Source organism: Acinetobacter sp. Li1LvA2, from assembly GCF_056156705.1.
This window is the reverse complement of record NZ_JBSICF010000012.1, coordinates 1-57671: the sequence shown is the minus strand read 5'-3', so window position 1 is coordinate 57671 and position 57671 is coordinate 1. Positions and strand designations below refer to the sequence as shown.

At 38.5% G+C, this 57671-nt stretch carries 55 protein-coding genes, 1 tRNA gene and 2 pseudogenes; 29 read left to right on the top strand and 29 right to left on the bottom strand.

Going from position 1 to position 57671, the window contains the following annotated elements; translation table 11 throughout:
- Nucleotides 1–738: 738 nt before the first annotated feature.
- Entirely contained in the window at nucleotides 739–1077 is a 339-nt protein-coding gene (locus ACS604_RS17815; protein ID WP_474772450.1) for a hypothetical protein, read from the bottom strand.
- A gap of 282 nt (nucleotides 1078–1359) precedes the next feature.
- Complete coding sequence (locus ACS604_RS17810) at nucleotides 1360–2127, bottom strand: class I SAM-dependent methyltransferase (protein WP_005303690.1); 768 nt, start codon at nucleotides 2125–2127, stop codon at nucleotides 1360–1362.
- A 365-nt stretch (nucleotides 2128–2492) separates the two neighbouring features.
- Here ACS604_RS17810 and ACS604_RS17805 point away from each other — a divergent pair, with 365 nt between their 5' ends.
- Both ACS604_RS17805 and ACS604_RS17800 read left to right on the top strand, forming a co-directional pair.
- Entirely contained in the window at nucleotides 2493–2978 is a 486-nt protein-coding gene (locus tag ACS604_RS17805) for an Lrp/AsnC family transcriptional regulator (RefSeq protein ID WP_031945309.1), read from the top strand.
- 178 nt (nucleotides 2979–3156) lie between these two features.
- Nucleotides 3157–3273, top strand: coding sequence for a hypothetical protein (locus ACS604_RS17800; protein WP_004793556.1), 117 nt, complete (start codon nucleotides 3157–3159; stop codon nucleotides 3271–3273).
- 14 nt (nucleotides 3274–3287) lie between these two features.
- On the opposite strand, the gene ACS604_RS17795 is transcribed toward ACS604_RS17800, so the two are convergent.
- From ACS604_RS17795 to ACS604_RS17780, 4 genes are all read right to left on the bottom strand, one after another.
- The gene (locus tag ACS604_RS17795) at nucleotides 3288–4097 is read right to left on the bottom strand and encodes a pyrroline-5-carboxylate reductase family protein (RefSeq protein ID WP_474772448.1); all 810 of its coding nucleotides are present in this window, start codon (nucleotides 4095–4097) and stop codon (nucleotides 3288–3290) included.
- Between the two features lie 383 nt (nucleotides 4098–4480).
- A complete protein-coding gene (locus ACS604_RS17790; protein ID WP_004793561.1) occupies nucleotides 4481–4705 on the bottom strand; it encodes a hypothetical protein in 225 nt (74 codons plus the stop codon).
- A 220-nt stretch (nucleotides 4706–4925) separates the two neighbouring features.
- Complete coding sequence (locus ACS604_RS17785; RefSeq protein ID WP_004793563.1) at nucleotides 4926–5141, bottom strand: cold-shock protein; 216 nt, start codon at nucleotides 5139–5141, stop codon at nucleotides 4926–4928.
- A 346-nt stretch (nucleotides 5142–5487) separates the two neighbouring features.
- Nucleotides 5488–6420 (bottom strand): LpxL/LpxP family acyltransferase, encoded by a 933-nt coding sequence (locus ACS604_RS17780; protein WP_474772446.1) that lies wholly within the window; start codon nucleotides 6418–6420, stop codon nucleotides 5488–5490.
- Nucleotides 6421–6658: 238 nt separating this feature from the next.
- On the opposite strand from ACS604_RS17780, the gene ACS604_RS17775 reads away from it, so the two are divergent.
- The gene (locus ACS604_RS17775) at nucleotides 6659–7276 is read left to right on the top strand and encodes a LysE family translocator (protein WP_151963590.1); all 618 of its coding nucleotides are present in this window, start codon (nucleotides 6659–6661) and stop codon (nucleotides 7274–7276) included.
- A 97-nt stretch (nucleotides 7277–7373) separates the two neighbouring features.
- On the opposite strand, the gene ACS604_RS17770 is transcribed toward ACS604_RS17775, so the two are convergent.
- The 3 genes from ACS604_RS17770 to ACS604_RS17760 all read right to left on the bottom strand — a co-directional run bounded on the left by ACS604_RS17770 (nucleotide 7374) and on the right by ACS604_RS17760 (nucleotide 8804).
- Nucleotides 7374–7919 carry a glycoside hydrolase family 108 protein gene (locus tag ACS604_RS17770; RefSeq protein WP_474772445.1) on the bottom strand — a complete coding sequence of 182 codons (546 nt, stop codon included), beginning with the start codon at nucleotides 7917–7919 and terminating at the stop codon, nucleotides 7374–7376.
- 30 nt (nucleotides 7920–7949) lie between these two features.
- On the bottom strand, nucleotides 7950–8339 hold the full coding sequence (locus ACS604_RS17765) for a hypothetical protein (RefSeq protein WP_004793571.1): 390 nt from the start codon (nucleotides 8337–8339) through the stop codon (nucleotides 7950–7952).
- A gap of 210 nt (nucleotides 8340–8549) precedes the next feature.
- A complete protein-coding gene (locus ACS604_RS17760) occupies nucleotides 8550–8804 on the bottom strand; it encodes a hypothetical protein (RefSeq protein ID WP_004793575.1) in 255 nt (84 codons plus the stop codon).
- 668 nt (nucleotides 8805–9472) lie between these two features.
- Between ACS604_RS17760 and ACS604_RS17755 the strand changes: the two genes are divergently transcribed.
- Nucleotides 9473–10144, top strand: coding sequence for an XRE family transcriptional regulator (locus ACS604_RS17755; RefSeq protein WP_474772443.1), 672 nt, complete (start codon nucleotides 9473–9475; stop codon nucleotides 10142–10144).
- 151 nt (nucleotides 10145–10295) lie between these two features.
- On the opposite strand, the gene ACS604_RS17750 is transcribed toward ACS604_RS17755, so the two are convergent.
- Nucleotides 10296–10529 carry a hypothetical protein gene (locus ACS604_RS17750; protein ID WP_004793577.1) on the bottom strand — a complete coding sequence of 78 codons (234 nt, stop codon included), beginning with the start codon at nucleotides 10527–10529 and terminating at the stop codon, nucleotides 10296–10298.
- Between the two features lie 174 nt (nucleotides 10530–10703).
- Nucleotides 10704–10780, bottom strand: a tRNA-Met gene (locus ACS604_RS17745).
- 257 nt (nucleotides 10781–11037) lie between these two features.
- Between ACS604_RS17745 and xseA the strand changes: the two genes are divergently transcribed.
- Both xseA and xseB read left to right on the top strand, forming a co-directional pair.
- A complete protein-coding gene (gene xseA, locus ACS604_RS17740) occupies nucleotides 11038–12303 on the top strand; it encodes an exodeoxyribonuclease VII large subunit (RefSeq protein ID WP_474772442.1) in 1266 nt (421 codons plus the stop codon).
- Nucleotides 12293–12487, top strand: coding sequence for an exodeoxyribonuclease VII small subunit (gene xseB, locus ACS604_RS17735; protein ID WP_004793582.1), 195 nt, complete (start codon nucleotides 12293–12295; stop codon nucleotides 12485–12487). Before xseA ends, xseB begins: the two co-directional genes overlap by 11 nt.
- Before the next feature lie 197 nt (nucleotides 12488–12684).
- Here the strand turns inward: xseB and ACS604_RS17730 are convergent, their stop codons facing one another.
- Entirely contained in the window at nucleotides 12685–12903 is a 219-nt protein-coding gene (locus ACS604_RS17730; protein WP_004793583.1) for a hypothetical protein, read from the bottom strand.
- Nucleotides 12904–12951: 48 nt separating this feature from the next.
- Nucleotides 12952–13545, bottom strand: coding sequence for a LysE family translocator (locus ACS604_RS17725; RefSeq protein ID WP_174732916.1), 594 nt, complete (start codon nucleotides 13543–13545; stop codon nucleotides 12952–12954).
- A 442-nt stretch (nucleotides 13546–13987) separates the two neighbouring features.
- On the opposite strand from ACS604_RS17725, the gene ACS604_RS17720 reads away from it, so the two are divergent.
- Entirely contained in the window at nucleotides 13988–14317 is a 330-nt protein-coding gene (locus ACS604_RS17720; RefSeq protein WP_474772439.1) for a hypothetical protein, read from the top strand.
- Between the two features lie 472 nt (nucleotides 14318–14789).
- The gene (locus ACS604_RS17715; protein WP_005303648.1) at nucleotides 14790–15146 is read left to right on the top strand and encodes a four-helix bundle copper-binding protein; all 357 of its coding nucleotides are present in this window, start codon (nucleotides 14790–14792) and stop codon (nucleotides 15144–15146) included.
- A gap of 634 nt (nucleotides 15147–15780) precedes the next feature.
- Here the strand turns inward: ACS604_RS17715 and ACS604_RS17710 are convergent.
- The 3 genes from ACS604_RS17710 to ACS604_RS17700 all read right to left on the bottom strand — a co-directional run bounded on the left by ACS604_RS17710 (nucleotide 15781) and on the right by ACS604_RS17700 (nucleotide 19166).
- Complete coding sequence (locus ACS604_RS17710; protein WP_474772438.1) at nucleotides 15781–16188, bottom strand: GFA family protein; 408 nt, start codon at nucleotides 16186–16188, stop codon at nucleotides 15781–15783.
- Between the two features lie 29 nt (nucleotides 16189–16217).
- A complete protein-coding gene (cueR, locus tag ACS604_RS17705) occupies nucleotides 16218–16619 on the bottom strand; it encodes a Cu(I)-responsive transcriptional regulator (RefSeq protein WP_004642046.1) in 402 nt (133 codons plus the stop codon).
- Nucleotides 16620–16694: 75 nt separating this feature from the next.
- Nucleotides 16695–19166, bottom strand: a complete 2472-nt coding sequence (locus ACS604_RS17700; protein WP_474772437.1) for a heavy metal translocating P-type ATPase — start codon at nucleotides 19164–19166, stop codon at nucleotides 16695–16697.
- A gap of 166 nt (nucleotides 19167–19332) precedes the next feature.
- Here ACS604_RS17700 and ACS604_RS17695 point away from each other — a divergent pair, with 166 nt between their 5' ends.
- A complete protein-coding gene (locus ACS604_RS17695) occupies nucleotides 19333–19533 on the top strand; it encodes a heavy-metal-associated domain-containing protein (protein ID WP_474772435.1) in 201 nt (66 codons plus the stop codon).
- Between the two features lie 56 nt (nucleotides 19534–19589).
- On the opposite strand, the gene mobR is transcribed toward ACS604_RS17695, so the two are convergent.
- Entirely contained in the window at nucleotides 19590–21260 is a 1671-nt protein-coding gene (gene mobR, locus ACS604_RS17690; protein ID WP_474772434.1) for a phenol degradation transcriptional regulator MobR, read from the bottom strand.
- 370 nt (nucleotides 21261–21630) lie between these two features.
- Here mobR and ACS604_RS17685 point away from each other — a divergent pair, with 370 nt between their 5' ends.
- The 7 genes from ACS604_RS17685 to ACS604_RS17655 all read left to right on the top strand — a co-directional run bounded on the left by ACS604_RS17685 (nucleotide 21631) and on the right by ACS604_RS17655 (nucleotide 27350).
- A complete protein-coding gene (locus tag ACS604_RS17685; protein WP_000193471.1) occupies nucleotides 21631–21918 on the top strand; it encodes a phenol hydroxylase subunit in 288 nt (95 codons plus the stop codon).
- Nucleotides 21919–21939: 21 nt separating this feature from the next.
- On the top strand, nucleotides 21940–22938 hold the full coding sequence (locus tag ACS604_RS17680; RefSeq protein WP_474772433.1) for an aromatic/alkene monooxygenase hydroxylase subunit beta: 999 nt from the start codon (nucleotides 21940–21942) through the stop codon (nucleotides 22936–22938).
- 11 nt (nucleotides 22939–22949) lie between these two features.
- Nucleotides 22950–23216 (top strand): MmoB/DmpM family protein, encoded by a 267-nt coding sequence (locus tag ACS604_RS17675; RefSeq protein ID WP_000049450.1) that lies wholly within the window; start codon nucleotides 22950–22952, stop codon nucleotides 23214–23216.
- Between the two features lie 45 nt (nucleotides 23217–23261).
- Nucleotides 23262–24788, top strand: coding sequence for an aromatic/alkene/methane monooxygenase hydroxylase/oxygenase subunit alpha (locus tag ACS604_RS17670; RefSeq protein ID WP_151744609.1), 1527 nt, complete (start codon nucleotides 23262–23264; stop codon nucleotides 24786–24788).
- A gap of 59 nt (nucleotides 24789–24847) precedes the next feature.
- Nucleotides 24848–25210, top strand: coding sequence for a phenol hydroxylase subunit P4 (locus ACS604_RS17665; RefSeq protein ID WP_474772432.1), 363 nt, complete (start codon nucleotides 24848–24850; stop codon nucleotides 25208–25210).
- Nucleotides 25211–25224: 14 nt separating this feature from the next.
- Entirely contained in the window at nucleotides 25225–26286 is a 1062-nt protein-coding gene (locus ACS604_RS17660; protein WP_087606502.1) for an NADH:ubiquinone reductase (Na(+)-transporting) subunit F, read from the top strand.
- Between the two features lie 182 nt (nucleotides 26287–26468).
- Complete coding sequence (locus ACS604_RS17655) at nucleotides 26469–27350, top strand: SphA family protein (protein ID WP_474772430.1); 882 nt, start codon at nucleotides 26469–26471, stop codon at nucleotides 27348–27350.
- 48 nt (nucleotides 27351–27398) lie between these two features.
- On the opposite strand, the gene ACS604_RS17650 is transcribed toward ACS604_RS17655, so the two are convergent.
- The gene (locus tag ACS604_RS17650) at nucleotides 27399–28358 is read right to left on the bottom strand and encodes a LysR family transcriptional regulator (protein ID WP_004702719.1); all 960 of its coding nucleotides are present in this window, start codon (nucleotides 28356–28358) and stop codon (nucleotides 27399–27401) included.
- A gap of 44 nt (nucleotides 28359–28402) precedes the next feature.
- Nucleotides 28403–28532: pseudogene (locus tag ACS604_RS17645) on the bottom strand (hypothetical protein).
- Between the two features lie 106 nt (nucleotides 28533–28638).
- Here ACS604_RS17645 and benA point away from each other — a divergent pair.
- The 7 genes and pseudogenes from benA (at nucleotide 28639) to ACS604_RS17610 (ending at nucleotide 36807) form a co-directional block, all read left to right on the top strand.
- On the top strand, nucleotides 28639–30021 hold the full coding sequence (gene benA, locus ACS604_RS17640) for a benzoate 1,2-dioxygenase large subunit (protein ID WP_004793610.1): 1383 nt from the start codon (nucleotides 28639–28641) through the stop codon (nucleotides 30019–30021).
- Nucleotides 30018–30537 (top strand): annotated as a pseudogene (gene benB, locus ACS604_RS17635) (benzoate 1,2-dioxygenase small subunit). Before benA ends, benB begins: the two are co-directional and overlap by 4 nt.
- A 52-nt stretch (nucleotides 30538–30589) precedes the next feature.
- Nucleotides 30590–31606 carry a benzoate 1,2-dioxygenase electron transfer component BenC gene (benC, locus tag ACS604_RS17630; RefSeq protein WP_474772428.1) on the top strand — a complete coding sequence of 339 codons (1017 nt, stop codon included), beginning with the start codon at nucleotides 30590–30592 and terminating at the stop codon, nucleotides 31604–31606.
- 21 nt (nucleotides 31607–31627) lie between these two features.
- Nucleotides 31628–32413, top strand: a complete 786-nt coding sequence (locus ACS604_RS17625) for a 1,6-dihydroxycyclohexa-2,4-diene-1-carboxylate dehydrogenase (protein ID WP_474772427.1) — start codon at nucleotides 31628–31630, stop codon at nucleotides 32411–32413.
- 58 nt (nucleotides 32414–32471) lie between these two features.
- A complete protein-coding gene (gene benE / locus ACS604_RS17620; protein WP_107882523.1) occupies nucleotides 32472–33665 on the top strand; it encodes a benzoate/H(+) symporter BenE in 1194 nt (397 codons plus the stop codon).
- 476 nt (nucleotides 33666–34141) lie between these two features.
- Nucleotides 34142–35500 carry an aromatic acid/H+ symport family MFS transporter gene (locus ACS604_RS17615; RefSeq protein WP_474772425.1) on the top strand — a complete coding sequence of 453 codons (1359 nt, stop codon included), beginning with the start codon at nucleotides 34142–34144 and terminating at the stop codon, nucleotides 35498–35500.
- Between the two features lie 44 nt (nucleotides 35501–35544).
- The gene (locus tag ACS604_RS17610) at nucleotides 35545–36807 is read left to right on the top strand and encodes an OprD family outer membrane porin (protein ID WP_474772423.1); all 1263 of its coding nucleotides are present in this window, start codon (nucleotides 35545–35547) and stop codon (nucleotides 36805–36807) included.
- A gap of 100 nt (nucleotides 36808–36907) precedes the next feature.
- Here ACS604_RS17610 and ACS604_RS17605 read toward each other — a convergent pair whose 3' ends face one another.
- On the bottom strand, nucleotides 36908–38014 hold the full coding sequence (locus tag ACS604_RS17605) for a beta-ketoacyl-ACP synthase III (protein WP_474772421.1): 1107 nt from the start codon (nucleotides 38012–38014) through the stop codon (nucleotides 36908–36910).
- A 95-nt stretch (nucleotides 38015–38109) separates the two neighbouring features.
- Nucleotides 38110–41967 carry an ATP-dependent RNA helicase HrpA gene (gene hrpA, locus ACS604_RS17600; protein WP_474772420.1) on the bottom strand — a complete coding sequence of 1286 codons (3858 nt, stop codon included), beginning with the start codon at nucleotides 41965–41967 and terminating at the stop codon, nucleotides 38110–38112.
- Between the two features lie 352 nt (nucleotides 41968–42319).
- On the opposite strand from hrpA, the gene ahpC reads away from it, so the two are divergent.
- Both ahpC and ACS604_RS17590 read left to right on the top strand, forming a co-directional pair.
- Entirely contained in the window at nucleotides 42320–42883 is a 564-nt protein-coding gene (ahpC, locus tag ACS604_RS17595) for an alkyl hydroperoxide reductase subunit C (RefSeq protein WP_003652649.1), read from the top strand.
- 253 nt (nucleotides 42884–43136) lie between these two features.
- Nucleotides 43137–43346 (top strand): KTSC domain-containing protein, encoded by a 210-nt coding sequence (locus tag ACS604_RS17590; RefSeq protein WP_004793625.1) that lies wholly within the window; start codon nucleotides 43137–43139, stop codon nucleotides 43344–43346.
- A gap of 50 nt (nucleotides 43347–43396) precedes the next feature.
- On the opposite strand, the gene ACS604_RS17585 is transcribed toward ACS604_RS17590, so the two are convergent.
- Nucleotides 43397–44590 (bottom strand): alkane 1-monooxygenase, encoded by a 1194-nt coding sequence (locus ACS604_RS17585; protein ID WP_474772418.1) that lies wholly within the window; start codon nucleotides 44588–44590, stop codon nucleotides 43397–43399.
- 120 nt (nucleotides 44591–44710) lie between these two features.
- Here ACS604_RS17585 and ACS604_RS17580 point away from each other — a divergent pair, with 120 nt between their 5' ends.
- On the top strand, nucleotides 44711–45760 hold the full coding sequence (locus ACS604_RS17580) for a helix-turn-helix domain-containing protein (RefSeq protein WP_474772417.1): 1050 nt from the start codon (nucleotides 44711–44713) through the stop codon (nucleotides 45758–45760).
- Here ACS604_RS17580 and ACS604_RS17575 read toward each other — a convergent pair.
- Both ACS604_RS17575 and ACS604_RS17570 read right to left on the bottom strand, forming a co-directional pair.
- On the bottom strand, nucleotides 45737–46324 hold the full coding sequence (locus tag ACS604_RS17575) for an O-methyltransferase (RefSeq protein WP_353156929.1): 588 nt from the start codon (nucleotides 46322–46324) through the stop codon (nucleotides 45737–45739). The genes ACS604_RS17580 and ACS604_RS17575 overlap by 24 nt on opposite strands.
- Before the next feature lie 45 nt (nucleotides 46325–46369).
- Complete coding sequence (locus ACS604_RS17570) at nucleotides 46370–46588, bottom strand: DUF1653 domain-containing protein (RefSeq protein ID WP_004793632.1); 219 nt, start codon at nucleotides 46586–46588, stop codon at nucleotides 46370–46372.
- A gap of 256 nt (nucleotides 46589–46844) precedes the next feature.
- On the opposite strand from ACS604_RS17570, the gene ahpF reads away from it, so the two are divergent.
- Both ahpF and ACS604_RS17560 read left to right on the top strand, forming a co-directional pair.
- Nucleotides 46845–48410 carry an alkyl hydroperoxide reductase subunit F gene (gene ahpF / locus ACS604_RS17565; protein WP_474772415.1) on the top strand — a complete coding sequence of 522 codons (1566 nt, stop codon included), beginning with the start codon at nucleotides 46845–46847 and terminating at the stop codon, nucleotides 48408–48410.
- A 171-nt stretch (nucleotides 48411–48581) separates the two neighbouring features.
- Nucleotides 48582–48926 (top strand): hypothetical protein, encoded by a 345-nt coding sequence (locus ACS604_RS17560; RefSeq protein WP_004793635.1) that lies wholly within the window; start codon nucleotides 48582–48584, stop codon nucleotides 48924–48926.
- Between the two features lie 59 nt (nucleotides 48927–48985).
- Here the strand turns inward: ACS604_RS17560 and ACS604_RS17555 are convergent, their stop codons facing one another.
- Entirely contained in the window at nucleotides 48986–49597 is a 612-nt protein-coding gene (locus ACS604_RS17555; RefSeq protein ID WP_004793637.1) for a glutathione binding-like protein, read from the bottom strand.
- A 207-nt stretch (nucleotides 49598–49804) separates the two neighbouring features.
- Nucleotides 49805–52243 carry an ExeM/NucH family extracellular endonuclease gene (locus ACS604_RS17550; RefSeq protein WP_474772413.1) on the bottom strand — a complete coding sequence of 813 codons (2439 nt, stop codon included), beginning with the start codon at nucleotides 52241–52243 and terminating at the stop codon, nucleotides 49805–49807.
- Between the two features lie 145 nt (nucleotides 52244–52388).
- Between ACS604_RS17550 and trmB the strand changes: the two genes are divergently transcribed.
- Entirely contained in the window at nucleotides 52389–53105 is a 717-nt protein-coding gene (trmB, locus tag ACS604_RS17545; protein WP_004793641.1) for a tRNA (guanosine(46)-N7)-methyltransferase TrmB, read from the top strand.
- Between the two features lie 59 nt (nucleotides 53106–53164).
- Here the strand turns inward: trmB and ACS604_RS17540 are convergent, their stop codons facing one another.
- The 3 genes from ACS604_RS17540 to ACS604_RS17530 form a co-directional block, all read right to left on the bottom strand.
- Nucleotides 53165–54010 carry an ADP-ribosylglycohydrolase family protein gene (locus ACS604_RS17540; RefSeq protein WP_474772412.1) on the bottom strand — a complete coding sequence of 282 codons (846 nt, stop codon included), beginning with the start codon at nucleotides 54008–54010 and terminating at the stop codon, nucleotides 53165–53167.
- Between the two features lie 5 nt (nucleotides 54011–54015).
- A complete protein-coding gene (locus ACS604_RS17535) occupies nucleotides 54016–54729 on the bottom strand; it encodes a hypothetical protein (protein ID WP_474772410.1) in 714 nt (237 codons plus the stop codon).
- A gap of 2 nt (nucleotides 54730–54731) precedes the next feature.
- On the bottom strand, nucleotides 54732–57671 hold a 2940-nt coding region (locus ACS604_RS17530), incomplete at its 5' end, for a LysM peptidoglycan-binding domain-containing protein (RefSeq protein ID WP_474772408.1).

Below are 57671 nucleotides of genomic sequence, written 5' to 3'. Positions count from 1 at the left end.
TGTTGCTATGATTTTTTAGTCGTAACGAGCTAAGGTTGTAGAAACCTAGAGTCGGTTAAACCGTTTTAAAGACCAGTTGGGCGGTATATATAGAGAGAGTTTGGTAAAGACCAATAAATGAGAAGAAATAGTACGCATGAGCGGACTCCTTTGGGTAATAAAGAAGTTTCGCCACATCACTGCTAAATGATTATGGTGGCGAAACGAAAAGGGGTTAGCAGACTGATTTACCCAAAAACCAGCACATCCGAAGATGTCCCCCTCCCGTTCCGCCGCAGAGGGAGACACGTAGGGATGCCCACAAAAAAGAGAGACTTTTTCGTGTGCGTTGGGTAAATACGGCCTGCTAAAACCGACTGGCAATGTGGCCAGCAGGCAAAGCATAATCGGAGGGGTTTAGAGTGTCAATGTGATATTGGCTAGAAAATAATTGAATAAATATTATTTTTTCATTGGATTAGAATATTTAATTACTTCATTAGAAATTCATTATTTAGTAAAAATAATAATAGAACGAGAAAGGGTTGACAGACTGACACACAAGAATCAGCACGCATTAAGCGTCCCTCTCTCATCCTGAAATGAAGAATAATAAGAGAGATTTTAAGTGTCAATGTGATATTCGGCGAATTCTTAAAGTTTATTTTTTATTTTAAATTATATGCTGTAATACACCGATAAAATGAATAATTAAATCCATTTTATCGGCTTGCTAGAAGAGGTTTTTAAAACCTTATTTTATTTTTTAATATAGTTTGGAAACTCTTTTAAAACCGTACTACATAATTGGCCTTTCATATCTCCTCTCTTGCGTGCTTCAAATTGGTCCATACCTAATCTCATAACTTCTTTACCATATTTATCACCTAGCTCATGTTTAGTGCATTTTTCAGCTTCATGAATTAATTCTTCAGAAGAATAGTGATAATTACAATCAAGTTGAGCACGGCTTAAAAAGCCATGTAGCTCAACCGTTTTCTCGCAGTGTGTTTGCCCTACAAGGCTTTTAGATTCTTGAGCAGCATAAATTGATGTTCCTACCAATAAAGTAAAAACCGTTACTAAAATATTACGCATTATTTCCCCGACAAAGTTATTAAAAGTATTAGTGATAATATTGCGGGCGTATTAAATAATAATTATTTATAACTGTCTATTAATAGAAAGGAAATTAAATAAATCACCTTTCCTTTTGAATACTTAATCACCTTAAAAAAAATGTGTGATTAAGTTTTATCAAATAAATGATATTAAATTTGTTTTCTAATTTTCTTTAATATAATCCAAGCGAATCAAGAAAAGAGTTTTTGTGATATTTAATTCATTTCTTATCGACAAAAACTCTTACTCATTAGCACTTTAAAACCCTAACTTCTTAAAGACAAAATAACCCACATGGCTTTCAAAGCTACCGTCATTTTGAATTTTGAAATACTTCTTAACGAGGTCAGATGAACCTTCCTGCAAATAGCGTAAAGTTTTAATTTGATCTTCAGGAGTTTTCATACGCTTTACCCAACTATCAAAGTCTAATGAAAGCGTTTGCTTGTCTAAAGCGACTAAGTCAAAGCCTGCATCTTCTATAAAATAGACCCACTCTTTCACACTATAGTTTCTTACGTGACTTGGGTCTCGAATCGTTTCGATCGTCTGTAAAAACGTATCTAATATCGGCGAGCTAGAACTAATAATATCTACAAAAATAACAATGCCATCTGGCTTAAGAACGCGGTTTACTTCTTTCATTGCAGTCGGAACATGCTGCCAGTGATGAGCTGAATATCGGCTAATCACGACATCAAACTGTTGATCACTAAAAGGCATGTCTTCAGCAATGCCCTGCTGCACAAAGATGTTTTTTAATTTGCGCTGGCTAGCAGCCTTAGAGACTGTATCTAACATTTCATGAGATAAATCGTAGGCAAAGACTAGGTCAGCATGTGGAGCAACATTATAAGAAACATGACCACCACCACAGCCTAAATCTAGAACCACAGCCTTTTCATATTTTTGAATTTCATGAATAAATTTATTAAATTCAATTCCTTCAGAATGCGCTTGGCTATTCAAATAGTCTAAAGATTTATTTTGATATTGTTTTTGGTTTATATCGTGCTGGGTGATCATAACCTTGCTTCCTACTTTGCAATGAAATCACCATAAAGGAAAAGTTAGATAAAAAATAATGATTAGTTTTTCTTCAATTGATAAATAAAAGTTATTATTTAATTTGTTTTAATACACAACGACAAAGAATAAAAATAAATTTAAGAACTTATAAGAGATCCGCAAAGAGCACTGTTTAGTCACCCTTACTAAAACAGTGCTCTTTGCTCCATCACAACCCTTATCCAGAGAGGTTCGATGCATAGAACTAGTGTATGTACCTTTAACTCAAAATGTTTCCTGTATTTTTTAATATTTTTAAATGTTCGCAGCATAAAAATGAAGTATATTTAATTTTATCAGAAGATTCTTCTTTGGTTTATATTTTGAACAGAACAGAATACACACTAGATCGCATAGATCGGAAAATTTTATCTGCATTACGTGGCAATGGCCGTTTAACTGTTGCCCAATTAGCAGAAGAAGTGGGTCTTTCATCTTCACCATGCTGGACACGACTAAAACGTCTGGAAACTTTAAAAATTATTGAAGGCTATACGGTAAACGTAAACCCAAAGGCGATTGGTATTCATGAAGTATTCTTTATAGAAATTACTTTAGAACGCCATGACGATGAAATGCTGGAAAATTTCAGCGAAGCATTAGCCGATATACCTGAGGTTGTAGAAGCTCATCTGGTGACAGGTGATTATGATTATTTGGTGAAAGTAGCTGTAAAAGATGCGGACCATTACGAACGTTTTTTACGAAAAAAACTCTATTCAATTAAGGGAATTCGCCACACCCGTTCGACTTTTGCCCTACGCCCTCTTAAATCTGCCAATACCGCCGATTTAATGTTAATTGAATAAAAGGTGGAATGCCTTTAGCGCATCGACTTAAAGTATTGATTCGAAACTTCTTATTGAGTTAAGCGGCTTAAACCATAACAGATTTAGGCTCTGTTATATTTTTTTTAAAAAATTCTGTATCTATGATTACAGCCTCCTCATCTCCATAATAAAATTAATCTGAATTGGAGGCATCGCCATGAACATTTTGAAGAAAAAAAATAAGGCCAGTTTTGTATTCTTTATTATTACTCTCTACTCTTTTATTGGGTTTGGCTTAGGTTTCATTATTTGGGAATACTTTTTAAAGGCCTAGTTTACTAAAAAGAGTTAACGAGCCTCAGAAAGAATTTCTGAAGTAATTTCTTTGCTACGATGATATGCGGCCCTCATGGCTAAACGTATATCATCAGACACATTGCCTAATTCAAACATTCGTAAAGCAGATTCGGTAATCCCGTTTGCTAAAGTGACCTTTCCACATAACTCCGCTGGTGGAACATTACTTTTACGAATCATTTCAACTGCACCAGTAGCCGCTTGAAGCGCAAGATCTAAGGCAAATTGCTTATCTAGGCCTAGTGAAACGCCCGTCTTAATCATGCTATCTAAAATATAGAAAAAGTAAGCTGGCCCTGAACCAGATAATGCAATAATGGCATCACTTTGTGTTTCAGACGGCGCCCAAAAAGTCTGGCCCGTTGCAGAATACAAAATTTCAATTAAGTCTTTATCAAGCTGGTCCATTTGCTCTGAAGCAATAAGCACGTGAGTACCCGTATGCATAAGCACTGGCGGATTTGAAATCACACGAACGATTTTCTTTGAACCTGTAAAACTGGATAGGTGTGCAATATCAATCCCTGCCATCATAGAAACAATAATCTTATTTGCTAACCATTTTTTAAATGGCGCAAGTGTCTCTTTTAATAGTTTTGGGTCGAGTAACAACACAACAATGTCAGCTTTTTTTAAACCATTTTCTTTTTGCTTCAATGCCTGTGTATCGTTAATTTTTTTCTCTTCAATTAAGTGTATTTTTTCTTTTTTAAATCCTTTTAAAACCATTCCTCCGATTAAAGCCAAAGCTAAATTACTACTGCCAATAAAGCAAATATTAGGTTGTACTTCACTTAACATTTAAAATGTTTTCCTTTCTAAGGGAGGCTATAACAATAAATATTATCTATAGTTTAATTATGAATATTGAATTAAAGATGACCGTCTGAATAAAGAACCCACTTTAATAAAATATATTATTATTAAAGTGGGCTTTGTTTTATTTGCGCAATAAATAAAACAACTTTTGCTTAAGCCTAATGTATAACTATATCCATCAAATTCCACACATAAATTGTAAAAGTCTGTAACCAATACTAAAATATTGTAAACAACATTTAAAGCTGCAAAATAAAATCATTGATTTTCAAAAATTAAATTTTACTTATTAAATCTATTTGAATTAATTTAATAAGTAAATCTTTAAAGTAGAAGGTAGTAGTAAATATATTTTTATTAATTAGCTAAATATTCTCATTTTTCTTCTTTAAAATATTTTCGGCTTTTCTTATTGCCTGACTTAAATCAACATCTTCACACACCCAGAAGCTAAAAATTTGCCCAAACAAGTGGAAGTGTTGCTTAATATATTTAGAACTATTATCTGAATAATGCTCTTCAATCTTTAAGAAATCATTATCTTGTTCTATTTTCTGACCGTCAAAAATACCGCCAATACAAATATCCATTTTAATACCACACACCTAATTCATTATATTTTAACAGAAAAACTTAGAAACATGTTTATAAGAGTATGTTTGTAGTTGTTTTTTGAATATAAGTTGAATTAAAACTTATAAAAAACCCACAAAAGATAAAGTGGGTTTTTTTAAACTCTAATAAAATGCTTTAGACTTAAACATATTTTATTTAAATAATATATTTAAATCAATTAAAAGCTTTATTTATTTATGAGTTTTGAAGAATCACAATATTTGAAGCTTGAGGGCCTTTTTTACCTTGTACTACGGTAAACTCAACACGTTGACCTTCCAACAAAACTTTAAAACCTTGTGTTTGAATATCAGTAAAATGAGCAAAAATATCTTTACCATCTTGAGTCACAATAAAACCAAACCCTTTAGTCTCATTGAACCATTTTACTGTACCAGTAGTAGTAGACATATGTTATATCCTGAATCTTAAAATATTATAACTTATTATTGGAGAAAACCAATTTAACTAAAAAATAGACGTCAAAACTTAAATATCTGCAAAAACCGAAGGATTATAAATATAAAACTGCGCAAATAGAAATTTATAATGACATGAATATTTTGTTAGTTATTCTCGATAATACACGCTTCAGAAGCATTTGCAATCGATATTCAAAATAATTCAGATAAGAAAACTTAAATGCTTAGGAACGCTCCTATTTCACATTGATTTCATTAAAATTTCTTTGATTTAAAAATCAAATTTTGTTTCATTTTAATGGAAAAAAGTCACTTTGCTACTCCTCATAGGTCCCTCAATAGAATTTCTGTTCACCCGCAGGACGGGTCTTAAAACGGCGATGAAACCACATGTATTGTGTAGGGGCTATGCGAATTTGATTCTCAATAATTTTATTGACTCTTTCAGCATCACTCACTTCGCAGCCACTCGGAAAATTCTCTAATTTAGGTTCTACGAGTACATGATATTGAGGATTTCTTATATCGCCACTTCTGTAAAAATACAAAGGCACTGCTGCTGCTTTTGAAATATCCATCAGTCTGCGGTGTGCTGTTACAGTCGCCGCTTGTATACCAAAAAATGATGCCATTACACCTTGTTTTAAACCAAAGTCCTGATCTGGGCTATACCATATTGCGTGACCATGTTTAAGGTTTTGTATAAGTCCACGCATGTTGTCTCGAGCAATCTGGTTTTTATATACTCTTGCACGACTCCGATGAATCAGAAAATCTAAAAAGGGATTGTTTTGAGGTCGGTAAACCACGTCCATATTAAAAAATAAGGTACACGCAGCTCCACCAGCATCTAAAAGCGTACTATGAGTGCCTAATAAAAGTACGCCATTTTCTTGATTATTGGTTAAATTTTCTAGTCCATCTATATGTACACGACTTTTAAACCAATTTGGGCTGTACCAAGCATTTAATGCTTCAAATACTCCCGTTAAAGTATCAACAAAAACCTGTTTGGCTTTCACCTCAATTTGCATAGGTGTTTTTTCAGGAAAGCATGCTTCTAAATTACGTAGTGTTGTTTTTCTTCTTGAACTTAAAGATTTCCAAGCTATTTTTGAGAGAAAATCGGCAAGACGCCATTGAATAGCCCAAGGTAACATCGCGAATAACATCAAAATAAAAGCTAAAAACCATACCCCCCAATATTTAAACGATAAAAAGGAAAATCGAAATTCGCCAGATTTAAACTGCCGTTCTTTTTTCGTCATGCTGTATATTTCTTGAGGTATAGGTTTAGCATACTAACATCCCCTGTTATTAGGGGTGTATGTTTATGTTGCTTTGGGTATTAAGCTTTTAATTATCCAACTTACTTATAGAAATGTATATTTTAAACACTTAATCAATTTTACTCTTAAATATACATAACTGTCTGTATACATAACTTATTTTCTCATTTAAAGTAATCGCATAATCTTGTCTCATTGATAAATAGGATATATCAGCGTGAGCGGTCTTTTAGTCTTTATAACAATTGCATTTCTTACTCTCCTAAGCCCCGGACCTGGCGTTTTATTTACTGTCACAAATTCAATCAACTATGGTGTTAAAACTGCTTTATTTGGTATTAGCGGCTTAATCATTGGTATGTTTGTAATTGCTGTAATTTCCGCTAGTGGTGTAGGTCTTATTATTACCAGTAACCCTACTATTTTTACGGTTTTAAAATTTATTGGTGCATTTTATTTAATGTATCTTGGATATAAAAACTTCAGCAAAAAATCGCCATCGCAAGATTTAATCACTGATCAACAAAGCGATAAAAATGTAAGTAAATCTAGACTCTTTTATCAAGGCCTACTTGCATCTTTGCTTAACCCCAAAACAATCGTATTTTTTATTGCTCTATTCCCTCAATTTATTGATATAAAGAAAGAAATTTTAACTCAGTTTTTAGTTCTCTCTTTAACCTTTTGTTTTATTGGATTTTTAATTCATTTGGTCTATGCAAATTTCTCTTCAATTTTTAAAGAAAAGATGTTGGCTGGAAATAATTTTTCTATACTCAATAAAATTAGCGGCGCTATTTTCTTTCTTCTTGCAGTTTTACTCATTGCACAATAAATCATTACTCGACATATGATGATTTGAAAAGCCTCAACTCATGGTTAGGCTTTTCAAGTCTTTTGCCTATCAACATATTTTTATCTAACTACAATTTTTACAAGGCTACCCTGTTTAAGATCCATCCATAAAAGAATTCTTCGTAGTTTGGGTTCTTCTCGGTAATTTCGATATAGTGCTGCCCTTGCATAATATTTAAAACGCGTAGTAATACCATTTCTCCATCTTTATTACGCCTATTCAAATACGTACTCAGTGCTTGAAAAGTTAAAGGCCCATATTGACCATCTAAGGTAAGATTTGGCCAGCCCTCTTCACCTTGCTTATTTAGCAGATTTAAAGCACGTTGTAACAAAGGCTTTGTAAAGTTAACTCCACAATTTATAGCCGTATCAAGTAACTCTTCTGCAATAGCAGGGCTAATTTTATTGATCTGGTCAAATTGGGGTTCAAACCAATATTGTTTTTTATAAATAGACTTGGCCACAGCTAAAGGTAAATCTCGCATATCACCTTGATATCCGTTTGATCGAGCGACTGCCTCTGTAATGCCAAATTTGGTGGCATGCCCATGGTCTGATGGATGATTAATATATCCACCCTCTCTGTCTATGATTGCTTCTAAGTACTGGTCAATATTCATTTTATTTTACCTATATCATTGAAACTGTTTTTAGCTATTTTGCAGATCATCTTTCGCTTTTTTTAAGTCTTTGATGACTTCCACAATCGTTTTACCTTCTTGTTTATTGATGAAGTTAAATATCCATCTCACAATCGCCCAGCCCGGCAAACCGCAAATAAAGAAGAATCCACATAGTGTGATCATTCCCCAAATATCCGATACCCATTCATGTAAATTCCATTTCATGATAATAAATGAGCCACCTGTTAAGCTTGAAACGACCGTGCATATCAGTCCAACAATCCATTCTTGTGGTGAGCGAGGGAAACGCATCATCAACACGACTGCCACAACTAAGCTGACTGCTAAAGCCACCATAATTGCAATGCTATAAAAATCTAAAAATGTGGCTAAACCACTTGTTTGAACTGTTTTCATCATCTTGTCCTGCTTTAAAGGGTAAAACTTGAAAACTCGCTATTCTTACTTGCTTGTTATTTTTCAGGTTTTATAAATACCCTTAGTTTTCTTTATTACAGTCAATAAAAAACACTAACGTTTTTTTAACCGCGCTAAATCGCAAGACGAACTTATCCTTGACCCCATATTTCAGGGGTCCAAGAAAGAATGTTTGTATGCTAAAGCCTGTTAGTGTGCACTGTTTAAGGCTTGTTCAATCAACTCAATCACAGTGATTGCACCTATCGCTTTTTGCATTGAGACTTGATCATCGAATTCGAATGCATCATCTTCAAGCTCACTTGCAATTTGCTTTGCCTCTTCAAGCGCCCTTTTTATTTTTTGTACCTTGTATTTGTTTACGTCTTTTGCAATTGTCGGAACATATCCTCCACGTTTTGCATTTTTAAGTTGTTTAGCTCTGTTCTGCATTGCTGTAGTCATTCACTATCTCCAACTCACACGTTTAATAAGGCATCTTTATCGTTTGTTATTCTTGAAGTTTTGATCCATTCTTTGAGCAATATAGCTAAGCTATGACTACAAATGTGTTTTCAAAACGTTTCATCTGGTACAACAAACCTAAAGAACTAAACGGTATGCATTTAACGCATTAATTTAAAAGTAGATATTCCTTTTTCTAAAATTGTAAAAAAGTATGAAAGCTCTTACGTTTACGCCTTTTTCGAACTTTAATTTTTTGACCAAAAAGTTCAAATAAGGCTTTGCCGTATATCGGAAACTTTTGTTACGACTCACAATCTTTGTTAAATTCTTCATGTTCTTGATACCCTTTATCGACGAACATTAAGCCTGATCCACGGAATCGGGCTTTTTTTATTCCATTTTTTGTTTTGATAGCCTATCTGCAAATAATAATTGAGCTATCTCCCTTCTATTTTGCCTCCTCTAGAAACAAAATAAATTTAGCTTTCATCTCAACATTTTGATAATTCAATAAATAGTGGTTCAAATACGATTTAAACTTTATCTATTCATCTGAAGATATAACTGATATTATAACTATAGTTATTATTAGTCAATAACTATAGTTGTTTTACTCGATATAACTTTAGTTATATATTTGTTATAAGTTTGCTGGTGTAATCGTTATGGCTCTTAAAGACCGTTTAAAAGATTCTAGAATTAAAGCCAAAAAAACTCAGGCTGAAGTGGCAGAAGCAGTAAAAATGTCTCAGCCAGCCTATCAAGCTTTAGAGTCTGGGAAAAATTTAAAATCTGCGTTTCTTCCACTTATTGCCCAGTTTTTAGGTGTAGATGGATATTGGTTAACGACTGGAAATACAGAAGATGCTTTTAGAGAAAGTGATGTATTTAGCCCTACAGTCGTGAGTGCAGAATCTACCGATCAATATGTCTGGATTGAAGTGGTAGAAGCTAGTTTTTCGTGTGGTACAGGTGAGTCGATCGAGTTCCACTTCGATGCAATTAATGGGAAAATTCCTTTCCCTGCTTCATTCTTTAAAGAAAAACGAGTTGCTCAAGAGTGCATGCGTATTATCAAAGCTAAAGGCGATAGTATGACAGACTACATTAAAGATGGAGATCTAGTCGGTATTGATATCTCTCAAACTGAAGTAATTGATGGCGAGATTTATGCGGTTTACTTTGCAGGGGAAGGAATGATTAAGCAAATTTTTAAAGAAGCTGATGGCTCTTTAATTTTGCATAGTTTGAATGAAAAATTTAGAGACCGCCGTCTAACCGAAGAAAATGGAAAGAATTTTAAGGTTATGGGACGTCAATTCTGGCGAGCGGGTTAAGGTCGTTATAAATATAATTAAAATAATAATTCTATCAATTTAATTCGTTTTTTGCTTTTTATAACTTTAATTATTTATGATTCATATAGATATAAAAAAACCTATCTCTTTTAAAGGAGATAGGTTTTTTAGCTTTATTACCATGATTTTATCAACAATACGTTGTTAAACGATAAAGTTGATTAAATCCAGCATAAAAGCTTTTACCATCTTGGTTTAATTCGATTTCTTCACCAGATTGAAGTTGAATTTTCTTACCAACTTCGACCCAACGATAACCATCTTGAGAGTTTTGCTTACGCACATGAGGAACGATCCTCACATTAATCTCATTGCCATTTACGGATGTGGCAATTTGCCACTCATTTACTATATTCACAATCATTCACTCATCACTGAGCTCATGTGATTTAACGGTATTTAATTAGAACGCTAGATTTAAGGTATGGACAGTCAGTCTAGAATTTAATATTTAGCTTTATATTGGGTTATTTATAAGCTAATTGCTTTTCATAATTTTCGCATTATGAAAAGTGGTACATCACAGAGCATAATATTTTGGTTGCGGGGGCCGGATTTGAACCAACGACCTTCGGGTTATGAGCCCGACGAGCTACCAGACTGCTCCACCCCGCAATTGGAAGTAAGCTTTATACGCTCATATATTTCATAAAGCAAACTTTATTTTTTAATCGGTTGTAATTATTAAGAATTATCTTTTTATTAATTTTTCATTTTTAACCGCTCGGTCTAAATAACCCTATCAATTTCCAATTGTTAATTCTTTAAATTGTTGTATTTATTTTAAATAGAACCCGATATTCATAGACAGCAATTGCCTTGGTTGGATGGCTTTTATACTATCTAGGTTAGTCCTTTAATGTTTAGTTTGTATGTCTGAACCTCAGTTTTCCCTTAGTGAATATCTCGGCACAGTTCAGGAAGTCATACGTTTGGCTTTTGATGAGCCAGTCTGGGTAAAAGCAGAGATTCGAAATTTAAATATTAAAGGCGGCCATTACTATTTAGAGCTTGCAGAAAAAGATGCAGAAACTGATAAAGTCATTGCCAGTTGTAAAGCTACAATCTGGAAGTTCTCAGCAAGTAAAATTGTTTTAAAGTTTGAACGTGAAACTGGCATTGAGATTTCAAGCGATTTAAATGTGCTTATCAAAATTAGAGCACGTTTTGATCCTCAATATGGATTTTCGGTCAATATTGAAGAGATTGACTCAAGCTTTACCTTAGGTGAAATTGCTAAACGTTATCAGCAAATTATTGAACGCCTCACACAAGAAAGGTTAATTCACAAGAACAAACTCCTGCCTACTCCTTTTGACATTCAAAATGTTTTAGTCATTGCTCCTCAAAATGCTGCGGGCCTAGGTGACTTTAAAAAAGATGCCGATGCTCTAGAGAGAAATGGTGTTTGCCATTTTGTGTATCACACCGCTACTTTTCAAGGCAACACCGCTGCAACTAGTTTGATTGAGTCTTTAGGTGCAGGTTTAAGACAATGGGCCAGCACATTTAAATTTCCACCAGACCTTATTGTAATTATTCGCGGTGGCGGATCTGTGAATGATTTGGCTTATTTAAATGATTATGAACTTGCAGCCCTGCTCTGCAAACGTACTGTACCGATTTGGGTTGGTATTGGTCATGAAAAAGACCGAACCATTCTTGATGAAATTGCCCATCGTTCATTCGACACGCCAAGTAAAGTGATTGCTGGCATCCGTAATCATATTGTTGAACGCGTACAAGAAGCCGTTGATAGTCTGCAAACCATTAAGCTTCTTTCGCAGCATCAAATCACAACGTATCAAAGTAAGAATGATCAGCTACTTCATCAGATTAAATCTTCGGCCCAAGGTCAACTTAACTCGGCACATCGCCTGCTTGACCAAATGAAAGAGCGTATTCAGTTTAGTTCACAACAACAGGTTAAATTTTCATTAACTCAAATCGAATCATTAATGAAAGAAGTCCTTTTACAAAACCCCAAACAAGTTCAAGCCAAAGGCTATGCAATTGTCAGATCCGAAGGAAAAGCGATTCGGTCTATACATGAAATTTCAAACCCTGCCATTGCCATTGAAATGCAAGATGGTGTGATTGAAGCCAACATTACACAGGTAATTCCAAATGAACAATGAAGAGTTAACGTTTAAAGACGGCCACGACATTTTGAAAAAAAATGCCGAACTACTTGAATCTCAAGAAAGTCCAGATATTGATAATTTAATGAAGATTGTTGAAGAATCAATTACTGCTTATAAAGCGTGTAAATCACGTATAGAAGCTGTTCAACAAGCTTTAGATGAAACATTTAAAGAATAATATGCAATAAAAAAACCCATTCCTACTTCTCATTGAAGGAATGGGCTTAGTGAAAACCACTTAGTCCTGAAATGCAAAAGTGTGGATTAGGTCACATTTTTGCAAAAGCATAGTCCCACAAGTATTGGGCATCTTCAATATTTTAATTGTGTCTATTACGTAGTTTGGCTCTATTTTCAGCGCTTCTTAGCTAAAAGCTATTCCTCGCTGAATGCTCCAATCAATTGATAAATCTTGCCGTCTTTAGGGTTCTCATAAAGTAAATCCATGTTCGGCAAAATAATATCATCGTCAATTTCAATATGTTCAACGCTTTTGTGAAGTTCAAGGGCATGGTCATTCATAGGTCGAACTTTTGCCAAAGCAATCGTTTCTTGGTTAAACTGATCCTTAATAATTACTTTTAATCTTTTCATAAAAATCTCCTGAAAATTAAATTTTTTAATATAAATAACGAGTTAAGTTTAAAATGAGCTAATCGCTGAATAGCCGATTGGCATAGCAAAAAAAGTTAAAATAAATGCAGCAGTACGTTGTAAATTACGTTGGTTTAACCAAGTTACTTTGTTTGAAATTAATACGGTTCCAAAAGCAATCCATAAAAAAGCAATGGGTGTAATTAATGATAAAAAAACAGCAATATGAATAAAATATACGTGAAACACTTCCCATGCTGCATGTGGAAAAATAGCAGAAGCAAAGAGTAAAGCTTTAGGATTTAAAAGTGTCGCGACAAATAAAGCCTTAGGCGTAATCAGTGGATTGTCTAATTTGATGTCGTTTGTCGATGTTGTCCAAAGTTTAAATGCAAGGTAGAGAATAAAAGTTGCACTTATTAACTTTAATACAGATGGAAGCCACGGAATAAAATATGAAACGGACTCAAGTAAAATACCCCATGAAGTAATTGCAATGAGATAACCCATCACTTCAGCAGGAATAAGTTTAAGAGACTGCTTCACTCCTGCCTGTATTCCAGCAGAGGCTAACAATGTATTTGTTGGGCCTGGAGTCAACAAAATGGTGACCACAAGTCCAATGAACATAAATGACACCATAGGCAACGAACTCTTTAATTATGCTAGGCGAAATATGTCAAAAAGGTGCATCTATTGTCGACAAAATGGTTGTAACAAGAAATATTAAAACTTAATTAATTATTTTTAAAACAAATAATTAACTTAAACTGACCTTGAATTCACTTACGCTTTCATCAATTTTAAATATGCAAAATCGATCACACAAATACAGAATAGTGAGCTATTCTTTCTTGCCTACAAGAAATTAACTTGAAAATTTATTCCTCAAAAAAATAAGCTTTTTTTACTATTTTTGAGCTTATATAACTCAAGAAATAACAGTTTCCCGCCTCACTTGAAATTTGAAAATTGAACAATATATAAACAACTAGAAATCGTGATTTTACTGAATATGATGTCTCACTCCCCATCAATTCATTGATTGTCGCTTTCATCAAATAAATCAAATGATGGAGGATGCATGATGAATGCTTATGTTCGCCCTCATCCCGATGGTTTTAAATCTTATTTAGGTAAAAATCAGAAAACTGGACTCTATGCTGTGCGGCTTGGTTGGACGGTTTATAAAACAAATGGCAATGGCTCTGTTCTATACATTGTCAAGAATGAAGATAAGATTCCATTAGATGTAGATAAGTTTAAAACTGACCGACCCAAAATTTATGCTGCTCTTCTTAATGAAGTTCAGTTTCAACGCAAGAAACAACTGGCGATTGATCTCCAGCAATCAAACATCCCTTCTTATGACCGTAAAGCCTACAAAAAACGTCGTGGTTTTATAGACTCTTAAATCTATCTATTTATAGTACACATATAGAAAAAGCACCCTCGGGTGCTTTTTCTTTTAACGACCAGTTGTAATTAATACAAACATGCTCAGTATTAATGTGCTTAATGATCGTTTGCAATGGATGTGGACTTCATGCTCAACTCCGTGAGCGTATTGATTAACGTTTTCCATTTCGTGTCCTTCAAAGTTCACATTCCTAATTTGCCTAATATTCACACAATAAGAAATTAGCCAAAAGTATTATATGCAATTAAATTTAACACAATCCTTAAATTTAAATCCCCTATCAATTTCAAAAAATACGAGCATTTAAGCTAAAAGCTGGATGTAACATTCTACTACGAGGTTAATTATGTATTAGCGATTTGTAGCCCTTTCATCTCAAACAGCCATGCCTTAAAAATGATCTTCTAAAATAGAAAATATAACGATATTCCATTTTTTAATAATAGTCTTCGATAGGAGAACTCTTATGGAAATTCAACAAGAAACAAACTCAGCTTTATTTTGTGACACCTCTACCTCAGTTCAAGCCTGTATTGAATGTATGATCGCTTGTAAAACGTGCGCAGCTGCATGTTTGCAAGAAGAACATGTCCATATGATGCGAGAGTGTATTAAGCATTGCATGACATGTGTAGAAACCTGCCAACTGTGTACCTCTTTAGAGTTAAGAAATTCTGAGCTGGCTGAACAAGCCATGCAATTGTGCGCCAATGCCTGTCAACTCTGTGCAGCAGAATGCAGTAAACATGAACATGAGCACTGTCAGATCTGTGCTAAAGCATGTTTGGCTTGTGCTCAAGCGTGTTTGGCCTATCGCGCCTAAATTTTTAAACATGTAAAGCCTACGCAATCTTTAGATCGTAGGCTTATTAAACCTTAATAAATAACAGAAAATTATATGTTTTTTATTTAAATCGAGTTAAGTGCCACTTTTCTATAGGCATAAAAAAAACCCGCATCTTGGGGAAGAATGCAGGCTCTTAGATCTCCCACAACGACCATGAGTCCATTATTAAACTTGAACTTTAAACCGTTAAGTAAATGTACCTATAAATAAATTAAATTGCAATACAGAATAGTCTGTATGTTTAAAAAATTTTATTATTTCTACATCTTTTTATTTGCTTAAGAACGAATGGTAAAAAATGGCGTCATAAAAAACTTTATTTATGGCTTGGTCATCCAATAAATAGCTTTTTTATAGGCATTAAAAAAGCCCGTTTCACGGGCTTTTCTGCAACGGTGAGCAATCTAAGATTTGTGTCTATCCATCTCTTACATGCTCTTTGCTAGCTATATGTAAGGTCCTATCGTATCTTTTGCCCTGTCCCAAGTTTCCCTGTGGATCGAGGAGATATTACGATTACCTTAGGTACAGTTATAGCACATTATTTATTCATGGCTAGTCTTGTTCACGTTTTTTTACAAATGAATAAAGTACGATCAAACCTTAATATTTAAGGGTTTTCTATCCCATTTTGGTATTGGCGAGCACTATCACAAATTGGATACCATTTCACTTTTGAAGACACAAAAGCATGAGAAATGACAGATGTCGATATTTCTTCATTAATGAGCCCTACTCTTAAACGTACCACTGCTGGCTTATCTAAACGTTCACTCCAGATCGGTGAACCACAGTTTTTACAGAACACTCTCTTTTTATTAGGCGATGCAAAATAAGCCTGTAACAGGTTTTCACCCTGCACAAAATTTAAGTCACTTTTTTGTACTTGAGTAATAGCAGCGAAAGCAGCACCTTGGGCTTTTTGGCACTGCCTGCAATGACAAACCATGATTGGTTCTAATTCGGCATTAATTTGCAGTTGAATCCCATTACAAAGACAAGAAGCTGTATAAGCCATGATTTTTCCTTTTTTTATTTTAATGGAACTTAGCTTACTCCCACACCTTTTTCAATGTGATCTAAGATCGCACAAGAAGCTTGCTGGTTACCGCAGCAATCATCAGCTGAAGCCTGCAAAATATTGACCATTTCTTGGAGATGGGCAATTTTCTGTTTTAATTCGGCAATGTGTTTTACGGTTAAGGCTTTCACCTCTGCACTCTGCCGATCTGTATTTTTCCAAAGCGAAATAAGCTCTTTCATCTGTTCAGATGAAAAACCTAACTCTCGGGCATGTTTTAAAAAGTTTAAAGTTTTAAGGTCTGTTTCTGAATAAATGCGATAGCCAGAAGCAGAACGCTGAGCTGCTTCAAGTAAACCGATTTCTTCATAGTAGCGAATCATTTTCGCTGAAATGCCCGAATGTTTGGATGCCTGACCGATATTCATCTCACACCTCAAATATTAAATTTGGTTTAAGACCTGCTGTCATGATCTTAAACCAAAAGTTGATTTTCAGCACCCTTACTGTACTGGCGCATGAAAACGTTTTAAGCGTAACGCATTGCCTAAAACAAAGACCGAAGAAAGTGCCATCGCACCTGCTGCAAACATAGGTGAAAGTAACACACCAAATGCTGGATAAAGCGCACCTGCTGCAATTGGAATAAGTGCAACGTTATATACAAATGCCCAAAACAGGTTTTGACGTATGTTTCGCATGGTTGCTTTACTTAATGCAATTGCGTTCGGTACGCCTTTTAAACTACCTGACATCAGCACCACATCGGCAGCTTCAATAGCAACATCTGTTCCTGTACCAATGGCTAAGCCCACGTCCGCTTGTGCCAAGGCTGGTGCGTCGTTAATACCATCACCTACAAAGGCCAAACGACCATATTGTTTTTGCAGTTGGCGAACTGTGTCCACTTTGCCTTCTGGTAAAACCTCTGCTACAACTTCATCAATATTCAGCTTTTTGGCAATCGCTTGTGCCGTATGACGATTGTCTCCTGTAATCATGGCAACCTTGAGACCTAATTGATGCAAGGCCTCAATCGCAGCATAGGTTGTTTCTTTAATTGGGTCTGCCACGGCAATAATTGCAGCAAGTTTCTGATCAATGGCAACGTATAGCGGTGTTTTACCTTCTTCACCTAATTGAGCAGCAATCACTTGGAATGAGTTGGTGTCTAAACCAAGTTGATGCATATAACGGTCTGCGCCAATTTGTACTTTTTGGCCTGAAACTTCCGCTTCAATACCTGAACCAGTAATCGAGTTAAAAGCGGTTACGGGTAATAAGTTTAAGCCTTCACTTTCTGCTGCCTGAACAATCGCAAGAGCAATTGGATGTTCAGACTTGGCTTCGACCGAAGCAACTAAAGTCAGCACTTGTTCACGCTCAAAACCTGATTGCACATTAAAGTCAGTCAGTGTCGGTTTACCTTCGGTCAGTGTGCCCGTTTTATCAACGGCAACGACCTGTGCTTCTTGTAAAAGCTGCAAAGCTTCACCTTTACGGAACAAGACACCTAACTCAGCACCACGTCCAGTACCGACCATAATAGAAGTTGGTGTTGCAAGCCCCATCGCACAAGGACACGCAATAATCAGTACTGCAACAGCATTCACTAAACCAAAAGTCAGCGCAGGCTCTGGCCCAAAAATAAACCAAACCAAGAAAGTGATTGCAGCAATTAGCATGACAGCCGGTACAAACCACATGGTGACTTTATCGACCAAACCCTGAATCGGAAGTTTAGAACCTTGAGCTTGTTCAACCATGCGAATAATTTGTGAAAGTACAGAAGAAGAACCAACGGCGGTTGCCCGAATGTTTAAAGTACCGTTTTGGTTGACCGTACCACCGACCACCTGCTCTCCAATTTTCTTTTCAACAGGAACAGGCTCACCCGTAATCATAGATTCATCAATGTAGCTGTGTCCGTCAACCACTTCACCATCGACAGGCACACGTTCACCCGGGCGAATTTCTACAATAGTTCCACTGACCACCTCAGCAACAGCAACTTCTACCACTTGACCATCACGCTGAATACGAGCTGTTTTGGGCTGCATTCCCACTAAATGTTGAATGGCTTGCGAGGTTCGTCCTTTGGCTTTGGCTTCAAAATATCGTCCAAGCAAAATTAAACTGACAATAACGGCAGCCGCTTCAAAGTAAACATTGACCGTGCCTTGGGGTAATACCTGCGGCATAAAGGTTGCCACAACTGAAAAGCTATAGGCAGCTAAGGTGCCAACAGCAACCAGCGAGTTCATATCTGGTGCTAAACGCCATAAGGCTGGAATACCTTTTTGGTAAAAACGGCGACCAGGAAAAACGAGTACTAATGTGGTCAAAACAAACTGTAAAAGCCAACTGTTGTATTGACCAATGGTGTGCATGACCCACATGTGAAAAGCTGGAATGAGATGTGAACCCATTTCCAAAATAAACACAGGTAAGGCTAACACAATCGAAAAGATCAAATCTTTTTTTAGCTGATCTAACTCTGACGCTTTTTTATCGAGCTGCTCATCTTGATTTTTTTCTGATGCTTTTGCGTCGTAACCTGCTTTTTTAACAGCGCGAATTAAGTCTTCAATATTGACTGATGCATCTGCCTGCACCCAAGCTTGCTCTGTTGCTAAGTTGACTGTGGCTTCTTGAACGCCGTCTACTTTTTTAAGGGCTTTTTCAACACGTGCAACACAAGATGCACAAGTCATGCCCTCAATAGACAACTCCACTGGCGCAGCTTTTGGAACATCATAACCTGCTCGTTCAACTGCTTTAACCAGTGCTTCGCGCTGAATCGGTTGATTTGAATAAACAACGGCTTTTTCTGTTGCCAAATTAACGTTAGCAATCTCTACATTTTCAACTTTCTTAAGTGCTTTTTCGACACGACCTACACACGAGGCACAGGTCATGCCTTCGATTGGAAGTGTTTCACTATATGCTGGCAATTTTGTGTTTTTTGAGTCCATCAAACACCTCTGCAAATCTGCAAAATTTAATATTCTGTATTGAGCATACAGATTCCCATCATGGGAAGGTCAAGCATATTTTTTTAAAAATTTGGTCTTGACCTTACAATCATGACAAGGTTTAGACTCAGTGTTATCCAAACAAACATCTCATTCTTGATGGAGTATGAACATGAAACTACTTATTGAAAATATGACTTGTGGTGGCTGCGCTCGTGGCGTGACTGCGACGATTCAAGATATCGACCCAAATGCAAAAGTAGATGTAGACTTAGCGACCAAAATCGTGACTGTTGAAAGCAGTAAAAGCGTCGATAAAATTACTGAAGCACTTGAAGAAGATGGTTTCCCAGCTCAAGTGCAATAATGAATAAGGCCTAACGTTTAAAGTTAGGCCTTTATTTTGAGCTTGTTGATATTGACTCAAAGCTGAAATTTTTTAATTCGATAATCCAGTGCTGCCCGAGTTAGTCCCAATAAGCGTGCCGCTTCAGACACATTATGATTTGCCTTTTTTAAAGCCGTTAAAATTAACTGCTTCTCGTGTTCTTCTAAATTAAACTCTGGCTGTAATAATTTTTCAAAGTCAGTTTCAACAGCTACAGCCTGCTCTGGGTCATGCTTAATCTGTGGGAAAATGGCATTTAACTTAATCAGTTGCTGATCGTCCGTTAATAAAACCGCCCTTTCTAATAAGTTTTCCAACTCGCGAATATTGCCCGGCCATTCATATTGCTGCATAAAAACTTTGGTCTTTTCACTTACACCCTGAATGGTTTTACCGTACATTTTTTCAAAACGATGAAGAAAGTGTTCAATCAATAAAGGAATGTCTTCACGGCGCTCCCGCAAAGGCGGAATCTGAACTGGAAAAATATTTAAGCGATAATACAAATCTGCCCGAAATCGTCCTGTTTTCACAGCTTGTTCAAGGTCTTCATTGGTTGCTGTAATTACACGGACATCTAAAATACGTGTCTGTGAATCTCCTACTCGCTCAAATTCACCTTCCTGCAAAATGCGTAATAGTGCTGCTTGTGCACGAGGTGAAAGCTCAATCACTTCATCTAAAAAAATAGTACCGCCATTGGCTCGTTCAAACTTGCCCAAGCGAGATTGATGCGCTCCTGTATAAGCACCTTTTTCTACGCCGAATAATTCAGACTCAATTAACTCTGGTGGAATCGCAGCACAGTTTACCGCAATAAAAGGTTGGTCTTTTCTTTGGCTATTTTCATGGACACCTCGAGCAAAAGCTTCTTTACCAACGCCTGTTTCGCCTTGTAGCAAAATAGAAACTTTCGAGCCTGCTGCTTTTGTTAGTAATGCACAGACCTGTTTATAAGAGGCAGACTTACCCACAGAACTAAATAATTGGTAATCGGCTTCACTGTCGCTATAAATTGATTTTTTAAGTTCAAACAATTCAGCCTGCAATGCAATCAGTTCTTTTTCCATGGGTTCGGGAGACATGAACTGAATCAGCTCATCTGCATTTTCCCACTCTTCTAAAGGCTTACCGATAATACGGCAATGCTCGTGGCCACACGCTTTACACTCTATTTCTTGATAAATAATGGTCATGCCCGTCGCAAAACTGCTGTATCCGCATGCATAACCAAGAAGCATCCAGCACGCAGGTTCATCACTTGGACCAAAATGCTCTAAATGCACATCGGCTTCAAAAGAGTTAAGCCAATTTAAATCGGCATAAAACTGTTTTTTATCGTGGCTTAAATTGAGTTGGTTGGCCTGTACTTGAACCATTCCGCGAATCGCATGCATTTGTGGACCCGCCATAAAAGCATCGTGTTCATTTAAATCGGGACGCATTTTTGTTGTAACTTCTGCATCTTTTAACCCAGCTTGATACCCCAATCGAATAAAAAAACGCTTGGTTCGTTCAAGCCCAATCATGTGTGCTAAATCTTTACGCAAATATCCCATAATGCTGGTGTGTAAAAGCAGCATCCGATATTCATCAAACCAGATTTGGCCGTGGGCAGTATCAAATTGCAGTTTAGACAGCAGATCATGAATTTCTTGCGGATGATCTGCGTATCGTCCCGTTTTATCGTATTTTACTCGAGCCATGAGTGATCTGTTTTAATCCATTAAACACATTTGGGTTTTATCTCATCTTATCGAAGAACCAGATAAATGTCCTAGTACCTTAAAGACATAACTTCATACTAAAAAAGTATTTCTAAATCTCTCCTTTTTAAAGCCTCAAACATTCTAAAAAGAAATTTCTACGACCCTCTTCATCAAATCATGAATATCTCTATTTCACTATTCAAAAAAATTCATGAAATAGTGAATTTTAAAAATGCCTTACTTTCCATAAAAATCTTAATTAATTGTTTTTAATAATAAAAACAAAGTTGGCATAGCTTTTGTAAAGCTTATAGCGAGAGCAAGGAGCATTCATCAATTTCAAGACCATGTCTTGATGGAGTACAGCATGACGCAACCTCAAGTCGAAGCATTAACCAAATATATTCGGGTCACTGGCGACTTAAACGCAGAGTTTATCGAATTCGATTTTGCCATTCACGACCCAAGTCTATTTGTGGAACTGGTTTTGCCTAAACATGCATTTAATGATTTTTGTAAGACCAATCAAGTGGTTGAAATGACCCAAGAGCAGCAAGCTTTTAATGATGCTCAGGAAGAAAAATGGCGCTATGGCACTGAAGCAACCTTAGTCGGCACGCAACGTAATAGCAACGATCACGATGATCAGATGTAAAAAATATAAGGAGATAAAGCCATGACTTTAGAAATCAAAACGTCAAATGTCGAACCTATCCGCCAGAACTACGCCTATATCGAAAGACGATTTGGTACTAAGCCAGCAACTCGATATCAAGAAGTAAGTTTTGATGTACAGGCAGAAACTAACTTTCACTATCGTCCTTTGTGGAAACCTGAAAAGACCTTAAATGATAAAACCCATACTGCCCTGCAAATGCAAGACTGGTACGCATTTAAAGATCCACGTCAATTCTATTATGGAACTTATGTTCAGCACCGTGCGCGTTTACAGGACACAGCCGAAAGTAATTTTGCTTTTTTTGAAAAACGTCAGCTTGCAGAGCATTTGTCTGACGAAGTCAAAGCCAAGGTTATTGAATGCCTATTGCCATTTCGCCACGTTGAACAAACTGCAAACTTACACATGATGTCTGGCAGTGCCTATGGTTATGGCACCGTACTTACCCAAGCTTGTATTTATGCCGCGATGGATCATTTAGGGATAGCGCAGTACATCTCACGGATTGGTTTAGCTTTAGATGGCAACAGCGGCGATTCATTACAACAGGCAAAACAGGCTTGGATGCAACATCCTGCATGGCAAGGCTTACGCCGTCTGTGTGAAGAAAGCCTCACCGAGCAGGACTACTTCAAACTTTTCTTATTACAGAACCTTGTGATGGACGGCTTTGTGACCGAGCTTGTTTATCAACAGTTTGATCAGTGGTTAGTCACTCAAAATGCTCGTGACTTAGCCATGCTGACTGAGTTTATGAAAGACACTTTAGGTGATTTACGTAAGTGGTCAGACACCGTCATTAAAACTGCCGCAGCAGAATCCGACCATAACAAACAGCTATTAAATGAATGGTTCTCTCAGTCTTTAACTCAAGTAAAAGCAGCTTTTACACCTTGGGCAACAGCAGCCTTAACAGTAGAGGCAGTTGATCAAGCAGAACAAGCCGTTATTGAACGTGCAAAAAAACTAGACCTACAACCACTTACAAATGCTTAAGGAGAAGCAACATGTCTAAAGTCTATCTCGCATTACAAGACAACGATACTTCACGCTATATCCTCGAAGCGATTGAAGAAGATAACCCTGAAGCTTCAATTCAGTATTTACCAGCCATGATTCGAATTGAAAGTGAAACTGATTTGGTGATTAAAGCCGAAACCGTATCTGAAAAACTAGGCCAAGATTGGGACATCCAATCGTTACAACTCAACATGATTACGCTGGGCGGCAACGTCGAAGAAGATGACGATACTTTCCGCCTTCATTGGAATTAATCACAACATAGACGTTGTTTAACAAAGATTTAAGGATGATCAATCATGACAACTCAAACTAAAGAAACCAGCAAAAAATTAAATGCTAAAGATCGTTACCGCGCATTAACCCGTGATCTGGACTGGGACTTTTCTTATGCAGACCGTAAAGAAGCATTCCCTTATGAAGAGTTTGAAGGTATCAAAATTACGGACTGGTCTAAATGGGAAGATCCATTCCGTTTAACCATGGATTCTTACTGGAAATATCAGGCAGAAAAAGAGAAAAAACTTTATGCCATTTTTGATGCTTTTGCTCAAAACAATGGTCAGATGAATGTCAGCAATGAACGTTACTTAAATGCGATCAAACTCTTTTTAACGGCGGTGACTCCACTTGAATATCAGGCTTATCAAGGCTATGCACATGTAGGCCGCCAGTTTAGTGGTATTGGAGCACGTATTGCTTCTCAGATGCAGTCGATTGATGAGCTGCGTCATGTACAGACTCAAATTCATGCCATGAGCCATTACAACAAGTTCTTTGATGGTTTTCAGGACTGGGCGCATATGCATGACCGCGTTTGGTATTTATCTGTACCTAAATCATTTTTTGAAGATGCCCGTTCTGCTGGCCCTTTCGAGTTTTTATTAGCGATTAGTTTTGCTTTTGAATATGTACTTACCAATTTGCTGTTTGTACCGTTTATGTCGGGTGCAGCTTATAACGGCGATATGGCAACCGTAACCTTTGGTTTTAGTGCACAGTCTGATGAAGCGCGCCACATGACGCTTGGTCTGGAAATCGTAAAATTCTTGCTCGAACAACATGAAGACAACGTGCCGATTGTGCAGGAATGGATTGATAAATGGTTCTGGCGCGGAACTCGTTTGCTTTCAATTGTGGGCATGATGATGGATTACATGCTGCCAAACAAAGTGATGTCTTGGAAAGAAGCTTGGGAAGTTTATTTTGAACAAGCAGGCGGTGCGCTATTTAAAGATTTAAGTCGTTATGGCATTCGTATGCCGAAATATAGCGATGTGATTGTGAAAGAAAAAGAGCATGTTTCACATCAAGCATGGTGGATTTTTTACAACTTTGGTCATGCGGCCGGTTTCCATACATGGATTCCAACCGATGAAGAAATGGATTGGTTATCTGCTAAATATCCAGACACTTTCGATAAATACTACCGTCCAAAATGGGAGTTGGCTCGCAAAATGGAAGCTGAAGGTAAACGCTTCTACAGCGCAGGTTTACCACAGCTTTGTCAGGTTTGTCAGATACCAATGACCTTTACCGAAATGGGTGATGATCCGACTCAGTTTAGTTATCGCCATAGCATCTACCAAGGCGAACGCTATCACACCTGCTCAGATGGCTGTCATGACATTTTCGAGCGTGAGCCTGAGAAATATATACAAGCATGGCTACCTGTAAATCAAATTTTGCAAGGTAACTGTGGTGGAGGTGACCTCGAAACCATGCTCCGCGATTATTACCGCATGAATGTCGGTGCCGACAATCTGGACATTGAAGGTTCACCAGACCAACAGCGCTGGAAAAAATGGAAAGGCAACGCAGCTTAAGCACAAGGAATTGTTCAGGCAATCATCAAGCTGCCTGATAGGAAATAAGGAGATTGAACATGACTGTTCGCGCGATACACAATAACTATCAATTTGAACCGCTTGATCTGCAAAAAAATTATGGCGATCAATTCTTACTTTACGTGGGTTGGGATCATCACACACTTTTTTGCTCGGCACATGCCATGCTTGCTTCGCCTCAACAAACTTTTAGGCAGTTGATTGAGCAACAAATTACAGGTGGTTTTGCCCAACATCCAGATTTTGACAAAATTGATTGGTCAAAAGTGCAATACACCTTAGATGGCCAAACAATCAATCCAGAGAGTATTCAAAGCTTGGCAGAGCTTGGTTTTGGTCATAAGTCATTACTTCGTTTCGTTACGCCAGAATTAAATGGCTATAACGACAGCTATGTTTAATTCGGAGGTGTGTCATGAGTTATCAAGTCACCATTGAACCGATCGGAACAACGATTGAAGTAGAAGAAGACCAAACTATTTTAGACGCCGCTTTACGCCAAGGCGTTTGGTTACCCTTTGCCTGTGGTCATGGCACTTGCGGGACATGTAAGGTTCAAGTCACCGATGGTTTTTACGATGTTGGTGAAGCTTCACCATTTGCGCTCATGGATATCGAACGCGATGAAAATAAGGTGCTTGCCTGTTGCTGCAAACCACAGTCCGACATGGTTATTGAAGCCGATGTCGATGAAGACCCAGATTTCTTAGGTCATTTAGTTCAAGACTATCAAGCGACCGTAATTGAAATAAAAGATCTATCGCCAACCATTAAAGGTATTCGTCTACAACTAGATCGCCCAATCGAGTTCCAAGCTGGCCAATATATCAATGTCCAATTTCCAGATATTGAAGGAACACGGGCATTTTCAATTGCCAATTCACCAAGTGAAGTGGGCATTGTTGAGCTGCATATTCGTAAAGTCGAAGGCGGTGCAGCGACGACTTATGTACATGAACAACTTGCCACGGGTGATCAGCTCGATATTTCAGGTCCTTATGGTCAATTTTTTGTACGCAAGTCAGATGATCAAAATGCAATTTTCATTGCAGGTGGTTCAGGTCTTTCAAGTCCACAATCGATGATTTTAGATTTGCTTGAGTCTGGAGATAGTCGCACGATCTACCTCTTCCAAGGAGCACGAGACTTGGCAGAACTATACAACCGAGAATTGTTTGAACAGCTCGTAAAAGACTATCCGAATTTCCGCTATATCCCTGCTCTCAATGCACCAAAAGCAGAAGACCAATGGACTGGATTTACCGGATTTGTGCACGAGGCCGTTGCCGATTACTTTGAAAATCGATGTGGTGGGCACAAAGCGTATTTGTGCGGCCCACCAATCATGATCGACTCTGCAATTTCAACACTCATGCAAAGTCGCTTATTCGAAAGGGACATTCACACTGAACGCTTCTTAAGTGCAGCCGATGGTGCTGCTGGACAATCGCGTTCAGCTTTATTCAAGCATATTTAAAGATAAACCTTTAAGCACTCCGCTTTTTCAAATGAGCTTGTATTTGCAATTTAGAAAGCTAATACAAAGCTCATAGGAGTTCTACATTCCAAATTTACAGGTTAAACAACTCAAGTTTTTAAAGATCGTTAAGGAATAACGTTTTTTAGTGACAAGCGAAATAACACAGAATAGGACATTCTATGAATAACAAAATCTCTGCAATCATATGTGGTGTGCTCACTGCTCTTTACGTTCAATCTGCATTTGCGACAGAAAATGGCTCAGACTCTTTTGCTTTGGGTGCAGAAGGTATGATGGCAGGCGCTCTGCCACCTACTGGTGTCTACTTAATCAGTTATTATCAAAATTATCATGCATCAGAGTTTCAAAATGGTCCCGACCAGTTCCATGTGGATGTCAACGCCATGGTTCCGCGGTTGGTCTGGATGACCGATCAAAAAATTATGGATGGACAACTCGGGTTTTATGCAGCCCAACCATTGGTTGATCTACGCCTTAAAGTCAATGGAATGGCTGACTCAAACCAAGGTCTCGGAGACCTAATTTTGGGTGGTATGCTCGGCTGGCATCAAGGAAATCATCACTGGATTGCAGCTCTAGAAACCGTGCTCGGGACAGGTGAATACGACACTCCAAGTACGACACATCCAGTTGAAGCCAATCTCGGGAAAAACTATCACACCATTCGACCTATTCTTGCCTATAGTTATGCCAACGCGGCAGGTTTAGATCTTTCAACTAAACTGTCTTATAGCTGGAATACCCGTAACGACGCAACCGACTACAAGTCTGGACAATACATTGCGGGTGACTATAGCTTAGGTTACCGCATTAAACCCAAACTCAAAGTTGCAGTTGAAGGCTATGCTTTTAAACAAACTACAGATGACAAAGTAAACGGAAGTGACATTGGGTTTAAAGGACAGGTTTTTGCAATTGGTCCAGGCATTCAATATGCCGATAAGAACTGGTCTATCGAAGCTAAATTTTTAAAAGAAACCGAAGTCGAATATCGTCCCGAAGGCCATACCAGCTGGCTAAAACTGATTTGGGCTTTCTAGAACCATTTAACGCATAGCTTCAACCTTTGAGGCTATGCCCTGCTTTATTTAAAAGTCGATACCGTCTGAATCATCTATCGGATTCTGATCGAGTGTAAAAACAGTACGTTTATATGGAATACCTTCTAAATCGTAAACCTGATAAATACAATCAAATAAAAGCTGTAAGTCTTCACTTCGGTCCATTGCGCGAGCAGTAATGAAAATCGGACTGACTGCGCCGTTATCTAAAATCGGAATGTAGTTTAAGTGAGGAAAACGAATGGTATCGGCACTGGCAGGAATAATACACAAACCTTCTCCCGCTGCCACCAAGCCCAAAGCCAGTTGAATTTCCCGTATTTCATGCATATTTTTTGGAACTAAACTATGCTCGGCAAAAATATTCAAAAGCTGGGTCGAAAAATTGGGTTTCGGTGAAGTGGGATACATAAACATCTTTTCATCAATGAGATCGGCCAGATATACCCCTTCCGTACGCTGAGCAATGGGGTGGCTCGTATGGGCAGCAACCACCAAGCGCTCTTTACGTAGCAAAATACGTCTCACTGCAGGATCACTAATTCTTAGACGTCCAAATCCAACATCAATACGCCCTTCTTTTAATGCCTGTAGTTGCTCGGTCGTACTTAATTCCATCAATTGAATATTCAAATGAGGTTGTTGTTGCCGAAATAAATAAATGATTCGAGGCAGTAAACCATAGAGTAAAGACCCGACAAAACCAATCGTCACACTACGTTCGATCAGACCAATACGTTTGGTCATACTTTTTATTTCTTCAGCATTCGACAAAAGTTTAAGGGCATGCTGATAAAAGAAATGTCCGGCTGGTGTTGTCTGTAAAGGACGGCTTCCGCGCTCAAACAGTTGAATTCCAAGCTCACTTTCCAAATTTTGAATCTGTCGACTCAAAGGTGGTTGAGCAATAAATAGTTTTTCCGCAGCTTTTGTAAAGCTCTGCTCTTCAACAACAGCTACAAAATACCGTAAATGTCTTAGTTCCATAAGGCTTCAATACCTTTAAGATATAAAAAAATGCAAATTCAGTCTTAGACACAGTTTAACCATTCTTTTAAGGTATATACAAGCAACAAACCGATGAAGTGATGAATTGCTTTGTGAAAAAGCCTTCTTGCCAATCTTCCAGTGATTCATCTTCATCAATTCACGGTTAAACACCCAGCGCACTCATGCGCTTCATTGACAATATTAGGATATCAAGACCTTGTAGATCGTAGCTAAGGCCTTGGTGACTTCCACACTTTTGGAAAGTCGGAGAACGGACATGCCACGTATTCCTGTAATCAATACTAGCCATCTTGACCGTATTGATGAATTACTTGTAGATAATATCGATACAGGTGAATTTAAACTTCATCGCTCAGTGTTTACTGACGAAGCCCTATTTGATCTCGAAATGAAATATATCTTCGAAGGTAATTGGGTTTACTTAGCACACGAAAGCCAAATTCCAAATAATAATGACTACTACACCACTCACATTGGTCGTCAGCCGGTCATTATTGCCCGCAACCGTAACGGCGAACTCAATGCCATGATCAATGCGTGTTCACACCGCGGAGCACAACTTTGCCGTCACAAGCGTGGTAACAAAGCAACATATACCTGCCCTTTCCACGGCTGGACATTTAACAACTCAGGTAAACTTCTAAAAGTTAAAGACCCAAGCGAAGCTGGTTACTCGGACTGCTTTAACCAAGAAGGCTCACATGACCTTAAAAAAGTGGCTCGTTTTGAGAGCTACAAAGGCTTCTTATTTGGTAGCTTAAATCCTGATGTTCCTTCGCTTGAAGAATTCTTGGGTGAAACTACCAAAATCATCGACATGATTGTTGACCAGTCTGAACATGGTTTGGAAGTGTTACGTGGTTCATCTACTTATACCTATGAAGGTAACTGGAAACTCACCGCTGAAAATGGCGCCGATGGTTACCACGTTTCTGCTGTGCACTGGAACTACGCAGCAACAACTCAACACCGCAAAGAAACACAAGCTGCCGATAACATCCGTGCGATGAGTGCAGGTTCTTGGGGTAAACAAGGCGGTGGCTCGTATGGCTTTGAAAATGGCCACATGTTGCTTTGGACACAATGGGCAAACCCAGAAGACCGTCCAAACTTCCCGAAAGCAGATGAATACACCGAGAAATACGGTGAAGCGATGTCGAAATGGATGATTGAGCGTTCACGTAACCTGTGTCTCTATCCAAACGTTTATTTGATGGATCAGTTCGGTTCGCAAATTCGTGTACTTCGCCCACTTTCTGTCAATAGAACCGAAGTCACCATTTACTGTATCGCACCTAAAGGCGAAGCACCCGAAGCTCGCGCACGTCGTATCCGTCAATATGAAGATTTCTTTAATGCTTCAGGCATGGCAACACCGGACGATTTAGAAGAATTCCGTGCTTGTCAGGCAGGCTACGCAGGTATTGCACTTGAGTGGAATGACATGTGCCGTGGTTCAAAACACTGGATTTATGGACCAGACGATGCAGCGAATGAAATCGGTTTAAAACCAATGTTAAGTGGTATCAAAACTGAAGATGAAGGTCTTTATCTTGCCCAACATCAATATTGGTTACACACCATGAAACACGCGATTGCATCAGAGAAAGAAATTGCTGATCAGGGAGAAACAGCATGAGTGCTCAAGACAAAGCAACTTTAGAAAATATTGCTCAGTTTCTCTATCGTGAAGCTCGCTTTTTAGATGATGAACAATGGGAAGATTGGATTGAATGCTATGCACCAGAAGCGTCTTTCTGGATGCCAGCTTGGGACGACGACGATAGATTAACTGAAGATCCGCAATCTGAAATTTCACTTATTTATTATCCAGACCGTCAAGGTTTAGAAGACCGCGTGTTCCGTATTAAAACCGAGCGCTCATCTGCAACCATGCCAGACACACGCACAAGCCACAATATTGCCAACATTGAAGTCGTAGAGCGCGACGGAGACAAAGTCACTGTTCGCTTTAACTGGAATACTTTGAGTTTCCGTTACAAGACAAATTACAGCTATTTCGGTATGTCACGTTATGTGATCGATTTTTCAGGTGATCAACCAAAAATCTTGAGCAAGTATGTCGTTTTGAAAAATGACTACATCAATCAGGTTATTGATATTTACCACCTTTAAGACATACCCCCTCAGTTAAACGGATGGTTGGCTGAGGGCAAAAGTTTCAAATATTTTGTAGGATACATGCCATGTCAAACCACAATGTTGCACTTCAATTTGAAGATGGTGTTACACGTTTCATTAACGTAGCTCAGGGCGAAACCCTATCTGACGCAGCCTATCGCCAAAAAATTAATATTCCTTTGGATTGCCGTGATGGAGCATGTGGAACTTGCCGCGCATTTTGCGAGTCTGGTAGTTATGACATGCCAGAAGAAACCTATATTGAAGATGCGTTAACACCTGAAGAAGCTGAGCAAGGCTATATTCTTGCTTGCCAATGTCGTCCAACTTCAGATGCTGTATTCCAAATTCAAGCCTCGTCAGATGTTTGCAAAACTGCAATTCATAGCTTCCAAGGCACATTAGCCCGCGTTGAAAACTTATCAGATTCAACCATCACATTTGATATCCAACTTGATGAAGGTCAACCGGATATTCATTTTCTTGCAGGTCAATACGTCAACGTTGCTATTCCTGAAACTGGCGAAACACGTTCATATTCATTTAGCTCAAAACCAGGCAATCGCTTAACGGGCTTTGTAGTCCGTAACGTACCGAACGGCAAAATGAGTGAGTTTTTAAGTAAGAATGCCAAAGCTGGGGACAAAATGACATTTACTGGTCCATTCGGTAGCTTCTATTTACGCAATGTAGCGCGTCCAGTGCTGATGCTCGCAGGCGGTACGGGCATTGCCCCATTTATGTCGATGTTACAAGTGCTTGAAGAAAAAGGTTCAGAACAGCCTGTTCGTTTAGTCTTTGGTGTCACCAATGACTTTGATTTGGTTGCTCTAGAAAAACTCAATGAATTGCAGGCAAAATTCCCGTGGTTCGAATACCGAACTGTGGTTGCAAGTCCTGAAAGTCAGCATGAACGCAAAGGCTATGTAACGGGTCATATTGAAAGTGAATGGTTAAACGGTGGCGATGTCGATGTTTATCTATGTGGTCCAGTACCAATGGTAGAAGCTGTTCGTGGCTGGTTAGAAACTGAAAATATCAAACCTGCTAGTTTCTTGTTTGAAAAATTCTCTGCAAACTAACTCAGGGTGGAGAAGTTATCTATGTCAAACCGTCAAAGATTTACCAATAAAGTCGTGATTGTTACGGGTAGCGCTCAAGGCATTGGTCGTGGCGTGGCACTACAAGTCGCGGCTGAGGGTGGACAAGTCGTCATGGCTGACCGCTCTGAATATGTTGAAGACGTTCTCAAAGAAATTCAGAGTGCAGGTGGCGATGCTGTCACGATTAATGCCGACCTTGAAACCTATGCAGGTGCACAAGCAGTTGTTGCAAAAGCCATCGAACACTATGGTCGGGTAGATATCCTGATTAATAATGTGGGTGGCGCGATCTGGATGAAACCTTTTGAAGAGTTTTCTGAAGAAGAGATCATTAAGGAAGTGAATCGCTCGTTATTTCCAACGTTATGGTGCTGCCGCGCTGTGTTACCCGCTATGATTAATCAACAATCGGGTGTGATTGTAAATGTATCTTCAATTGCAACCCGTGGTATTAACCGTATTCCTTACTCTGCATCTAAAGGCGGTGTAAATGCTTTAACAGCATCGCTTGCTTTTGAACATGCCAAAGATGGAATTCGAGTCAATGCTGTTGCGACTGGTGGAACTGAAGCACCACCTCGGAAAGTACCACGCAATGCTAATCCGTTAAGTCAAAATGAAAAAGACTGGATGCAGCAAGTGGTTGATCAAACAAAAGATCGAACATTTATGGGCCGTTATGGCACAATTCAAGAACAAGTCAATGCAATTTTATTTCTTGCATCAGACGACGCATCGTATATGACTGGCTCGGTTATTTCAGTCGGAGGTGGAGATCAGGGTTAACCCTGATCTTTTTACATGATTGGGTAAATAATATGATTTGCATGGAGGCAATCAAACAATGGCAACCCTGTTCAAGACATTAAAAAATGACTGGTCCATATCAGCAACAGTTGCTGGCTTTCTTGCAGTTTTAATTTCTTACTCAGGCCCACTGATTATTTTTTTCCAAGCTGCTCAGCGTGCCCATGTCTCAACCGATATGATGGTGTCATGGATTTGGGGAATTTCAATTGGTGCCGCCGTTTCAGGTATTTATCTTTCGATTAAATATAAAACGCCTGTCATAACCGCATGGTCTGCACCAGGCACTGCCCTATTAGTTACCTTATTTCCCAATGTCTCGTTGAATGAAGCGGTAGCCGCCTATATTACGTCTGCCATCGTTATTTTTTTAATTGGCGTTACAGGTTACTTCGACAAATTACTGAAGTGGATTCCGCAAGACGTCGCTGCGGGCATGATGGCTGGTATTCTTTTTCAATTTGGTATTGGTCTATTTACTGCATCTGATAGCATGCCTTTTATTGTCTTTAGCATGCTTATTGTCTTTTTAATTGCCAAACGTTTAATGCCGCGCTATACCATGATTTGGGTGTTAGCTGCTGGAGTTTTATTAAGCCTCATTTTAGGCAAAATGAATCCGGTTGATGTGAGTTTTAGTTTAGCGATCCCGCAGTGGATTAGCCCAGAATGGACATGGAACTCAACGCTCAACCTCGCTGTTCCTCTCATTTTAGTCAGCCTAACCGGCCAATTTTTACCGGGTATGGCAATTATGAAACTCAGCGGTTACGACACTCCAGCCAAACCCATTATTACTGTCACCAGTATTGCTTCTTTAGCTGTTGCTTGCGTCGGTGGTATTACGATTGTGCTTGCCTCAATTACCGCTGCTTTATGTATGGGCAAAGATGCACATGAACTCAAAGAAAAACGATATATCGCAGGAATTGCCAACGGAATTTTTTATATTTTAGGAGGCTTATTTGCTGGCAGTATTGTCATGCTATTTAGCTTACTTCCTAAAGAGTTGGTTGCAGCACTAGCAGGTTTAGCCTTGCTTGGAGCGATTGCCACCAATATATCTGTTGCCATGAAAAATGACAATCAACGTGATGCCGCACTTATTACCTTTTTAGCGACAGCATCAGGCATGCATTTCCTTGGATTAAGCTCAGTTTTTTGGGGTATTTGTATTGGTGTAATCGCACATTTCATTCTTACACCACGCTCAACTCCGGCCACAAATTAATTTTTTATCTAAGCGCCCTCACTAAAACAAAACCTCAATCGCCAAATCAAAATGCAAATAATTTGCTAATTCTGATTTGGCGTTTTTTATTTAATATAGATTAAATTTCATTTTTTAGATCAAGTTAAAAGATAATTAAATAATAGACTTTAGTATTTTGTTTTTATATTTTCACTTCAACTCATAATATAAATTTAGCTATATTTTTAGCTGTGATTTTCATCAATAAAATCTATTAAAAAACATCTCGAAAATCCTTAAAATTCTCATAATACAATATTTAACCCTATTTTAAAGACACAATAAAGAAAGCTAAAACAATAAAAATAAATACATATTTTTCAAACAATTAAATCAATAAAAACACAATACCTTAAAGACATAAAGATATATCAATTAGGTTTTTGACTCTAATCCAATAACAAAATAGTTTATTAAAAAATAACGCGATGCTTCACAAATTGGAGGTGAAGAAAATGGATACGAGCAAGGTTAATATTAATGAGTTAATTGATAAAGCCAGTTTCACATCTTTTCATTGGAAAGTTTTAATCTGGTGCTTACTTATTATTATTTTTGATGGATATGATTTAGTTATTTACGGGGTTGCTCTTCCTCTGTTAATGCAACAATGGTCATTAACTGCGGTAGAAGCTGGTTTACTCGCCAGTGCTGCTCTATTCGGCATGATGTTTGGTGCCATGATTTTCGGCACGCTTTCAGACAAATTAGGGCGTAAAAAAACCATCCTGATTTGTGTCACCTTATTTAGTGGATTTACCTTTATTGGTGCCTTTGCCAAAGGACCAACTGAGTTCGCTATTTTACGCTTTATTGCAGGTCTTGGGATTGGTGGCGTTATGCCAAACGTCGTTGCGCTTATGACCGAATACGCACCCAAAAAAATCCGCAGTACATTAGTTGCAATTATGTTTAGTGGCTACGCAATTGGTGGCATGACATCTGCTCTACTCGGCGCATGGCTCGTTAAAGATATGGGCTGGCAAATCATGTTTTTAATTGCGGGTATTCCCCTGTTATTGCTCCCACTCATTTGGAAATTTTTGCCAGAGTCTCTCACCTTTTTAGTGAAATCGAACCATAGCGAGCAGGCAAAAAGTATTGTTTGTAAAATTGCGCCTCAAACTCAGGTAAACGCCAATACACAACTGGTATTAAACGAAAGCACAACAACAGATGCTCCTGTCCGTGCACTTTTCCAGCAAGGTCGTACCTTCAGCACATTTATGTTCTGGATTGCTTTCTTCATGTGCTTACTCATGGTGTATGCCTTAGGAAGCTGGTTACCTAAACTCATGCTGCAAGCAGGCTACTCATTAGGTGCAAGCATGTTATTCCTCTTCGCGCTCAATATTGGCGGCATGGTCGGAGCAATTGGTGGCGGTGCTTTAGCGGACAGATTCCATTTAAAACCTGTTATTACAATCATGTTTATTGTGGGTTCAGCAGCTTTAATTCTACTTGGCATTAATAGTCCGCAATTTATTTTATATAGCCTGATTGCAATTGCTGGTGCTGCCACAATTGGCTCACAAATCTTACTCTACACTTTTGTTGCGCAGTTCTATCCGACAGCACTTCGTTCAACTGGCATGGGCTGGGCATCTGGCATTGGTCGTATCGGCGCAATTATTGGACCAGTTTTAACCGGAGCCCTACTCACACTTGAGCTTCCGCACCAAATGAATTTCTTAGCGATTGCAATTCCGGGTGTGATTGCTGCACTTGCAATATTTATGGTCAATCTAAAAGCCTCTGTTGCTGCACAAACTCCATCAACTTTTAACCCTCAAAACACACTTACCCAGCAGTAAATATAAATGCGCCGAGGACTGGCGCATCTTTTTGGAAATGGATTATGGAATTATTACACCGCTTTAAACCATGTAATTTAGCAATAGCAACATTATTAGGTTTTTTGACTAGCTCAAGTTTATGGGCAGCAGATACGGCTCAACAAAGTGAAGATGAATGGAAGTTCACGCTAAAGAATGCTTATATCAACCGTAATTTTGATAATGATGCGCTCAAAGATACGGGCAGCTGGTCTCAAGCAGCATCATTATTTTATAAATCAAAAATGCATGACACTCCACTGCAAATTGCAGACAAGCCGATTACCATTGGTGCTGATGCTTCTGTTCAATACGCAGTTCGCTTGAGTTCAGATAAACATGTTGCTGACACAGTTTTGCCTTTTAATAAGGAAACACAATCTCAGGCATCGGACTTTTTAAAATACGGCGCCACTTTAAAACTGGGTTATGACAAAACACTTTTAAGTGTCGGTGAACTCTGGTTAGACCTGCCCGTAACAGCTGTGGATGCAAGCCGACAATTGCTTGCCTCTTATTGGGGAACCAATCTTAAGTCGCAACTTTCAGATCAGCTCTATGCTGAAATTGGTCGAGTTGAAAAAGTCTCGCCACGAAATGAAGAAGACTTTAAAAAGTTTTCGTTTACGGCAAATGGAATTACCAAAGAATCTGATGGCTTAAATTATATTGACCTGCGCTATCAATTTACGCCGTCTTTAAAGGGTGAATATTACTTTGGTAATTTAGAAGACCTCTACAACAAACACTATGTTGGACTTGAACATAATTGGAAACAACCTAACTTTGCTCTTACGTCTAAGTTTAAATATTTCAATGCAAAAGATGATGGCAATACTTTTGATATTGATGCACAAAATATTGGGGTGCTAGAAACTCTCAAAGTAAAAAATCATACCTTTGGTTTGGGGTACCAACAGATTATGGGTGAATCGGCTTACCCCTTACCGGACGGTTTCTTGCCAGAAACGTACTTCATTAACTGGAATGCCACCGGATTCTTTAAAGAAGACGAAAAGTCCTATCATGTGATGTACGGCTACGACTTTAAAGACTATGTACCGGGCTTAAATGCGATGGTGAAATATGTTTACGGCCATGATTTTAAAGCAGCCAATGGTGAGAAAAACCATGAAACCGAGTCAAATGTGATTTTAAACTATGCATTTCAACAGCCATTCTTAAAAGGCGTTGCCCTGCAATATATTCGCATTGATTACAACGTTAAACATGGCAATGATTTTGGTGAAGACCGCTTGTTTGTAAACTATACCAAAAAGTTTTAATCATTTTTGATTCAATTGAAGCGGGCTAATTTTAGTCCGTTTTATTATTTTCGACCCATAAAAAAACGCTCTTACGAGCGTTTTTAATTAATCTAGTAACTTAAGCAACGTGCTTTTGTACAACAATCGAACCTACTGAATAACCGGCACCGAAAGATGAAATCACGCCATACTCGCCATTATCTACTTCATGGCCTGTACGATGTAAAGCAATAATAACGCCTGCTGAAGAGGTATTGGCAAACTCATCCAGAATAATTGGGGCACGGCTTAGATCTGCCTCTTTACCAGCCACATATTTCAAGATTAGTTCATTCATGTTGGCATTGGCTTGATGTAACCAGAAACGCTTAATATCGTTTGCAGTTAACTGCATTTTTTCCAACTGCGCATTAATGATTTTTGCTACGAGCGGACAAACATCTTTAAAGACTTTGCGACCATCTTGACGGAATAACTTGTCGTCAACCACTGCATCTTCGCTACGGTTTAAGAAACCGAAGTTATTGCGAATGTTGTTTGAAAATTGAGTAAATAAATGAATATCTAAAATTTCAAAACCAGTTTTAGTCGTGGTTTCTTCAATAATAGAAGCCGTCGCAACATCACCAAAAATGAAGTGACAATCACGGTTACGGTAGTCTAAGTGACCAGAGGTAATCTCAACATTCACCAATAAAACACGGCGAGCACCTGAACGAATTGCATCTGCCGCTTGTTTCAAACCAAAAGTAGCAGCTGAACATGCAACGTTCATGTCGTAGGCATACCCTTGAATGCCAAGTGCCGATTGAATTTCAATTGCAACTGCTGGATAAGCACGCTGCATGTTTGAACATGCCAAAATTACAACATCGATATCTTCAGCAGTTACGCCTGCATTTTCCATTGCCTGTTTCGCAGCAATAACACCCCACTCTGCTTGAAGTGAAAGTTCATCATTTGAACGTTCAGACAAACGAGGACGTAAACGTGATGGATCAAGAATACCTGATTTCTCAATCACGTAACGGCGCTTAATACCAGAAGCTTTTTCAATAAATTCAGCGCTTGAACCACGTAATTCTTCTAGTTCACCTGCTGCAATTTTCTCTGCATTGTCTTGGTTATATTGTTCCACATAAGCATTTAAACTGACGGCCAGTTCCTCATTAGAAATGGTTTCTGTTGGGTGAAATAGCCCAGTACCTGTAATACGAATGCCCATGTAAAACTCCTAAAAAAATGAATAGGGTCTGTTAATCTTTCATTTATAAATTGCGTTGTAAGCTAAACAACAACATAAACAGACCCCGATCTATCTTAACTGATTCCCAAACGATCCCATAACTTTTGCAGTCGAGTTGGCGAAATAGGCATCTTGGTTTTCATCGGTTGAGAAAATAAAGAAATGCGAAACTCTTCCAACATCAAATACAATTCTTTGATTTTGGGATTGTTTTTGAATTTAAATACCTTGTCCATCCATGGATCGACATCATCAATAGCGGCATGATCTCGCTGTAGATTATTTGGCAATCGATCTAAACGCAATAGCAGTGCTTTTAAATATCGTGGATATTCCTGCCAAAGATCGACGGGTTGGCAGTAAACAAAATTGCTAAGTGACATTAAATCGAGTTGATCTTCAATATCATCAACACTACGGCCAAATATATCTCGGTCAAGCACTAAAAGCTGACGGCGAATTTGCTGCCATTGAATATAAATATCACTTAATTGCTCAAGTGCTTGCTGACCATGGCTCAAAAATTGCTTTTTGACCTGCTCGAGCAGTTTGTTAAATTCATCTGCATCAATTGGCAAAGTTGTAATTGCCATTTGCAACGTTGCATAGACCAACATCTGCTCAAGCTTAGCTTTATCGCCCAAAGGTGAATATGCCAAAGCGAGCGGTTTTGAAATCTGCTTTTTCAACTGGCGAACCAAATCGCCAAGTTGCATATGGACCAGACGGATAATCCCTTCACGATGCTGCTTAATAGCTTCAGCCTGATCATTAAAGGTTTGAATAACAACGCCTGAGTCATCTTTAGCTTCAATTTCAGCAAAAGCTTTTGTAGGGACCAAAGCCTGATATTGCTTTACTACAACGCCCGTAACTTTATGAGAAGCCTCAAAAGTAAAGTTTTCAGGGAAGTTTTTAAACTCACCTTTTTGCTGTTTTACTGGGCGATGTGTTTCCACACGGCAACGCGCTTTTAATTCAGGTAAATCACGGCCTTTTGCAATCAGCTTACCTTTTTCATCAATCACCTTAATGAAAGGCACCAAATATGGATCAATGCGTTCAAACGAGAAATCTTTGTCAGTAATTTGCTCACCACGTAAGGCAAAAGCTAAATAACTAAAGATATGTTCACGTAAATGTACAGCATCAATGCCTTGCATGAGCTTACGAGCCGTATCAGGAATAGGCACTACATTACGACGCTTGTCTTTAGGTAAAGCTTTAAGTAAAGCCTCAATTAAATCTTGTCGCCACCCCGGAATTCCCCATGACCAGATATTTTCATCAACCTGAGGCAATGCCTGTACAGGAATTTGAACAGTCGCACCATCTTCATCATGGCTCGGGTCAAAATGATATGTCGTTGCTAAACGTAGCTGCCCATTGTGTAGATGATCTGGGAATTGCTGCGTTGTTGGTCGGTCATTGAGCCAGAGTGAATCATCTTCAATAAATAAATAGCGTGGGTTATTTGCTTCTACCGTCGCGCGCCAGTCTTCAAAACTACGACGGCTTGCGATTTCTTCGGGAATCTTAGAGGCATAAAACTGATAAATCGTTTCTTCATCGACGACTAAATCACGGCGACGCAATTTATCTTCAACTCGCTCCACTTCTTCAAGTTTAAGTAAGTTGTGTTTTAAAAATGGTGGGATCGTACCCAAATTACCTGTGGTTAATGCATCACGTAAGAAAATCTCATGAGCAGCAGGCTGGTCAACCTTCTCAAAATTAATTAAGCGTTTTGGTTCAATAATTAAACCAAACAGCGAAATTTGCGCATATGCATTTACGATCCCAGCTTTCTTAGACCAATGCGGCTCAAAATAGTGATATTTTAATAAGTCACGTGCAGCAAGCAAAATCCATTCAGGGTCAATTTTGGCTAAAGTACGTAAGTACACTTGAGAGGTTTCGACCATCTCAAAAGCCATCACCCAAGAGGTATTTGTTTTGTGCAACGTACTTGCAGGGAAAACTTTAGCCTTTTGCTGACGCACTGCCATAAAGGTATTACGTTCATCAGTTTTATTGGCAATAAAAGACAATAAACCTGTCAATAATGCACGATGCAAGTTTTCATAGTTCGCAGCTTTTTCATTAAAGCTGAGTTTTAAACCTTCTGCTAACTCAACTAATTGCTGGTGTGTCTGCTTCCACTCACGTAAACGTAACCAACTTAAAAAATTCTGCTTAGCAAACTGACGTCGTTTATTTTCAGACATGCCAGCTTCACCTTTAGGATTTAAAGTATCCCAAAGCTTCAAATAAAACAGAAAATCCGAATCGGCTTCTTTGAACAAAGCATGCTTTTGGTCAGCCTGCATTTGTTTGTCTGCCGGACGCTCACGCGGGTCTTGCACTGCAAGCGCACTGACAACCACTAAAATTTCTTTGAGTACACCAAAATGAGCACCACCAACAATCATACGAGCGAGTCTTGGGTCAATTGGCATACGTGCCATCATTTGCCCGACTTTAGTCAGCTCATTTTTCTTCTCGTTAAGTGCCCCTAACTCAATCAGCAACTTCCGGCCATCATTGACTAGACGGAAATCTGGTGGCTCAATAAAATCAAAGTTTTCTAGCTCACCCAGACCTAAACTGTGCATTTGTAAAATAACAGACGCTAAGTTAGTCCGTTTAATTTCAGGTTCGGTAAACTCAGGACGGCTTAAAAAGTCTTCTTCGCTATATAAACGAATACACACACCCGCCGCAATACGACCACAGCGCCCTTTACGCTGATTGGCAGCAGCCTGAGAAATTGCTTCAATGGGTAAACGTTGCACACGTGAACGGTAGTTATAACGAGAAATACGGGCAAAACCGCTATCAATCACATAACGAATATTTGGAACAGTCAGTGCAGTTTCAGCCACGTTAGTCGCAATAATAATACGACGGCCTTTTCCACCTGGACTAAAAATCTTTTGTTGTTCAGAAACAGCTAAGCGCGCATACAAAGGTAAAATTTCGGTGTGTCTGGGTCCGTACTTTTGCAAAGTTTCCTGCAACTCACGAATTTCTTGCTCTGTGCTTGAGAAAATTAAAATGTCGGCATGTTCTGGATGACCTTTTGCTTCTGCATCCGCAAAGCATTCTTCTACCGCTTGTACAACTGCACGAGGAAGGTTTTCTTCGAAATCATCAAACTCATCATCATCACTGCCGCCAATATTCATTTCTGAAATTGGGCGATAAAGCACTTCGACAGGATAACTACGTCCTTCTACTTCAAAAATAGGCGCATCATTAAAGTAACTACTAAAACGATTTACATCTAAAGTTGCCGAAGTCACGATAACTTTTAGGTCTGGGCGTTTTGGCAGTAACTGCTTTAAATAACCCATAATAAAATCGATATTGAGTGAGCGTTCATGCGCTTCATCAATAATGATCGTGTCATATTTAGACAAGAAGCGGTCATTGCCTAACTCGGCAAGCAAAATACCATCGGTCATTAACCGTACAATGGAATCTTGCGAACCTTGTTCATTAAAACGGATTTTAAAACCAATCGATTCACCAAGCTTTTCGCCGACTTCTTCTGCAATACGCTGAGAAACACTACGTGCAGCTAAACGACGAGGCTGTGTATGACCAATCATACCCGTTAAGCCACGACCTGCTAGCATTGCAATTTGAGGAAGCTGAGTGGTTTTACCTGAACCCGTCTCACCTGCCACAATAATGACCTGATGCTTTTGAATCGCATCAATTAAACGGTCAGCATATTGAGAAACAGGTAGTTCCTGATTCAGTTTAATTTTAGGTAGACGTTCAAAACGCTGTCTTACTTTGGCATTCGATTGTTCAAATAATTTTTCAATCTCTGCTGTATTGGCTTTTTTATCTTTACGCAAACGATTTAAACGGTAACGATCTCTCGCCATCACCCATTGATCTATATTTAAACCATTCTGCACAGACAAACTTTCCTGAAATTACAACAATCCGCTATTTTACGCTCTAATGCCCTTCAGGTAAAACACTTGGTTTTTTATATATTTTTATTTTTTTAAAATTTTACCCTTGAATTTTGACTAAGTAGACTTCATGTTGTTATGCAAGTTTCTTTTACGATAACTGTCATTTGATTTACATGTTTTTGCAGTCAAATCGAATACAGTGTTTGGGGACTTAAAAATCGTAAATTTATCACTTATTCAATTTTCCGATTTTAGTCATGTAAAAATACTATTTCCCCAATAAAGAATTTTTATTTATTCTACATCTCGTAAACAAGTTTAAATATAAACCTCAATCATGGAGACAATGATGAGCTTGATTAATACTGAAGTTAAACCATTCCAAGCAACTGCTTACCACAACGGCCAATTTGTTGAAGTTAACGAAACTAACCTTAAAGGTAAGTGGTCTGTTGTATTCTTCTATCCAGCTGACTTCACTTTCGTTTGTCCAACTGAACTTGGTGACTTAGCTGACAACTACGCTGAATTCCAAAAACTTGGTGTTGAAATTTATGCTGTATCTACTGATACACACTTCACTCACAAAGCTTGGCATGACACTTCTGAAGAAATCAAAAAAATCCAATATCCATTAGTTGGTGACCCAACTTGGACTCTTTCTAAAAACTTCGACGTTCTTATCGAATCTGAAGGTTTAGCTGACCGCGGTACTTTCGTTATCGATCCAGAAGGTAAAATCCAAATCGTTGAACTTAACGCTGGTGGTATCGGCCGTGACGCGTCTGAACTTCTTCGTAAAGTAAAAGCTGCTCAATACGTACACGCTCACCCAGGTGAAGTTTGCCCAGCTAAATGGAAAGAAGGCGAAGCTACTCTTGCTCCATCTATCGACCTAGTTGGTAAAATCTAATTTTTTAGATTAGACCACTACGTCTGAAAACCACCCTTTTTAGGGTGGTTTTTTTATTGATTATTTTTATAAATCTAAGCCCTATTCTCTACTCAAATTATATAGCTAATTTTTTACAATTCTTATACTTATAAATTTATAGCAATATTCATTTATGAATTGTCAGCCTGCTTAACTTAGAGTACTGTCGAATTATGAAACAAAAGAGCTTTATATATGTATTAAAAGATCAAACAAAAGTAGGAGTAGTTATATGGAAAAATCTGTTGTTGTAACCTCTTGGAAATACGATGTTTCTTCACGCTATTTAAAAATTTTCTATAGCAATGGCTCAGGTGAGCTCTACCATCCAGTTCCAGAGTTTATCTACAATAATTTGTTACGTACCAATGATAAAACTGCATTTGTTCACAAATATCTTGAGTTTGATCTGCATTTTAACAGACTCCGTATTTCTGCTTAATCATAAAAAATCAGCCCGCTGGGGCTGATCTGTTTTATATATTTTGGCTATTAAGCCGCGTCATTTTGCTCAATATATTTCTCTAGCATTTTTTCCTTCACATCAACATGCATATTGATTTTACTAAGGTCACCCTTATAGTGCTCGACAACGCGATCATCCATAATTTTTGACCACCAAGATGGAATAAATGCAGGCAAAATCATTGCACCATAACCTGCTGGTAATTGCGGCGCATCTTCAAAGTGACGTAAAGTCTGAAAGCTGCGAGTTGGATTGGCATGATGATCTGAATGGCGTTGTAATTGATACAAGAACAAATTAGTCACCACATTATTATTGTTCCAGCTGTGCTCTGGTAAAGTACGTTCATATTGGCCATTTTCTTTCTTTGCACGCTTTAAACCATAATGTTCAATGTAATTCACCGATTCAAACAAAGTTATTGCATACGCAGCTTGAGTAACTTGAAATGGAATCGAACGCGCACCAAATTTCGCAAACATGGCTGCATGGTACACAGCCGACATTGCCCAGCCATGAATCAGCTCATTTTCCTTACAGAAGAAAGGCAATTTCTTACGTTCTAAACGATTTTTTTCAATTTCAATCGCCGATTTAAAGCTGCCAATTACAGTACGTGGTAAGAACTTCCAAAAGGTTTCGCCAAATTGTGAAGATGCTGGGTCTTCAGGGGTTGCAACACGGCGGTGATGCCCATAAGGGTGTTCAATTCGGAAATGGTTATAACCCGATGGTGCTAAGGCTAAATGCGATAAATAATGTTCAAGCTGCCCATTCTTGTGGCTAAGTTCATGTGCCGTATTAATGGCAATCCCATTGACCATGCCTACTAAAGTTCCAAGTAAAACTTGATCAGCAAGAGATGTATTTTTACGACTAGCTAAATATGCTCCATAGATATTGGTCGCGTATTGCAAAGGAATAAAAAGTTTAACAATGCGAGCGTAATACGGATCCGCTTCTAAACCCGCAATTGCATCTAATGGCGGATTTTCCTTGTCTTCCCCAATCAGTTTATCTAATGCAGGAATAACACCATGAATAAATAATGGCCCAAATGAAGCGAAGAATTTTTTAGTTTTTTTAGGACCCAATTGATAGCCTGCTAGCCCACCCATTGCAATGGTTGGTACAGCCAAACCCAGTAGCCATAAATGACGTTTCTTATCCTTAAATGTTGTTGTCGCTTGCTCGACATCCAGTTGAGTATGCATATTCATTAGAGACTCCAATCAAACACAAAATGTTTTGCTTGAATTGATTGTGCTCGTTCATAGCCCCTCTATATTATCATTTTAAGACTTGCTATTATCATTTTAAGACTTTGCTGAGTTTTTCTTGTGCAGAAGCAACAGATTCCGGTTATCCCATCACGTTATTATTTACGACTGATTGAAATTTTAATCGGCACGCATCAATACGATAATGATTTATTGAGAGCATTCCAAAAAGAACTGGCAAAAACAGAATTATTGTCGATTCAGCAAATTGAACAATTCATTGAGATGGGTTTAAGTCTGCCCAACACTCAAGACCTAGCCTTTGAACTAGGTAAAAATATCAAACTCAGCTCACATAGTCTGGTCGGTTATGCGCTAATGACCAGTCCTAATTTGGAACATGCACTTAGGCTGATTGCACAATATTTTAGACTGATTATGCCGAGTTTTAAGCTCAGCATTGGGTTTCCGACCAATCAGCAAAAGGTTGAATTATTATTTGAACCGATTTTGCAGATGAATAAGCAATGTTTAGCCTTTCATATTGAAGCGATTGCCGTGGCCTTTTACTACAGCTTGTTAGAATTGGCAGGTCAGCAATTACAACGCTACCAAGTGTATTTGAGTATTCCGGAGCCGAGTTATCAAGAACGTTACATATCCTTAGTGAAAGCCCATTTCCACTTTAACTATACGTGGTTTTCAGGTATACGCGTGGTGATTGATCAACAACAATTAGCACTGCCCTTGCCTTTAGCTGATGCACATAGTTTAAAAATAGTTGAACAACGCTGTCAGGAACAAATCCAGAAGATCTATCATCAAGGTGAAATTGTTGAATGGGTTAGCATGATGTTGCGGCAAGCCAATCAAGTTCCAACCCTAATGGAATGTGCCAGAGTATTAAATATTTCGACTAAAACTTTGCAACGCTATTTACAACAGCAAGGCGTCGAATTTCAAAATTTAAAGCAACAAATCAGCACTGAGCGTGCCATTGATTTATTAGAGAATTCTACTTTTACCATTACCCATATTGCCTATGAACTGGGCTACTCCAATCCTGCCAATTTCACTCGTGCATTTAATAAAGTACAGGGCTGTAGTCCACAAGCTTATCGGCAAGAATATCTCAAAAAAGCGAACCTACTTCAGAACCACCATACATAAACCAGCACCTACGGGTAAAATACTGCTCATAAAATTTTCATCTTTTTTAATTAAAGCTAAGAATGAACTGACCTCAGCTGCATGTGAAATAACATTATCAATAATCAGCACGCCACCTTTTGGCTTCATTAAACGTTTTAAATCGGGCCAATAATCTTCATAAGCAGGACGCTCAGCATCTAACAAAATAAAATCGAAAGTTTCTTGAGCTTCTTTTAAATAGTCGGCGGCATCTCCTACCCAAAAATCAACGACTTCATTTAATGCCAATTCTGTAACATGGCGCTTCGCTTCGGTACTACGATTGGCATCAATTTCAAGCGTGGTTACTTTTCCGTGAGTGGCTTGTGCCGCCTCAGCAAGCCATAAAGTAGAATAACCTGTTGAAGTCCCGATTTCTAAAATTGATTTGGCTTGCTGCATTCGAATAAATTGCGAAAGTAGTTTTGCAGACTCAGCCTCAATATTGCGATACCTCAGCAAACGATCTGCCTGCTGGGCATCATGTCGTTTAAAGGTGTCATATAAATCGGCAACTCTTTGTAAGAAAAAAGTATTTGGCATATATTCACCCTTTAAAATCGTTATTTTATATGAAAGCCGTTTGAGTTAAGTGCTTTGAATTAACTTAAAGCGCGGCACGATACTTCCATCAGCTATTTGAACCGTTTCAGTAAACATATCTAGCGGACGTACCCAAGTTGAATAGTCACCATAAAGACACTGATAAACGACTAATTCTTCTTCAGTCTCGCTGTGTTTTGCCACAGAAAAAACTTGATAGAGATTACCTTTATAATGCTGATAAATGCCGCGTTGCAATGACATGAAAGTACCTTTTAATGTTATGACATAAAATCTTTACAGCCATATAACATATATAAATTTTTAAATACTTTCACTTTAAAACGCTACAAAAGCTAAAAAAGTGGATTTTAAAGATAAATTCTTGATCTTATTTATGAATGTTTTTAATAATTCAAAAAACCGATCAAATATATAAAAACATACTGTTTTACCTATTTTATGTTTTAACGTACTATGCATCTATTGAAAGAATTTGGATGCATTGGAGTAAAAACAGATGTTAGATCAAAACATTAAAACTCAATTAAAAGCTTACTTAGAACGTTTAGAAAGTCCAATCGAATTAGTGGCTGCTTTAGATGAATCAGATAAAGCTGCTCAAATTAAAGAGCTGGTGAGTGAAATCGCCGAGCTTTCTGACCAAGTCACTGCCCGTTTTGATGGCAACAATACACGTCGTCCAAGCTTTGGTGTGGCTAAAGCAGGTGAACAGCCTCGTGTGTTCTTTGCAGGCTTACCGATGGGCCATGAGTTTACATCTTTGATCTTGGCACTGTTACAAGTCTCTGGCTATGCCCCTAAAGTGTCTGATGAAGTACTCAACCAGATTAAAGGTTTAAACCTCAAAGCAAACTTTGATGTGTTTGTATCGCTAAGCTGTCATAACTGTCCTGATGTAGTACAGGCGCTTAACCTGATCGCAATTTATAATCCAAACACCACAGCTACCATGATTGATGGTTCATTCTTCCAAGACGAAGTTGAACAACGCAAAATCATGGCTGTACCAATGGTATTCCAAGACAATGAACACATTGGTCAAGGTCGTATGACCCTTGAAGAAATTGTGGCAAAACTTGACACCAACTCAGCTGAAAAAGATGCAGCAGCACTCAATGCCAAAGATGCTTTTGATGTATTGGTGATTGGTGGTGGTCCTGCGGGTGCAACAGCAGCAATCTATGCAGCACGTAAGGGCATTAACACAGGTATCGTGGCTGAACGCTTCGGTGGTCAGGTGATGGATACCATGGACATTGAAAACTTCACCTCTGTGCAAAAGACACAAGGTCCTAAGTTTGCTGCTGAAATGGAAGCACACGTTCGTGAATACGATGTCGATATCATGAACCTGCAACGTGTTAGCAAAATCACGGGTGCCAACCAAACTGCAAATGGTCTGGTTGAAGTTGAACTTGAAAACGGTGCGAAACTTGAATCGAAAACAGTGATCCTTTCAACAGGTGCACGTTGGAGAGAAATGAATGTACCGGGTGAGCAAGAATACCGTACCCGTGGTGTCGCGTACTGCCCACACTGTGATGGTCCATTATTCAAAGGCAAACGTGTTGCCGTGATTGGTGGGGGTAACTCAGGTGTTGAAGCTGCGATTGACCTTGCAGGAATTGTTGAGCATGTGACTTTGGTTGAGTTCGATACAAAACTACGTGCTGACCAAGTTTTGCAAAACAAACTGCATAGCTTGCCAAACACAACAGTGATTATGAATGCCTTAAGTACAGAAGTGTTGGGTGATGGCTCACAAGTGACTGGTCTTAAATATAAAGACCGTGCGACTGATGAAGAGCATGTAGTCGAGCTAGCAGGGATCTTTGTACAGATTGGTTTATTGCCAAATACTGACTTCTTAAAAGACAGTGAAGTTGAGTTAACCAACCGTGGTGAGATCATTGTCAATGATCGCAACGAAACCAATGTCAAAGGTGTATTTGCTGCAGGTGACTGTACGACTGTACCTTACAAGCAAATCATTATTGCTACAGGTGAAGGTGCTAAAGCATCACTCTCTGCGTTTGATTACATCATCCGTTCTGGGCAATAAAATCAGTCAAATTATTATTGTTTAGTTCAAGCCTAGCATTACAAAATGCTAGGCTTTTTTAATATTGGAGTTACAACTCTTTAACAATTTTCGATCTTTATTAATCAGTTAGTTTATGTTTATATTTTAGACATCCATATTTGGATGCCATGAATTAGAAGGAAAAACACAATGAATAAATTACTTGTTGCTTTAGGTCTTGCTGCGACCGTTGCCCTTGTTGGATGTAATAAAGATAAAGCTCCAGAAACAGGTGCGACAACGGGTGAACACTTAGAAAATGCCGCTCAACAAGCAAGTGCTGATATTAAGTCTGCTGGTGATAAAGCTGCTAATGATATTGCAACTGCAACAGACAACGCTTCAAACAAAATTGATGCTGCTGCTGACCACGCTGCTGATGCAACCGCTGAAGCTGCTGCAAAAACTGAAGCAACTGCCCGTAAGGCAACTGCTGATACAGCTCAAGCTGTTGAAAATACCGCTGCTGAAGTGAAAAAAGATGCTCAACACTAATCTCTAAAAATAAAAAAGCCCCTGTTTAAACAGGGGCTTTTTTTAAACCTAAAAACTACTTATGAAATTAGACCTTCATCACGCATCGCAATTTGTACAGATTGACGTTCTGCAACTTTATTACGTAGCGCAATAATATGTTTATATGGTGTTAAGTCATGCTCAATTGAGTTTGACCAATTTGTTAAAACAAATAGATAAGCATCTGCTGGGCCAAAATTATCATTTACGAGATAATCATAATCAGACTCAGCCAAATAGTTATCGATATATTTTAAAAGACGATCAATTTCTGCATAAGCTTTGGTTTTTTCATCAGCTGTTAACGGCGCCCCGAAGAATACAGCATAAGCATCATGTAATTCAGAGTTCAAATATCCCAACCATTCCAATACTTTCGCACGGCCCATCCCTGATGGAGGAATCAAATCTTGTTTAGGGTCATGCTGAGCAAGGAACGGTAAAATCGCCACATTTTCAGTTAACATTAAACCCGGATTAATTTCTAAAGCTGGTACATATCCTTTTGGATTAATCTCGTAATAATCTGCGCCTTTTTCTGTTTTATGAGTTTTTAAATTTACCCGTTCTAAGTCAAAATCAACATTAATTTCATTTAAAATAATATGTGCAGCTAAAGAACATGCGCCTGGCGAATAATATAATTTCATATCTGATCCTTGTTATCTCATATTAACGTTTTAAATTGCTTCTAGAAAACCTGCAAGGTTTGCACAATTCTTTAATTGTAAAAAAGCGTAAACTTATAAAATACTTACACCATCTAATATTCTTGAAAAAGTTATTCCTTGCAAGTTGTCTTGCGTGACGATTGTTTAAAATATGATAAAACACATTTGCGTCACGCAACTTTCCCCTTAATTACGCTTAAAAAGCTGACTAAGCCAATTCATTAATTCAGTTAAGAAATCAAAAATACCGTTTTTCTTATCATCATCAGGATGGCTTAAGTCTTTTCCATTTAAATCTAGATCGACAATTACAGGGTCATGATCTGAAGAACGATAAGCATCTTCACCATAGAACAATGTCTTTTGCTCATCAGTTTTATATTCTTCGTTGTAGTCTAAAGCTGTTGGCTCATCTGCATTGATATGCCATGCAAAGGTTCTTACCACTTTTGGATATAAAGAGGCATCCGCAATTGCATGGTCTAAGTTACCTGCTCCACCATTACCATTGGCATCACTTGCAACACCAAAAACATAGCTATATGCCTGAGCCCCTTGCCCTACCTTGGCGTCATTCAGCAAAACTTTGTAGTTCGCTTTTTCAAATGACAAAATTGGTTCTTCTTTTGCATAGCTGTTCATATCTCCGACAAGTAAAGCATTTTGCTTAGGCACTTGAGTCGGATTTTTCGCTAACCACTGCACAATTTGATCAACTGCTTTTACACGAGTCGGGTTCCAGCAACCTTGCCCATCTTTCTGGTCTGCATCACTTGAGTTAGCATCAACTCCGCTACAGCTTTTCGATTTCAAGTGGTTTGGAATAACAGTAAACGTTTTATTGCCACGAACGGCTTGGAAACTTTGCGCCAATGTTGTTCGGTTCTTGTCGCCTAAATCAAGCACAACAAGTTTATTTAAAGGCTTAACACGCTTGCTGTTATAAATAATAGCAACCGCAATTGCATCGCCACCTAAACGGTCTAAGTTTTCAGGAACAACGTACTTCCAATCGCTACCTAAAGCACTCGTTAAATGAGCTATTGCACTGTTAGGCCCATAACCATTGTTCGCAATTTCCATTAAACCATACACATCGGCATCAATCGCTTTGAGCGCACTCACAATTTTACGATGCTGTTTATCAAACTCAGCTTGTGTCGTTGCGCCGCGCTCTGTTGGGAAACCAGTTGCACCATTGTCATAGTTCAAAACATTAAATGAAGCTACGCGAATGTGATTAGCATTTTTGGTAATGACACTTTGACGTGGGTTTGTTTGAGTAATCACTTCAGGTTGATTACGCCCAAGTACAGGTTGCACACGCCAACCATTAAAACGGTATTCCAAAATACCTTCAGCATTTTTAAGTTGATAACCCGAACGTAGCGTATTGGCAGCGCTAAAATTTGTCGGTAACCACGGAGTACGGTTTTGATTGTTATAGCCATCGTCAAAAATAATTTTCGACAGTAAGTTTTTCTGGGCTAGAGCTTTAGCTTCAGGAGATAACGCTGGGTATAAATTGGTTGGAATATATAAGCGACCTAGGCTTAGAGATAGTTCACCATAACGACCATAATTGTAGTTCTCGCTCACCGTCAAAGTCTGAGGTAATTTGACCAACATACCTTGATAACGCTGCGGTGAATTAATTGAGCCACCCGTTAAACTAGCAAACGGAAGTTCAAGGTTAATCGGCTGAACTTGATTTGCCATATTGCTATTACAGGCTTGAATATCTTGTTGTAATTGATCTAATTGTAATTGGCTTTGATAAGACGTTAAACGACCACGCAAAATAACTTCATCGCCAACTTGCCCACCTTTCACGGCACTACTATTCGGAATATAAACAAAAATGGCATTGCTGACATTTGCACGTGCTTTCGTATCAGGTGTTTGAACATAAAAACCTGAGAAACCATTGGCATAACGATAGTCGGCAGTAATCACCCCACGTATGGTATAAGTCTGGTTTTGCGCTGCGGTTGCTAAATCAGCAATTGGTGTATCGGGGCTTGAACAACTCACTGTTTCAACAGGTGGCTGTGTTATAGAACTCGATAAATTTGAAAAGTCATTTCGGTTTGTCCAAGCTGACCATGAACGATCCAAATCAAATGCTGCGGTTGCATCAATACTTAAAGCAGGGTTCTCAGTTTCAATACGCTTAAAACTATTTCCCAAGCTTGAAACGGCTGTTCCCCATCCAGCAGCTGGGCGTTCACCAATACGGCCAAAACGGTCTACAGGCGTACCTTTATAAACAAGTACAACCGCATCATCACCATTAAAAGATAAAGCAGCGACCTGATTTACTTTACTTCCAAGCTCAGTTTGTAACTCTGAGCGCCCCACTAAAAACTTCTGCTTACTCGCGAGCGTGCCTTGTAAACGAAAAGCCACAGTCTTTGCTGTACCACCATTATTAAATTGTTGAATCTCATAATCAGATAAATTAACTGTAGCGCCGTCTGGATTATAGATTTCCAAACCTTTGCGGTTACTACTGCCGTCAACATATTGACTAAACATGAGCTGTGCTTGTGCCCAAGGACTATAGGTAAAAGCACCCAGTGCCCCTAATAGCACAAAAAGTGTGCGTAATTGAAAAGTTTTCATGAGTAAATATGTTCATTTGAAATTTATATAGATTCTTAGATTAAATATTGAACATGACATCTGCATGAAGAAAAACACCGAAACATTTGACTTGACCACATGAAGACTTAAAATACCGCATTTGAATTTCAATATTGCCAAGGTTATGTCGATCGATCAGTTAGAAACGCAAATTGCAGACTTAGACAATTTGCCTGAACACCGTGAAATTGTGACGTTTATGCGTCGTTCAGCACCCCTTAATACGTCTCAACGCACGGCATTAGAACAACATCGCGATTTAATTTTGGAATATCCTGTTGGTGACTTACGCCAACACTTCGAACATCCAGAACGTCCTTTAACTGTTGAAATCGGTTTTGGTATGGGTCGTTCATTAGTGCTTATGGCAAAAGCGAACCCTGAACGTAACTATGTAGGTATTGAAGTCCACGTACCTGGTATTGCTCAGTGTCTTTATGAAGCAGGTATGGCGGAACTTAAAAACTTACGTGTACTTGATGCAGACGCAATTCAGGTTTTACGTGAAATGCCAGACAACAGCATTAACTGCGTACAACTTTATTTCCCAGATCCTTGGCAAAAGAAACGTCATTTCAAACGCCGTTTTGTTATTCATGAACGTATGCAATTGGTTGAACAAAAACTTGAGCTTGGTGGCACATTCCACGCAGCAACAGATTGGGAACCGTATGCTGATTGGATGTTAGATGTACTAGACAACCGTCCAAACTTGGAAAACTTGGCGGGTAAAGGCAACAGTTACCCTCGTCCAGATTGGCGTCCAGTGACTAAGTTCGAACGCCGTGGCATCGAGTCAGGTCATAAAATTAATGACTTTATCTTTAAGAAGATTAAGTAAAGAGTATATTATTTTTACTTAAAAATATGGCATTAAGTTTTGATGACTTAGTGCCATAATTAATTATCTAAATTGCATTTTTTCAGAAACTTACTCTCTAAATCTAATAAAAAAGGTACTCCATATTTATCTTCATTTAAATTATTATAAAGTTGAATAGGTAAATCTTTTTTGTATTCTATAAAACATGTAGCCAAACCAACAGCTATTGCTGCAACGCTATCAGTATCTCCACCTAAATTAATACATGACTTTAGAAGCTCACTTAAACAACTATGTTTTAATAAACACGTTAATGCCGCACTGACCGTATCATATGCATTTAGGGAAACTCTATCTTTCCAATTATAATCCCAATTTCCATATTGCTCTGACTCTAGAAAATTCTTTAAATCCCTAATAGAACCTTTTTGGCGAGTTCCAAAATAGGCAGCTAACGCGACAGCACAACTTGATTGAATTCCTATAGGTGAATCATGCGTAACTTGTGCTTGTAACTTTGCTAAAGCAATTACATCTTCTTTATTTTTTAGAAAGCCAATAGGAACTGAACGCATCGCAGCCCCATTTCTTTCACTAATTGGTATTATTAATTCAAGTAAATCTTTGCTAGACTCCACTTTACTTAATAAATTAAAGAAACCTTCTGAATATCCTAATCTTACATCTCTTTTAAAGCATTCTATAAATTTTGAAGCTATATTTTCTTTAGTCCATTCTTGATCTGATAATATAAACTCCACTATCGCAATCGACATTTGAGTATCATCTGTATACTTGCCTAAAATATCATATAACTCATGCTTGCTATATAATTCTAAATTATTAAGTGAAATAATCTTATCTTCGCTGCAAAATTCAAACCCTGCACCATAAGCATCCGCAATAGCAATTTCAGTCAACATCAGAATTAAGTCTCTTTACAATAAACATAGTGTTTTATTAAATTATCAAAAACCACGGATGCTGGCTCATTTGTTGCGCTTTCTTCAAGCCTTAAAACTTCCAAAAGTGCTGTTCTAAACTCAGTGTCATTATCAAGCGATTCAAATAATTCCTGAGGTAAAAAATACTCAGGTGGATAGTAACCTATCTCACAATTCGTTCTAAAGTTAGTTCTAAATATTTGTCTTAGTTTTGAGACTTTTTCTTCAAAAGATAAACCATTAAATTCTTTGAAAAAATTTTCTCTATTTTTCTGAATAACTTTTAAGTTGGACTGAATATTTAAATATTTTTCATATGTAGATAGTGTTGGTAATGAAAAGTATCTTACATCAAAAGATTTAAATATTTGTTGGCCATTTTTAAAAACAGCACCGAACAAATATTCTGCCATCGTTTCTTTCTCAACGCTGACTGTAGTTACTACTGTTAAATCATCAATTTTTTCTATAAATGCTTTTCCATTCTCTTGATTATATCTTTTAAACGGGTCTATCCTTTCTAGAGTATGCAAATTAAAAAAGGTATCGCACATCTTTCCACTCCAAATCTCCTTTACAACAATCAGATTCTCCTCATGAATTACAATTAATTCATCTAAAGATCGGAAGGATTCTGGATAAAATATATCCAAAGATATTTCATTATCCAAATTATATCCTTCAATTAAAAATGCCATCTTTATTTCTCCTTAATAATCAACTTTGTTACTCCATCATTATCCAATACCTTATATTTCGTACCAGATCTCATCACAAACTCAGATGTCGTAGAAGTTTGATTAATATATTGAGCAAAATTTACATCCATTGCTAATGCTGATATATCTTTTGCATTACTGGCATGAATTTCCATGATTCGATTTGCTTTATAGTTTTCACTTAACTCTCTACTGATCGAAGAAAAATGATTATCATATACTGTCATTCCTTTCTCGTATTTATAATCAAACCAATCTGGAACATTTCCTAGCCCTCTATAGAAAGTTCCACTTTGTGACGGTAACTTCTCTAAAGCAGTGTTCAAACTGTTGATCGTGCGAATTTCAGAAGTACTTAATATTCCTTCACCCGTAAATAACTTACTATTTAAGTCTTTTTGGAAAAAATTAGTTGTATATCCCATAATATAATGAGCATCTTCTAAATTCACTCCAAACTTATTAGAATCAACATAATCTCGTATAAGGGATTTATAATCAGCTCCGCTCGCTTCTAAAGCATAATATTTTCCTTCTAATACTTTTATCTCTGAACCACTAATATCTGAAATATTTTCCAAATAGCTATAAGGTATGCCTTGTTGATTTACTTGAAAATTAAACCTATTTGATTTAGTTGGCAAAAAAGAAGCTCTAGTACCCATAGCTGATGCAATCAAACCAGGAGCTGCTTCAGTAAAACCAACATAATCCCCTCGATTCAAAGCTCTTAAAGGCTCTAATACTCCAGTTGCTGTACCACCTACCATATCTTTCGCAGTAGATACAATCCCATTATTTTCAACAGACTGAGCAAACCAGCTCACAGATTTATGCTTAGGATTAATATCCTTTAAGACAGAACCTATACTCGCATCATATGAGGTATATGCAATTTCACGTGCTAATGCAAATCCCCCTTTATATAAGTTCATGACCCCATTATTCCATGCATTTACATGGCTTCCTACCTGTGTTTGGTAAAAAGCTTCTAAAGAATTCAAAGGACGAATCTCAGCACCTTGACGCATTGCTTTTTGCTGAATACCAGCTAATGCTGCTGTCATGTTGTAAGTACTATTTACACCACCGAGTGCATAAACAATACTGTCGGTAGCTTCAGCTTGAACTCTAATGGTAGGCAATTGTGTAACATCACTACTCGCTCCATTCACTAAAGCAATAGCACTTTCTCGACTATTATTAGGCTTATAATCAAAAAACTCTTCCCTAATCCCATCACGGATGCCAGACCAGTTAAAATTCCTCAAATCATCAATGAATTCACCGCCACTATATGCATAAAGTGATGGGGTATTTTCCAATGCAGTACGTTCACCTGTCGCAGGGTTATAGACAGTGATATTGGATTTATATTGACTTGAGCTTGAATTATCCCCAAACTGACGTACACCTGCATTGGCGATTGCTGCCATTGATACATTTAAGTAATCTGGTTTCGTTCCACCAAACCACTTGTCATCAATCACTGCCGCTGCATTAGCACCTGCTAAAGAGTAGGCATATGGGCTTGCTATCGTGCCTAGACGTTCAAATACTCCTTTCGCCCCCATTCCGGCTGCTGCAATTGACCCTACAATTGATGAACCTAGTGATGCCCAGCTAAAGCTCTGGTTATTGCCAAATACCTGATTAGCTAAATAGTTCGTGCCATAGCTTATAACCCCAGATACAGCCCCTTTAGCGACCCAACCACCATTATTAATAGCCGTCTTTGCTGCGCTTGCCCAGCTACTTTGAGTTGCAGTTGCCCCAGTAGTTCCAGCTGTTCCCCCTGCAGGAGCTAATGCTCCGCCCACACCCGCTGTAGCTGCCGCTGTAAGAGCAGAAATACCCACTTGTGACCATGAGAAACTATCCACAACCCCCATGGCCTTACCAGCCAGTTGTGACGCTGCACTTCCAACTGCCGCACCGATACCGGCAGCAACAGCACTGGTTGACATCGCAGTTAAGCCTGCTGAAAATGCAGCGCCCACTCCGAATGCAGAACTACCCATTCCAGCCATTAAACCGGCTGCAGCCCCTGCGGTATAAATGGTCACCACAACCGCCACCACAATCATTACAATCTGGGCAATACCACCACATTTCTTCTTCGGCTTCGGTGGCGGTGGCGGGCTCGGTACCGTCGGCTGGGTATTCCCAATCGCTTCACCCGGGTTATAAGGCCGGAATGTCTCACTGTTGTTATGGATGTTGGTGACCTTGTTCGGAACCGTTAATACCTGTCCCGCAGTTAACTTGTCCGTCGCACTCAAGCCATTGACATCAGCCAGCATGTACCACATCGATGCATCACCCCAAACCGACAATGCGATGCTTTGTAAGGTATCCCCGTTATTCACCACATAACTGGTCGCTGCACTCGATGGATACTGCGCATTAATCGGCTCAAAGTTCTGGTCAAAGTCCGCCGATGAAATCGGTTTAAAGTCTTTGACTTGAGTGGCTGTCGCACGGTTGCTTTGCAGGTTCTGTACGTAGTCTTCACGGGTTGGACCGTCATTACTCAAGTCACCTACACGCTGCCCATTCACATAGTAGAAGTTACGATAGCGGTTTATTGAATCGTTAATTAATTCATTACGCTGTAACACCATCCCTTGTGAGTTATTAATGTAAGTCGCTACTCGTCTATTATTAGTATTTCTATCATCAACAAAATCAGTTAAGTGTCCATTTATGTTATAGCTCAAGCTGGTTTCACCCTTTAAGCCATCTACCGTCGTAGTGATTTTGCTTTGCTTGGCACTATCCCACCATTCATAAGCATATTGAGTAGTCTGGATAGATCCTGAGGTCGGTGTCATCACCGTCTTGTCGAGGGTCACCTTATCTGCAAGGTAGGTATATTTCGTTGTACCTGCACCAGTACCACCTTCTTTTTTCTGCTCGGC

What these genes read in the sequence shown, in the direction of transcription:
- ACS604_RS17715 (WP_005303648.1), top strand. Translation starts at nt 14,790, where the DNA reads ATGGAAATTCAACAAGAAACAAACTCAGCTTTATTTTGTGACACCTCT.
- ACS604_RS17670 (WP_151744609.1), top strand. Translation starts at nt 23,262, where the DNA reads ATGACAACTCAAACTAAAGAAACCAGCAAAAAATTAAATGCTAAAGAT.
- benE (WP_107882523.1), top strand. Translation starts at nt 32,472, where the DNA reads ATGGCAACCCTGTTCAAGACATTAAAAAATGACTGGTCCATATCAGCA.
- ACS604_RS17625 (WP_474772427.1), top strand. Translation starts at nt 31,628, where the DNA reads ATGTCAAACCGTCAAAGATTTACCAATAAAGTCGTGATTGTTACGGGT.
- ACS604_RS17655 (WP_474772430.1), top strand. Translation starts at nt 26,469, where the DNA reads ATGAATAACAAAATCTCTGCAATCATATGTGGTGTGCTCACTGCTCTT.
- ACS604_RS17795 (WP_474772448.1), bottom strand. Translation starts at nt 4,097, where the DNA reads ATGTTAAGTGAAGTACAACCTAATATTTGCTTTATTGGCAGTAGTAAT.
- ACS604_RS17765 (WP_004793571.1), bottom strand. Translation starts at nt 8,339, where the DNA reads ATGAAAACAGTTCAAACAAGTGGTTTAGCCACATTTTTAGATTTTTAT.
- ACS604_RS17665 (WP_474772432.1), top strand. Translation starts at nt 24,848, where the DNA reads ATGACTGTTCGCGCGATACACAATAACTATCAATTTGAACCGCTTGAT.
- ACS604_RS17610 (WP_474772423.1), top strand. Translation starts at nt 35,545, where the DNA reads ATGGAATTATTACACCGCTTTAAACCATGTAATTTAGCAATAGCAACA.
- ahpC (WP_003652649.1), top strand. Translation starts at nt 42,320, where the DNA reads ATGAGCTTGATTAATACTGAAGTTAAACCATTCCAAGCAACTGCTTAC.
- ACS604_RS17810 (WP_005303690.1), bottom strand. Translation starts at nt 2,127, where the DNA reads ATGATCACCCAGCACGATATAAACCAAAAACAATATCAAAATAAATCT.
- ahpF (WP_474772415.1), top strand. Translation starts at nt 46,845, where the DNA reads ATGTTAGATCAAAACATTAAAACTCAATTAAAAGCTTACTTAGAACGT.
- ACS604_RS17780 (WP_474772446.1), bottom strand. Translation starts at nt 6,420, where the DNA reads ATGACGAAAAAAGAACGGCAGTTTAAATCTGGCGAATTTCGATTTTCC.
- trmB (WP_004793641.1), top strand. Translation starts at nt 52,389, where the DNA reads ATGTCGATCGATCAGTTAGAAACGCAAATTGCAGACTTAGACAATTTG.
- ACS604_RS17685 (WP_000193471.1), top strand. Translation starts at nt 21,631, where the DNA reads ATGACGCAACCTCAAGTCGAAGCATTAACCAAATATATTCGGGTCACT.
- ACS604_RS17615 (WP_474772425.1), top strand. Translation starts at nt 34,142, where the DNA reads ATGGATACGAGCAAGGTTAATATTAATGAGTTAATTGATAAAGCCAGT.
- ACS604_RS17815 (WP_474772450.1), bottom strand. Translation starts at nt 1,077, where the DNA reads ATGCGTAATATTTTAGTAACGGTTTTTACTTTATTGGTAGGAACATCA.
- ACS604_RS17575 (WP_353156929.1), bottom strand. Translation starts at nt 46,324, where the DNA reads ATGCCAAATACTTTTTTCTTACAAAGAGTTGCCGATTTATATGACACC.
- ACS604_RS17695 (WP_474772435.1), top strand. Translation starts at nt 19,333, where the DNA reads ATGAACATGAAACTACTTATTGAAAATATGACTTGTGGTGGCTGCGCT.
- ACS604_RS17760 (WP_004793575.1), bottom strand. Translation starts at nt 8,804, where the DNA reads ATGACTACAGCAATGCAGAACAGAGCTAAACAACTTAAAAATGCAAAA.
- ACS604_RS17550 (WP_474772413.1), bottom strand. Translation starts at nt 52,243, where the DNA reads ATGAAAACTTTTCAATTACGCACACTTTTTGTGCTATTAGGGGCACTG.
- ACS604_RS17700 (WP_474772437.1), bottom strand. Translation starts at nt 19,166, where the DNA reads ATGGACTCAAAAAACACAAAATTGCCAGCATATAGTGAAACACTTCCA.
- ACS604_RS17730 (WP_004793583.1), bottom strand. Translation starts at nt 12,903, where the DNA reads ATGAAAAGATTAAAAGTAATTATTAAGGATCAGTTTAACCAAGAAACG.
- ACS604_RS17785 (WP_004793563.1), bottom strand. Translation starts at nt 5,141, where the DNA reads ATGTCTACTACTACTGGTACAGTAAAATGGTTCAATGAGACTAAAGGG.
- ACS604_RS17650 (WP_004702719.1), bottom strand. Translation starts at nt 28,358, where the DNA reads ATGGAACTAAGACATTTACGGTATTTTGTAGCTGTTGTTGAAGAGCAG.
- cueR (WP_004642046.1), bottom strand. Translation starts at nt 16,619, where the DNA reads ATGAATATCGGTCAGGCATCCAAACATTCGGGCATTTCAGCGAAAATG.
- mobR (WP_474772434.1), bottom strand. Translation starts at nt 21,260, where the DNA reads ATGGCTCGAGTAAAATACGATAAAACGGGACGATACGCAGATCATCCG.
- ACS604_RS17555 (WP_004793637.1), bottom strand. Translation starts at nt 49,597, where the DNA reads ATGAAATTATATTATTCGCCAGGCGCATGTTCTTTAGCTGCACATATT.
- ACS604_RS17675 (WP_000049450.1), top strand. Translation starts at nt 22,950, where the DNA reads ATGTCTAAAGTCTATCTCGCATTACAAGACAACGATACTTCACGCTAT.
- ACS604_RS17570 (WP_004793632.1), bottom strand. Translation starts at nt 46,588, where the DNA reads ATGTCATTGCAACGCGGCATTTATCAGCATTATAAAGGTAATCTCTAT.
- ACS604_RS17680 (WP_474772433.1), top strand. Translation starts at nt 21,940, where the DNA reads ATGACTTTAGAAATCAAAACGTCAAATGTCGAACCTATCCGCCAGAAC.
- ACS604_RS17605 (WP_474772421.1), bottom strand. Translation starts at nt 38,014, where the DNA reads ATGGGCATTCGTATTACAGGTACTGGGCTATTTCACCCAACAGAAACC.
- benC (WP_474772428.1), top strand. Translation starts at nt 30,590, where the DNA reads ATGTCAAACCACAATGTTGCACTTCAATTTGAAGATGGTGTTACACGT.
- xseA (WP_474772442.1), top strand. Translation starts at nt 11,038, where the DNA reads ATGTCTGAACCTCAGTTTTCCCTTAGTGAATATCTCGGCACAGTTCAG.
- xseB (WP_004793582.1), top strand. Translation starts at nt 12,293, where the DNA reads ATGAACAATGAAGAGTTAACGTTTAAAGACGGCCACGACATTTTGAAA.
- ACS604_RS17590 (WP_004793625.1), top strand. Translation starts at nt 43,137, where the DNA reads ATGGAAAAATCTGTTGTTGTAACCTCTTGGAAATACGATGTTTCTTCA.
- ACS604_RS17770 (WP_474772445.1), bottom strand. Translation starts at nt 7,919, where the DNA reads ATGAATATTGACCAGTACTTAGAAGCAATCATAGACAGAGAGGGTGGA.
- ACS604_RS17560 (WP_004793635.1), top strand. Translation starts at nt 48,582, where the DNA reads ATGAATAAATTACTTGTTGCTTTAGGTCTTGCTGCGACCGTTGCCCTT.
- ACS604_RS17660 (WP_087606502.1), top strand. Translation starts at nt 25,225, where the DNA reads ATGAGTTATCAAGTCACCATTGAACCGATCGGAACAACGATTGAAGTA.
- ACS604_RS17790 (WP_004793561.1), bottom strand. Translation starts at nt 4,705, where the DNA reads ATGGATATTTGTATTGGCGGTATTTTTGACGGTCAGAAAATAGAACAA.
- ACS604_RS17725 (WP_174732916.1), bottom strand. Translation starts at nt 13,545, where the DNA reads ATGGTGTCATTTATGTTCATTGGACTTGTGGTCACCATTTTGTTGACT.
- ACS604_RS17710 (WP_474772438.1), bottom strand. Translation starts at nt 16,188, where the DNA reads ATGGCTTATACAGCTTCTTGTCTTTGTAATGGGATTCAACTGCAAATT.
- benA (WP_004793610.1), top strand. Translation starts at nt 28,639, where the DNA reads ATGCCACGTATTCCTGTAATCAATACTAGCCATCTTGACCGTATTGAT.
- ACS604_RS17755 (WP_474772443.1), top strand. Translation starts at nt 9,473, where the DNA reads ATGGCTCTTAAAGACCGTTTAAAAGATTCTAGAATTAAAGCCAAAAAA.
- ACS604_RS17585 (WP_474772418.1), bottom strand. Translation starts at nt 44,590, where the DNA reads ATGAATATGCATACTCAACTGGATGTCGAGCAAGCGACAACAACATTT.
- ACS604_RS17800 (WP_004793556.1), top strand. Translation starts at nt 3,157, where the DNA reads ATGAACATTTTGAAGAAAAAAAATAAGGCCAGTTTTGTATTCTTTATT.
- ACS604_RS17720 (WP_474772439.1), top strand. Translation starts at nt 13,988, where the DNA reads ATGATGAATGCTTATGTTCGCCCTCATCCCGATGGTTTTAAATCTTAT.
- ACS604_RS17540 (WP_474772412.1), bottom strand. Translation starts at nt 54,010, where the DNA reads ATGTTGACTGAAATTGCTATTGCGGATGCTTATGGTGCAGGGTTTGAA.
- ACS604_RS17750 (WP_004793577.1), bottom strand. Translation starts at nt 10,529, where the DNA reads ATGATTGTGAATATAGTAAATGAGTGGCAAATTGCCACATCCGTAAAT.
- ACS604_RS17535 (WP_474772410.1), bottom strand. Translation starts at nt 54,729, where the DNA reads ATGGCATTTTTAATTGAAGGATATAATTTGGATAATGAAATATCTTTG.